We start from the raw sequence: 57671 nt of genomic DNA, 5'->3' as shown, positions 1-57671 counted from the left end.
GTTTGACCGGATTGGGCAGGGTCGAGGCCAGAAGGGCGGCTTCCCGGGGGGAGAGGTTGGCGGCCGACTTGCCGAAGGCATAGAGGCTGGCCGCCTCGACGCCAAACTGCCCCTGTGGACCGAGCTCTGCGATGTTGAGGTAAATCTCCAGGATCCGCGGTTTGGGCAGGACGAGGTCGATCCACAGCGCCAGCGGGAATTCCAGCGCCTTGCGGACGAAGTCCCGCCCCTGCCAGAGGAACAGGTTTTTTGCGACCTGCTGGGTGATGGTGGAGGCGCCCCGGAACGGCGTACCGTCCTCCTGGGCGTCATCGATCGCCTCACGCAGCGCACCCCAGTCGATGCCATGATGCTTGCAGAAATGGGCGTCTTCGGCTGCCACCACCGACCGAGGCAGATAGGGCGACATCGCCGCCAGATCGATCCATTGCCGCTGCATCGGCGCACCCCGAAGCGAACGCCAGACCATCAGCGTCGAAACCGGATGGCCGGTCCGGTAAAACGGCGCGATCACATAGGGCGCGAGAGCCACGACCGCGAGCACGACCAGCAGGATCTTGACGATGCGCAAATCGACCTTTCCGGCGCAAAATGAAACGCGGCCACGGGCTGGGCCATTAAGTCTGTGATAATTCGGGCCTTTTCCAGCACTTTTTAGGCCTTCCAAACGATTGACTGAGGCGGGCGCATAAAGGATTGTCCGGCCGAATTTTAGTTCTGGAGCCCTTCTTGATGACCGGCACGTCCCCGTCCGATTTCGCCAAACGTCTGGACAAGACCGCTGATGACACCGAGGCCCTGCTCGGGCGCCTGCTGTCGGACGACATCCTGCACGACGAGATCGCCCGGCCCAAGCGACTGATGGACGCAATGCGCTATTCGAGCCTGAACGGCGGCAAGCGTCTTCGGCCGTTCCTGGTGGTCGAGAGCGCGACCGTGTTCGGCGTGCCGCGCGAAGCGGCGCTGCTCGTGGGCGCCGCGCTCGAATGCATTCACTGCTATTCGCTGATCCATGACGATCTGCCGGCCATGGACAATTCGGACCTGCGCCGCGGCCGCCCCACCCTGCACAAGCAGACCGATGACGCCACCGCGATCCTTGCCGGCGACGGTCTTTTGACGCTCGCCTTCGACATCGTCACCCGCGACGAGATCCACCGCGACGCCAATGTGCGGCTGCTGTTGACGCGCGCACTGGCGCGCTGCGCCGGTATCGGCGGCATGGTCGGCGGCCAGATCCTCGATCTCGCCGGCGAAGGCCGCTTCGGCGGCAACGAACCGATCGATGTCGCCCGTATTCAGCAGATGAAGACCGGCGCACTGCTGCGCTATGGCTGCATCGCCGGTGCAATCCTCGGCCAAGCCTCGCAGAAAGAATACCAGGCGCTCGACGATTACGGCCGCGCGCTCGGCGAAGCCTTCCAGATCGCGGACGACCTGCTCGACGTCGAAGGCGATGCGGCTGCGCTCGGCAAGCCCTCGGGCCAGGACGCCGCGCTCGGCAAGACCACCTTTGTCACCCAGCTCGGCATCGAAGGCGCCAAGCGGCGCGTGCGCGACCTGCTCGCGCGGGCCGACAGCGCCGTCTCGATCTTCGGCGATCGCGCCGCTGTGCTGCAAGCCGCGGCGCGATTCGTCGCCGAACGGAAGAACTGACGTTGGGTTTTCACCTCTCCCGCTTGCGGGAGAGGTCGCGCCGAAGGCGCGGGTGAGGGCTTTCTCCTCTCGGGAAGTCCCGCTTATGGAGACACCCTCTCCCCAACCCTCCCCCGCAAGCGGGGGAGGGAGCGCACCAGCGATGCCGCTCAGAACTTACCGGACGATCTGCATGCAAAAAGAAGATCCCGTCCTCGTCCGCTTCCGCCAGATGTCGCGGCCGATGCGGCTGCTTTATGCGCGGCCGCGAACGTTCATCGCACTCGCTGTCGGCGTCCTCGTCTGCCTGCTGCTGCCGGGCACGCACCGGCTGGTGACCCGGCTCTTATTCGGCTGGGACGCGCTGATCGCGGTCTATCTCGTGCTGGTCTATGCGATGATGCTGTGCAACGACCACCAGCACATCCGTCGCGCCGCTGCGATGCAGGACGACGGCCGCTTCGTGATCCTGCTGGTGACGGCGACCGGCGCCTTCGCCAGCATCGCGGCGATCGTCTCCGAGCTCGGCACGTCGCATCGCGGCGTCCTGGAGCTGACGATCGCGATCACCACGATCGCACTGTCATGGGCTGCCGTGCACACGACCTTCGCGCTGCATTACGCGCATGATTATTATCGGCACGGCACGGCAGGAGGCCTTCAGTTTCCGAGCGGCGACAAGGAAGACCACGCCGATTATTGGGATTTCGTCTATTTCTCGTTCGTGATCGGCATGACCGCGCAGGTCTCCGACGTCGGCATCACCGACAAGACCATCCGTCGCACGGCGACCGCGCACGGCATCGTGTCCTTCATCTACAACACGGCGTTGCTGGCGCTGACGGTGAACATCGCGGCAAGCGCAATTGCGACCTGAACTCACTCCAGGGAGTCGTCCTGGCGAAAGCCAGGACCCATTACCCCAGGGAGAAGTTGCTGCGCTGAGTTGCCAACCACAAGTCTTCGCAAAACCAAGGCCGGTGGTAATGGGTCCTGGCTTTCGCCACGACGACCATGTGGGGACACCGCGATCCCTAGTAACAGACCTCGGCATTGGCGTCGTTGCCGGGGCCGCCGCCGCCGCGATATTCGAGACGGCAGCCGCGATGGACCGGACGGCAGCCACCGCTATTGCAGTAGACCTGCCCGCCGCCTGTCGCGCGGCCGGCGCCAGCGGCAGCAGCGGCGCCATAACCGCCTGCTGCGCCGGCGGACTGACGACGCTGCCGTGCGGGACGCTCATCGCCGTCGTCGCGCTTGGCAGTTACACGCTTGGCCGTTGCGGGCTTGGCGGCACGCTGCTTCTCGCACTCATTGTCGTCATTGACCGCATAGCCCTCACGACAAACGATCTTCGTGCATTTGTCGCCGTCGGCCTTGAAGCCGTGCTCACAGACCAGCGGGCAGACGCGCGATGGTTTCGACTTGACCGCATCGAGCGCATCGGTGCTCGCCACCTTCACGTCGAGCTTGGTGCCGGCATAACGGTTGAACTGAGACAGCGACCGCTGCGACGACGCATTCCAATTGCCGTCGGCCTGCCCGGAGAAGCAGCCGACGCGGCCGAGCTCGGTCTGCACCGAGCGACTGAGATCGGCCGGCGTAGTCGCAGGCGTCAGCGCGGCGACGTTGGTGCCGGCCGGACCGGCCGTGCTGGCCGGCGCTGCGCCCGGTGCCGCAGCGGCGAGGTTGACGCGCTGCTGCTCAGCCGCGGCGGCCTGCTGCTGCGCTTGCTCCTTCGTTTTCTGGGCAGCAAGCTGCGCCTGTTCGGCGGCTTTGGCATCGGCCGCAGCCTTGGCCTGCGCATCCTTCTGGGCGCCGAGCGCGGCAAGACGATCGCGCTCGGCCTCGGCCTGCTTCGCCTTCGCGATCGCCGCCGAATGGGCCTGCTCGGCGCCGATCTTCTCGACCTGGAGCTTGGCAAGGCTCGCATAGAAGCCGTCGGGATGCTGGGCGAGGAAGGCATCCCACGCCGCCCTGTTGCCGACCTGGAGCGCGAGTTCGTAATCGCGGCGGATATCGGCCTGCGGGTTCGCCGCAGGCGCGGGGGCCGCAGCCGTCATCTTCACCGGCACCAGCGGAACATCCTCGCCGCCGAGCGAGCCATAGACGAACGGCTCCTGCTTGTTGCCGGTCGACTTGAGCACGTCGTCGCGCACGAAGCCGAAGGCGCGACGGACATCGAGGCCCGGCGTCGTCAGATGCTTCGACAGTGCGACCGTGAACGGGCTGTTGGCGCCGTCACCGTCCTGCGCCGTGAAACCGGCCTTGGCCGAATAGGCGATCAGCGTATTGGGGCTGGTCGGCTCGACCTGGGCGAGGCCGCGGCCGATGCCGCGCGAGGCAATCGTGCGCTTCATCCTCTTGCCGAACGGATTGTCGCGGCAGGCATCCAGGATCACCAGGCGGAGCTGCTTTGCGGGCTCGACCGCGACCAGGATGCGATCGAGCGAAAGCGCCTCGTCGTAGACGTCGGTGTCGCGCTCGAGCTTGGCATCGACGGGGATCAGATAGTTGGAGCCTTCGACCTCGATGCCGTGGCCGGCATAGTAGACCACGGCGATGTCGGCATCGCGGGTCGCATCCGCAAAGTCGCGGAGTACCCGCCGCGTATCCAGCGCCGACAAATCGTGCCGGGAATCGACGACATCGAAGCCGGCCTCCTTCAGCGTCTTCGCCATCACCGAACCGTCATTGACGGGATTGGCCAGCGACGGCGCGTGCTGATAGGCCGAATTGGCGAGCACCAGCGCAACGCGCTTGCCGGCGAAAGCAGGTTGGGCGCCGAGCAGCAGCGCGAGGGCGAGGAGAACCGGACAAAGTCTGAGCAAATTGCGCATGACACGACTTCCGAAATTCGGGGCCGCTTGGGCCCTTTGGGACCGCTTTAGCAAGATCCACCGCGGGCGCTTGTGATGGAGGTCACGAAGGTACCAACGACAAGCGGAAAGGCCACTTTTGTTTGTCGCACCAGCGGGATCGCGGTTCGCCGGGAGGATCGGGTTCCCTCAGACAACCCCGATGTGCTCCCGATATTGCGGCAGATTGTCCGTGATTTCGTGCCAGGGCGCCTTCGAGCCCACGAAAATGTGGGCGCTCGGCCGGATCGAGGGGGTATCGACCAGGGTTCCCATGGCGACATGGACCCATTCTCCTCCACGGACCCGGGAATAGAGCAGCGAGCCGCATCGGGCACAATGCGCGTCATGGGTGGTGTCGTCGCCGAACATGATCCGCTGGTCGCCGCCCCTGACGATGCGGAGCTGGTCCTGGGCGATGCCCGCGAACGGCTTGAAGGCGGCGCCGGTGGTGCGGCGACAGTTCGAGCAGTGGCAGTTCATCGCATAGGAGAACGCATCCGCCACCTCGAAGCGCACGGCGCGGCAATAGCATTCGCCGATCAGGATACGGGCGTTCGATTTCTCTGATGCGGTCATTTCAGCGTCCTCGCGCAATTGGCGACAGACACCCATAGCGCATTTTGATGCGCACGACTAAGTTCGCTCCAAGCCATCATTCGAAGGGATGACCCATGAGCCCAAATCGTTCAAGTGTCGAAGCCGTCGTGCAATCCTATTTCGACGGTCTCTATGAGGGCGACGCCGAAAAGCTCGGCGCCATCTTCCATCCCTCCGCCGACCTGCGCTGGGTCGAGAAGGGCGAGCTTCAGGTACTGACCGTGCCGGACTGGCTCGACCGCGTGCGCAAGCGCCCCTCCGGCAAGGCCGAAGGCAAGCCGCGCGAGGATTTCATCGTCACCATCGACCGTTCGGACGACAAGACCGCCTTCATCAAGGCCCGGTGCCAATTGCCGCCGCGCTATTTCACCGACTATTTGGTGGCGATGAAGCTCGCCGACGGCTGGCAGATCGTGTCGAAGTCGTACCGGTACGATCTGAGGGAGTGAGGGAGTCTCTCGACCCTCCGCTGCCCGAAATTGGACTCGCTCTCTTCCATTCTCCGTCAGTGCGGGGCCAACTCCCGCCACACATCATTGCGAGGAGCCCTTGCGACGAAGCAATCCAGAATCCCTCCGCGGAGAGACTCTGAATTGCTTCGCTGCGCTCGCAATGACGGTGCGGATGAAGCATAGGCTACATCTCCCTACCACACTCGCCCGAAAGTCCCCCATGCTGCTCGACCGTCGCTCCCTGCTCGCCTCGCTGTGCGGGATGGCCGCTTCTCCCGCACTGGCCGCGGATGGGCCGCCTGAGCTCGAAACATACGAACGCGAGAGCGGCGGGCGAATCGGGGTCTATGCAGAAAACCTCGCGACCGGCGCAAAACTCGCCTGGCGCGCCGACGAGCGGTTCGTCATGTGCTCGACATTCAAGGCCTCGCTCGCGGCCTGTGTGCTGGCGCGGGTCGATCGCGGCGAGGAGCAGCTTGCGGCCATGATTCCTTACGGCCAGGCCGACCTCTTGGAGTACGCGCCGGTCGCCAAGCAAAATCTCGCGGCCGGCGCAATGTCGGTCACTGAGATGTGCAAGGCGATCGTCGAGCTTAGCGACAACACCTGCGCCAATCTGCTGCTGGCGCGAATCGGCGGGCCGGCCGCGCTCACCGCGTTCTGGCGATCGATCGGCGATACCACCTCGCGGCTCGACCACAACGAGCCCGAGCTCAACCGCTCCCGGCCGGGCGATCCCCGGGACACCACGACACCGGCGGCGATGGCCGGAAACCTGCGCCGCCTGGTGCTGGGGGACGCATTGTCGCCGGCCTCGCGCGCGCAGCTCACCGAATGGATGGTGAACTGCAAGACCGGCGCAAACCGGCTGCGCGGCGGCCTGCCGGCAGGCTGGAAGATCGGCGACAAGACCGGCAACAACGGCAAGGACGCATCGGGCGATATCGCGGTGGTGTGGCCGCGGCCGGATGCTCCGATCCTGATCGCGGCCTATACCCAGGGCGGCACGCCGAGCGCCGCACAGATCGCGGCGGCGTTCGCGCGGATCGGGCGGATGGTGGCGGAGCGATTGGCGTAAGCCGCGCGCATTGACGCAGCAGCCGCTTCCGGGTCAAGACAGACCGTCATGGAAGCGAAGTTTCAGACCTTTCTCATCCTGCTGGCCGTGCTGGCAGGCGTGGCGCTGGCCGCACGCCGCTTCAACATCGCGCCCGCCATCCTGCTGATGCTGGCCGGCGTCGGTCTCGCCTTCGTGCCGGGCATGCCATCGGTGGAACTGCCGCCCGAGCTGGTGCTGCTGCTGGTGCTGCCACCGCTGATCTACTCGGCAAGCGTCGCCATGAGCTGGCGCGAGTTCAAGAAGAATTTGCGCCCGATCGTGCTGCTCGCAGTCGGCGCGGTGATCTTCACTGCAGCCATGGTAGCGGCCGCCACGCATTACATGATCGGCCTGCCGTGGACCATCGGCTTCCTGCTGGGGGCCATCGTCGCGCCGCCCGACGTGGTGGCGCCGCTCGCGATCGCGCGCCGGCTGCACATGCCGCGCCGGATCCTGGTCGTGCTCGAGGGCGAAGGGCTCGCCAACGACGCCACCGCGCTGATCCTCTACCGCTTTGCGCTCGCCGCGATCATGGTCGGGCATTTCTCGCTGCCATTGGCGGCCGGCGAATTCCTCCTCATCATCGCCGGCGAGATCGCCTTTGGCATCGGCGTCGGGTGGCTTTCCCTGCGTTTCCGCAAATGGTCGGGTGATCCGCAGGTCGAGCTCACGCTGTCGCTGATCACGCCTTACGTCTCCTACTGGCTGCCCGAGCATGTCGGCGGCTCCGGAGTGATCGCAACGGTCGCTTGCGGGCTTTATGTGAGCTGGAACGGCCCGCTGCTGATTTCTTCCGCGACGCGCCTGCAGGGCATCTTCTTCTGGGACCTCGTGATCTATTTGATCGAGGGCCTCTTATTCCTGCTCACCGGCTTCCAGATGCGCGCGCTTTACGAGAAGTCGAAGGCCTTTCCGCTCGACGACATCCTGATCGCGACCGCCGTGGTTCTGGTGATCGTCGTGATCGCGCGCTTCGCCTGGCTCTATCCCGCGACCTATCTGCCGCGGATGCTCAGCAAATCGCTGCGCGAGCGCGATCCGTCGCCGCCCTGGCAATGGGCGTTCACGCTCGCCTTCACCGGCGTGCGCGGCGCGGTGTCGCTGGCGGCGGCTCTGGCGCTGCCGTTCACGCTTCCGAACGGCGAAGCATTTCCGTACCGTGACCTGATTCTGTTCGTCGCCTTCGGCGTCATCCTCATCACGCTGATCGGCGTCGGCCTGACGCTGCCGCCAGTGGTGCGCTGGCTCGGCATTGCCGAGGCCGGCCGCAACGAGCATGTCAGCGAGCACGAGGCCGAGATCGCAGCACGCCGCCAGGCGCTCGACGCCGCGCTGAAGTCGCTTGACGCGCTGACCGCGGAGAAGGAAGTATCGGACGAAGTGATGCGGCTCCTTCGGGCCCGCCACGAGATCCGCATCAACCAGCTTCCCGATTCGCTCGATCCCACCCACCACGACGTCTCCGCCGCCGGCATCGCGCTGACCCGGGAACTGATCGTCGCCGAGCGCAAATTCATCCACGACCTCTTGCGCGACGGTCAGATCACCGACGAGACGCGGCGGCGGATCGAGCGGGATCTCGATCTGGAGGAGGCGAGTTTGGCAAACAGGGAGTATCGGGGCGCGCCGCTGTAGCGTCCTGCTACAATGTCTCCTTGTCGTCCTGGACAAGCGAGCGTAGCGAGTGCTGAGCCAGGACGACAAGAGTGAGATCCGCCGGCCGCATCACGCCGTCATTGCGAGCGCAGCGAAGCAATCTACCGCCGCTCGCAAAACTCTCTCATGGCGGCCGCAACGGCCTCCGCAACTGCTTCCTGCCGTTCCGACGAATTCATTTCCATCTCCTCGTCGCGATTGATGATCGAGCCGGCCTCGAGCAGCACCGCGGCGCTTCTCGTCCGCGAGAGCACGACGAGCCCGTCGTAGCGGTAGACGCCGACGTCCTTGTCGAGCAGCTGGTGCCGGTAGCGGCCCATCACCGGAAGGGTATATTGCCTCGCATAGTGCAGGCCCTGCTCCTTCAACTGCCTGCCGATCATCCGGGCCAACAACAGGCTGGTGGCGAAGTGCGGATTCTGGTGCGACACGAACAGCGAATGTCCCGAAAAGCGGTCGCTGAAATAGCTGGTGGCGCCGTCGAATTCCCAGCTCTCGAGCAGCTTGTCCGGCACCGAATCGTGATGGACCGAGAGGAACAGATCGGCCCGGCCGTCATTCGCGACACTGACTCGCTTGAACAGGCTCGCCCTCGCCTTGCCATCCGTGACGAGCAGGCGAGTTGCGGCAAAGCCTTCTGACTTGAGTCTTGCCGCGATGAGACTTGCGAGACGGAAGTTGAAGCCGAACTCCGGATCATTGCGCGCGCTCAACGCGCCGTAGGAGTCCGGGGTGTGTCCGACATCCACGACGATCCGGAATTTCGGCATCTCGCATTTGGCCGGCGCAGCCGCCCTCATTTGCGTCTTTGCAGCCTTCCGCGTCCGGGCCGCCTGGCTATCGTCAACCGACAAGAGCAAGAACGGGATCAGCGAAATGGCGATAGCGGCGATGGAGCGCCACGACCTCCTCACACCGGCCGCTCCCCCTTCACCGTCACCCGCGTGCCCGAGCGCGTATGCGGCCAGTAGTCCCACATCGCGCGGTGCTGGGTGCAGCGGTTGTCCCAGAAGGCGATGGCATTCTCGGTCCAGCGGAAGCGGCATTGGAACAGCGGGTTCTCGGCGTGCTGGTAGAGATAAGCGAGCATCGCGTCGCTCTCGTCGCGCGGGATGCCGTTGATGTGGCGGGTGAAGCCGCGGTTGACGTAGAGCGCCTTCCTGCCCGTGACCGGATGCGTGCGCACCACCGGGTGCTCGGCATGCGGATAGGAGGGACGGTCGGCGACGCCGTAATTGGCGTAGAGGCCGCGATAGATCGGCTCGCCGTCATGCAGCGCCGTGAGCCCGTCGAGATAGGCCTTCATGCGATCCGAGAGAGCGTCATAGGCCGCATACATGTTGGCGAACAGCGTGTCGCCACCGCGCGGCGGACATTGCTTGATGTAGAGGATCGAGCCCATCGGCGGCTCGAGATCGCAGGACACATCCGAATGCCAGCCCTCGCCATTGGCGCGCGGCGAGTCCTTGTCGGCATAGATCTTCATCAGCGCCGGGTCTTCGTCTTCATGCGGTGCGGCCGGATGAAAATGCAGCTCGCCGAACTTGCGGCCGAAGGCGAGATGCTGTTGTGGCGTGATGTGCTGATCGCGGAAGAAGATCACGAGGTTTTCGGCGAGCGCGCGGTGGATTTCGTCCATCTGCCGGTTGGAGCGGCTATCGCCCTCGACGAGCCTGCCGATGTCGACGCCGGAGATTTCCGCGCCGATGATGGGCGTGAGCTTTTCGACCGCGATGGTCTCATAAGGGGCGCCGTCATCGGCGGTGTGGCGATAGCGCGGACCTTGCTTGCCGGCGAGTGAGCTCATGGCGTGTCTCCCGATCATTTTGATTGAGAGCATGGTAGCGCGCGGTGATGGATGTGCAATCTGCACCGCAAACATGGCCGTCGTCCCGGACAGCGTAAGCGCAGATCCGGGACCCATAACCACAGGGTTAGGTTTGGCGAAGACTCGGAGTGACGACCTGCCATAACCACAGACTCTGTGGTTATGGGTCCCGGATCTGCGCGCGCTTGAGGCGCGCTTGTCCGGGACGACGGAGGTGTGTGGGGCGAGAGTAGAGAAAACTACTCCGCCGCGGTCACCGGCACCTTGGCGCCCTGGCCGTAGCGCTGCTCGATGTAGTCGATCACGAGCGCCTTGAAGTCGGCGGAGATCGTGGGGCCGCGCAAGGTGCGGAACTTCTTGCCGTCGACGAACACCGGGGCGGCCGGCGCTTCGCCGGTGCCGGGAAGCGAGATGCCGATATTGGCGTGCTTGGATTCGCCGGGGCCGTTGACGATGCAGCCCATCACCGCGACGTTGAGCTCTTCCACGCCGGGATATTTCGTCTTCCAGTTCGGCATCTCGTCGCGGATGAAATCCTGGATCGAGCGGGCCAGCTCCTGGAACGTGGTCGAGGTGGTGCGGCCGCAGCCGGGACACGCCGCGACCAGCGGCACGAAGGTGCGGAAGCCCATGGTCTGGAGCAGCTCCTGGCCGACCTGCACCTCACGGGTGCGGTCGCCGCCAGGCTCCGGCGTCAGCGAGATGCGGATGGTGTCGCCGATCCCCTGCTGCAGCAGGATGCCGAGCGCGGCCGAGGACGCCACGATGCCCTTCGAGCCCATGCCGGCCTCGGTCAGACCGAGATGGATAGCGTAGTCGGAACGGCTGGCGAGATCCTGGTAGACCGCGATCAGATCCTGCACCGCCGAGACCTTGGCCGAGAGGATGATACGATTCTTCGGCATGCCGAGCTCTTCGGCGCGCGCGGCCGACAAGAGCGCCGACTGCACCATGGCCTCGCGCGTCACCGCGCGCACGTCGCGTGGATTGGCCGAGGCCGCGTTCTCGTCCATCAGCTTGGTGAGCAGTTCCTGGTCGAGCGAGCCCCAATTGGCACCGATGCGCACCGGCTTGTTGTTCTTGTTCGCGATCTCGATGATGTCGGCGAACTGGGTGTCGCGCTTGTCCTTGAAGCCGACATTGCCGGGATTGATGCGGTATTTGGCGAGCGCCTCGGCGCAGGCCGGATAGGCCGCGAGCAGCTTGTGGCCGATATAGTGGAAGTCGCCGATCAAGGGCGTGGTGATGCCGCGCTTGGCGAGGCCGTCGCGGATGTGTGGAACGGCGGCAGCGGCTTCCTCGCGGTCCACGGTGATGCGAACCATTTCGGAGCCGGCGCGCGCGAGCGCTGCGACCTGGGCCATGGTGCCGTCGACGTCGGCGGTGTCGGTGTTGGTCATCGACTGCACGACGATCGGCGCACCGCCGCCCACTGAGACGTCGCCGACCTTGACCTGGGTGGTCCGGTGCCGGGGCGCGGGGCCTGCGAGATCGGAATCGATGGTGTTTTCGAGCTTGTTCATGGGGTCCAAATATCAGGTTTTGGTGACGTTCAGCAATGCATCACCCGGCGCCGCAGCCGTTTGGCTCGGACGGTTAACCAGAAAAAGCCCAGCAATTACAAGGACCGCGGCGGCCCCGAATGTCAGGCTTAAGGTGTCGTGCATGATGAAATAGCTACCGACCACGCCAAACAAAGGGGTGATGAAGGTAAAAGCCGACAATTTGCTGGCCGAATAAGCCTTCACCAGCGCGAACCAAAGCGTGAACGTGGTTCCCACCACCCAGATCGCCTGGAAGGCCATGAGGGCGAGCGATAGTGGCGCCGGCGTGTGCGTGATGGATTCGCCGAACAGCCAGGCTGCCAGCCCCAGGATCGGGATCGAGGTCGCGACCTGGTAGCCCAGCGCCTTCTCGGGCGCGGCGAAGCGCAGCCGCGTGCCCTTGGCGACCAGCGTGGTCGCCGCCCACAACGCCGCGCCGCCGACGATCATGAGGTCGCCGAGCAACACCTTGGCATCGACATCCGGCTGCGGCACGCCGATGGCAAGCGCGACGCCGGCAAAGCTCACGGCGAGCCCCAGCCATTGCGTACCGCCGAGCCGCTCGCCGAGCACCTGGTAGGAGCCGAGCGCGACGAAGAACGGGGCGGTGTAGAGGAACACGACCGCGCGCGACGCCGGCGTGAAGCGCAGGCCCTGGAAGATCAGAACGAACTCGATGCCGAACATCAGTCCGGCGATGAGGCCGGGCTTCCAGGTACCGTCACGTTCGAAGAAATTGACGCCACGCAGGGTGCCGATGATGAACAGCACCGGCAGCGCGCCCATCGAGCGGATCGTGGCCTGGAGCATCGGCGGGATGTCCGGCAGCACCAGCTTCACCGCGATCTGGTTGAACCCCCAGGTCAGGCACAGCATCAGCATCAAGGCGATGGCGCCGGCACTGAGGGGACGGCCAGCGGACGGTATGGCTTGTGGTGAGGACATGTCTTCCCGAAAAATTCGGCTTTATGCCGTTATTGCTTGAGCGATCGGACGGTGGGCTCTTCACCTCTCCCCAGCGGGGAGAGGTCGATTTGCGCAGCAAATCGGGTGAGGGGGCGCAGGTCTCCCATGAGAGAGCGAAGCCCCTCACCCGCGCCGGAGCCTGTCATCGGGCGCGCCTTCGGCGCGACCCGTTGGGCGCGACCTCTCCCTCTGGGAGAGGTAAATACCGGCACTTTGGCTCGAGCCGATTGCATCCTCTTAGGCAGCTTTCTGACAATGGGTGCAGACGCCCGTGATCTCCACCACGGACAATTTGGGGGCGAAGCCTGAGCTGCGCGCGGCGGCATTAAGGTCCTTGGCGAAGGAGGCCGACGGGATCTCGCCGACCAGGCCGCAGCGCTCGCAGATCAGGAACGCGACGGCCGAGGTCGCGTCGTGGTCATGGGCGGCGCAGGCGAGATAGGCGTTGCGGCTCTCGATGCGATGCACGAGGCCGTTGGCCATCAAGAAATCGAGGGCACGATAGATCGTGATCGGCGCCGGTCGCGCCATCGACTTGGCGAGCTCGTCGATCACCTCATAGGCGCCGAGCGGGCGGTGGCTGGAGAGCAGCGCCCCGAGCACCTGACGGCGTATCGGCGTGAATTTCTGTGCGCGCTGCTCGCAGACCTGTTCGGCATGCGCCAGCGCATCCGCAGTGCAGCGGCCGTGATCGTGGTCAGGCGCGGGGAATGCCGGCTTTGCGAGGGTCATGCGGCCCATCTTCTAGCATTTCGGCGAGGGAACCCAAAGCGCGACCGCCACTGCGGCTGTCAGCCATGCTCTCGCTGCGGGACAGAGTCGCATCAATCCGCCCTGGAATAATCATAAGCTTGCTTATTATATTGCAGGCTTATTGGAGATAAAGCTCATGACCCGCGGGTCTGTCGACCAGAACTTCCTGTTCACGCTCGCCGAGCTCTATCGCCTGCTGCGCGTCTATGCCGACAAGGAGGCGTCGCGCTTCGGCATCACCCGCGCGCAATGGGCGGTGCTGGCCAAGGTGGAGCGCAGCGAGGGCATGAAGCAGTCGGAGCTCGCCGAGCTCCTGGAGGTGCAGCCGATCACGCTGACACGCCTGATCGACAAGCTCTGCGACAATGACTGGATCGAACGCCGCAGCGACGCCTCGGACCGCCGGGTCAAGCGCCTGTACCTGAAGAAGGCGGGCCGGCAGCTGCTCGGCCGGATGAGCGGGCTCCGGTCCGAAATCACCGCCAACGCGCTCGACGGCATCGCCCCGGCCGATGCGCACCGCCTCCTCACCCAACTCGAAACAATCAAGGAAAACGTGCGGAACGCGACCCAGACCAGCGGCGCGGAACAAGCGCGTAGGGAGCAGCGCTATGGCTGATCAGGTTCTCAAGTTCCAGCCCGAGCAGAAGAGCGACAGCGGCAAGCCGACCAAGAAAGCCGGCAGCGATCCGCGCCGCCGCTTGGTGGCGGGCCTGCGCCGCTATCGCCGCTTCCTGCTCCTGGTCGTCCTGCCTGTCATCATCGCCATCGGCGGCATCACCTTTTATCTGCATGGCGGCCGCTATGTCGGCACCGACGACGCCTATGTCGGCGCGCAGAAGGTGCTGGTGACGCCCGACATCTCAGGCAAGATCCAGAAAGTGGTCGTGAAAGAAGGTCAAGTCGTCAAGCAAGGCGACGAGCTGTTCGAGATCGACCCCGTTCCCTTCCGTCACGCGGTGGATGAAGCCAAGGCGCAGCTCGCACAGGCCCGCACGACCTACGACAACCTCGTTGCCAACATCAAGATCTATGGCGACATGCTCAACCTCGCCCAGCAGGGCGTCGACCTCAAGCAGCGCGACGTCGAGCGCAAGCAGGCGCTGGTGAAGAACAATTACGGCTCCCAGCTCGATCTCGACAACGCGGCGAATGCGTTGGTCACCGCGGGCGCGCAGGCACAATTCATCAAGCAGCAGCTCTCCAATGCCAAGACGCAATTGCTCGGCGATCCCGCGTTGCCGCTGGAGCAGTTCCCGCCTTACGCGCAGGCAAAAGCCAAGCTGGACGACGCCCAGCGCAACCTCGACCACACCGTGCTGCGCGCGCCGATGGACGGCGTGGCGACGCAGGTCGAGCAGATTCAGCTCGGCCGCTACGTTGCCGCCGGCGCGCCTGTGTTCTCCATCATCGACGTCGCTCATCCCTGGGTCGACGCCAACCCGAAGGAGAGCGACCTCACCTACGTCACCGAAGGACAGCCGGTCACGCTCGAGGTCGACGCGTTCCCGAACCACGTCTTCAAGGGCAAGATCGGCTCGCTCTCGCCCGGCACCGGCGCGCAATTCGCGATCCTGCCGCCGCAGAACGCCACCGGCAATTTCGTCAAGGTGGTGCAGCGCGTGCCTGTCAGGATCTATTTCGACGAGACCGACAAATACGTGCGGAAGCTGAAGGCCGGCATGAGCGTCTACGCCACCATTGACACCGGCCACCGGCGCTCACTCGCCGGCCTGTTTGGCCTGTCGGCGACCGCGGGCCAAGACCACGACAAGGACTGATCCGATGTCCGGTCCCCACGCCAACCTGATGGTCCCCGGCCTGCGCCGGAACATGGTGACGATCTGCGCCATGACCGCGACCATCATGCAGGCGTTGGACACCACCATCGCCAATGTCGCTTTGCCCTATATGCAAGGCACGCTCTCGGCCTCGCAGGACCAGATCAACTGGGTGCTGACCTCCTACATCGTCGCCGCCGCGATCATGACGGCGCCGGTGGGCTGGATCGCCAACCGCTTCGGCCGCAAGCGCATCTTCATCATCTGCTCGGCCGGCTTCACCATGGCGTCGGTGCTGTGCGGCCTCGCGCAGGACATCAACCAGATGGTGCTGTTCCGCCTGCTGCAAGGCGTGTTCGGCGCCGCCCTGGTGCCGCTGTCGCAATCGGTGATGCTCGACTATTACACGCTCCAGGAGCGCGCCAAGGCGATGTCGATCTGGGGCATGGGCGTGATGATGGGCCCGATCATGGGCCCGTCGCTGGGCGCTTGGCTGACCGAGACCTATTCCTGGCACTGGGTGTTCTTCGTCAACCTGCCGTTCGGCGCCATCACCGTGCTCGGGCTGATCGTCTTCATGGACGAGACCCGGAAGGATTTCAGCCTCAAATTCGACTGGTTCGGCTTCGCCGCGCTGGCGATCGCGATCGGCGCGCTTCAGCTCGCGCTCGACCGCGGCGAGCAGCTGGGCTGGCTGGAATCCAACGAGATCCTGGCGGAGTTCATCGTCTCCGCCATCGCCTTCTACTTCTTCCTCGCGCATTCCTTCACGACCTCAACGCCGTTCATCCGCTTCGCGCTGTTTCGGGATCGCAACTTCGTCACCGGCTGCGTGTTCATGATCGTGATGGGACTCGTGCTGTTCTCGACCATGGCGCTGGCCTCGCCCTACATGCAGAACGTGATCGGCTATCCCATCATCACCGCCGGCCTGCTGCTGGCGAGCCGCGGCTTGGGCACCTTTTTCGCCATGATGCTGGTCGGCCGCATGATGCGTTATTTCGAGGCGCGCACGCTGATCATCACAGGGCTGGCGCTGACTGCAGGCTCGCTGTTCCAGATGACCGGCTGGACCGACCTGACCCAGGTGCCTGAGATCGTCACCGTCAGCGTCATCCAGGGCTTCGGCTTCGGCCTCGTCTTCGTGCCGCTCTCGACCGTGGCGTTCCTGACGCTGTCGAACGATTTGCGCACCGACGGCACCGCGATGCTGACCCTGATGCGCAACGTCGCGAGCTCGGTCGGCATTTCCGTCGTCATCGCCGAGCTGACGCAGGGAACGCGGCGGACCTACGCGATCCTCTCCGAGCACATCAACCCGTTCAACCACGCGCTCCAGATGCCCAGCGTCAGCGGCATGATCAATCTCTCCACCGACGCCGGCCGCGCCATGGCCGACAGAATGGTCAGCGTGCAGGCGCAGATCATCGCCTTCGCGCACGATTACCAGCTGGTAATGGTCTTCATCCTCTGCACCATCCCGCTCGCTTTGCTGATCGGCTCGACCAAGGCCACACTGCGCAAGCAGGCCGCGGGGCCGGAGCACGCGGTGATGGAGTAGGTACGTCGTCGTCCCGGCGAAGGCCGGGACCCATAACCACCAGATTGAGTTTGGCGAAGACTCGGAGTTGGCAGCTCACGCTACAACCTCTCCCTGGGAGTATGGGTCCCGGCCTTCGCCGGGACGACACCGAGAAGGTTGAGCCGTCATCGCGCCTCACGAGGGAGCGGCGCACCGCCTACCCCAACAACTCCTCGCACCCCAGATCCTCGACCGCCATCATGATCCGCTCCAGATGGTGCCACCAGATCACCGGCGGGATGTTGATGGCCCATTGCCAGACCGGCTTGGTGATGTGCCAGAGCACCGACAAGCGGTAGTCACGATCGAGCGCGCCGCGCGTGTATCCGGTGACGCCGCTTGCGAGCAATGTCTCGTGGTAGAGATTGAGCAGGGGGCGCTCGAGCGCCTGCCGGCGCTCCGGAAACCAATGAAGTGCCATCATGTAAGCAAGGTCGTTGGTCGGGACATTGACGCCCCACAGGTCGAAATCGAAGATGCGCACGGTGTCGGCAACGCCAGCGCGCGGAAGGAAAAAATTCCAGGTATGGGCATCGCCATGGGTGATGCTGAGGTTACGGCGCGAATGGTAGCGCTCGGATAGCCGGGCCGACTGGTCGATCAGGCGACGATAGAGGAGCCGGCGTTCTTCGCTGAGGCGATCGCCGAGCAGATCGGCGAACCGGTCGTAATGGCCGGCAAAGGTCTCCATGTGCTGCGCGCTGTCTTCGGGGCTCGCCCAGGTGCCGATCGTGTCGCCGAGATCGGGATGGTCCCACCAGGCCGCATGCCAACGCGCGAGCGTGGTGACCATCGCGACTATTTGCTCGCGCGACGGCGGCAGTGGCCATTGGGTTGCGATCTCATGGCTATCGGTGAGGTCCTCGAGCAGGAGATGCCAGGTCCCGCCCGGCTCGTCGAAGCGTCCGTCGAAGCAGCGCGGCACCAACCCCCACGGCATGTTCGGTGCGAGCTTCGTATAGAAGGCCACCTCGTGCCGGCCGCCATCGGCAAGCGTCTTGGCAAAGTCGGCATGTGGCGTCTTGAGGATCAGCGATTGCGGCGCGCCGGCCGATTCGCCGACATAGCGCAGTCCAAGGCGGGCAATGTGTGACACGACGGTGTCACGCTGATGCAGCACCTTCACCTCGCGGACCGCGCCAGCGTCCAGCACGCCGCCTCTGCGTAGCGCGGCCGTCAGTCGGGCGGGCTCAATGACCGCCGGCAATTGTGGGGATGTCATAACCACGATGCCCCTGTCCCGCGCCATACTGCACGATCATAACCCCACACACCAGCGGCCGAGTTGATGCCGGGCGTCAAGCCGCGGCAGTCGAGTCGCGCACGGTTCGCACCACCACCGACCGCAGCTGTTCGAGATTGGCCGCCATGCCGGCGATCGCCTGCCTGACCTCTGCGGCGCGCTCGTTCACCGAGGCGGCGTCGCGGCTGACATTGCCGATCTTGGCCGAGACCTCCTGTGCCGCGGACGCCGATTCGGAGATCGACCGCGTGATCTTCCGCGTCGCGGCATCCTGTTCTTCCATCGCGGCGGCAACCGAGGTCGCGACGCCGTCGATCTCGACGATGTGGCCTCCCATGGTCTCGACGGCATCGACCGCGGCCTGCGTCGAGGTCTGGATCTCGGCAATCAGCCGCCCGATCTCCTCGGTGGACTTGGCGGTCTGATCGGACAAGGATTTCACTTCGGCGGCGACCACCGCGAAGCCGCGGCCGGCCTCGCCGGCGCGCGCCGCCTCGATCGTGGCGTTGAGCGCGAGCAGGTTGGTCTGGCCGGCAATGCCGCCGATCAGATCGGAGACCTCGGCGATCTTCTTCACCGACCCGGCCAGCGCCTGAATGGTCGAGCGCGCCTGCTCGCGGCCGGCGACCGCAGATTTGGTAACCGTGCTGGTCCGCGCGACCTGGCTCGCGATCTCTCGGATCGAGGCGCTCAGCTCTTCGGCCGCAGCCGAGACGGTCTGCGAGCTGCCGAGCGCCTGGGTGGAGGCCGCGGCGACCGCCTGCGACTGCGCGGAGAGCGAACTTGCGATCTCGGACAGGCTGGTGGCGGCCCGCTCCACGCCATGCGTCGCCGCGCTCGCGGTGTCGACCGACCGGCCGGTCTCGCGCTCGACGGTCGCCGCCATCTGCTGCAGGGCGCCGCGTTTGGCGAGTGCGGCCTCCTGTTCCTGCCGCAACTGCTCCTCGCGCAGGCGGGAATTCTCGACCGCCGCCTGCTTGAACACCAGGAGTGCACCCGCCATCGAGCCGACCTCGTCCCGGCGGTGCGCGAAAGGAATGTCGGCGGCGAGATCGCCGGTCGCGAGCTTCTGCATCGTATCAGTCATGCGTACGATCGGGCGCACCACGCCGAGTGCAACGCCGAGCAGGCCCGCGGCGATGAAGGCGAGGACAGCGGCGGAGACGCCGAGGAGGATGTAGAGCATCGAACTGTCGCGGTCCGCGGCCAGCTTCTCCATGGCGGTATTCTGCTTGTTGGCGTTCTCGACGATGCTGTCGATGACGGTGCGATGCGCGGTGTAGGCATCCTTGAGCTGTGCATAGGCGTGCTCGGAGGCGGCCGCGTCCTTGGCCTTGAGGGCCGGCAGGAGCTGGTCGGACGCCTTCCAGAATTTCTGCACCTCGGCATCGGATTTCGACACCAGCGCGGTCTTCAGATCTGCCGAGAGGCTGGAGGAGACCCAGAATGCCTTGCGCTCGTCGTAATCCTTGCGGAGCTGAACCAGGCGCTCGCCATGGGCCGCGAGCTGGTCCGGCTCGCGCATGGCGAGGGTGGCCTCGAGATAGGCTTCGATGACGTATTCCGGCGGCGGCAGGATGTCGGCGATGAGGTCGTTGCCGAGCTTGATGTCGGAATAGAGCGGGCCGCCGACCTTGAGCTCGCGTAGCGTATAGAGACTGGTGGAGACCACGGCCGTGAAACCGAGGGCCAGGAAAATGCCGAATGCAATGATCGCAGAAGAAAGCGAAAGACGAATTTTCATGGAACAATCCAATGCCGCACGTCGAAATCCAAATGGATCCTAAACGACTGCGGTAAACACGGGATTGCTACGCGCGGAAATTGCACCGCGCGAACTCCGGGAAACTACGGGAAAACGGTCAGTGGGGGCTGCCGATACTCCGCACCGGCCGTCGTCCCGGACCAGCGCGCCTCAGGCACGCGCGGATCCGGGACGAGGCGGGAGTTAAACGTCGAAGAACACCGTCTCGTCGTCGCCCTGGAGCCGCAGGTCGAGGCGGTAGACCGCTTTGCCGGCCTCGCGCGTCGCGACCAGCGTGGCGCGGCGCTCAGTGGGCACCAGCGCCAGCACGGGGTCGGCGGCGTTGCCGGCCTCGTCGCTGAAATAGATGCGGGTATAGAGATGCCTGAGCATGCCGCGCCCGAACACCGCAAGGAGGATGTGCGGCGCCTGCGACTTGCCCTCGGGATCGGGCACCGCGCCCGGCTTGATGGTGTCGAAGGAATAATTGCCGTCCTTGTCGGTGCCGCAGCGGGCAAAGCCGCGGAAGCTCGCATTCGGCAGCGCACGCTTGTCCTGCGGGTCGGCGAAGCGGCCCTGTGCGTCCGCCTGCCAGATCTCCAGCATGCAATCCGGTACGACGATGCCGTCGCCGTCGAACACCCGGCCCTCGATGCGGATGCGGTCGCCCGTGACGTCGGGCGTCAGTGTCGAGTTGGTGAACGCGTCGTTCCAGGCGTATTCGCCGTTTGGCGTCAGGCCGTACTTGAAGAACGGGCCGACGGTTTGCGATGGGGTGATACCGTTGGGCTTCACAGAATCCTGCACTTAATGGTTCTCCATAGGCGTGGCGTTCTGGCCGCGCAGCACGATGTCAAAGCGGTAGCAGAGCGCCCATTCCGGCTTTGTGTTCTCGAGATCGAACGAGGAGACCATCCGCGCCCGCGCCTTCTCGTCCGGCACCGAATTGAAGATCGGGTCGAACGGGAACAGCGGATCGTTCGGGAAATACATCTGCGTCACGAGGCGCGTGACGAAGGAATGGCCGAAGACCGAGAGGTGGATGTGCGCAGGCCGCCACGCATTGTGATGATTGCCCCAGGGGTAGGCGCCCGGCTTGATGGTGACGAAGCGGTAATAACCGGAGGCATCGCTCACGGTGCGGCCGGCGCCCGTGAAATTTGGATCGAGCGGCGCCGGGTGCTGGTCACGGACATGGACATAGCGACCGCAGGAATTGGCCTGCCAGATCTCGACCAGCGAGTTCGGCACGCCGCGGCCGTCCTCGTCGCGGACGTGGCCGTGCACGATGATGCGTTCGCCGAGCGGCTCGCCACTGTGCTGATGGGTGAGATCGTTGTCGCCCTCGCGCACGGTCTCGTGGCCATAGACCGGACCGGTCAGTTCCGACAGGGTGTGGCGCATCGGGATCAAGGGCTTGTTCGGCGCGCGCTTGATCGAGCTCTTGTACTCGGGCGACAGCGGCAGCGGATGCGCCTTGTTGCTGTCCGTGGGATAGATGAATGTCATTTGGCGAACTCCTCCCCGGCCATTGTGGACCGGCCGGTCAACGCTTCCGCCAATCATTATAGGATATAACTAATTTGGGGAAGCGGGTTTCGCGGGGCTATTCTTCACCTCGCCCGCAAGCGAGGACGGTCGCATCGCCCCGGCGATGCGAAGCATCGTCCGGCGCGATCCGGGCAAGGAGGTACAGGTCCTTTCATAAATCACGTGCGGCCCCCTCTCCCCGTAAAAAACGGGCAAGGGAAAAGAACTAGATCAACCGCACACCTGAGATCGCCGACTTCAGCCAGCGCAGCGCCTGCGGCGGCTGCGCTGCGAGCGGGACAACGGCGGCCTTTTCGGTCCGACATTTCTCAAGCTCAGCCACGAAGTCGGTCGACCATTGCTGGATGGTGTGGCCGCGCAGCTTCTTCATCATCACGTCCCAGCGCATCTTGCGCTCGGTGAGCGGCATTGAGGCCGCGACCGCGACCGCGCGCGCCATGCCGTCGATGTCGTGCGGATTGACCATCAAGGCGGTGTCGAGCTCGTTGGCCGCGCCCGCGAACTTCGATAGCACCAGCACGCCGGGATCGGCTGGGTTTTGCGCGGCGACGTATTCCTTGGCAACGAGGTTCATGCCGTCATGCAGCGGCGTCACCACGCCGATTTGCGCCGTGCGGTAGAGGCCAGCGAGCACGGTCTGGCTAAAACCCTTGTTCAAATAGCGGATCGGCGTCCAGTCCACTTCGCCGTGACGACCGTTGACGTCGGTGACGAGGCGCGCGACCTCGTTCTGGAGGTTGCCATAGGCCTCGATGCCACCTCGCGAGGGGTTCGCGATCTGGAGCAGCGAGATGCTGCGCGCAAACTGCGGATGCTCCGTCCAGAGCCGGTCGAATGCACTGATGCGGTTGACGAGGCCTTTCGAATAGTCGAGGCGGTCGACGCCGATCGCGAGGCGCTCGCCATTGAGGCTGCGCCGCAGCCGCGACACGTCGGGATGCGAGACCGACTTCGCCGCATATTGCGCGAACTTTTCCGCATCGATGCCGATCGGAAACACTTCACAGCGCGTGCGGCCATGCTGAGAGATCGCAACACCGTTCTCGATGCCGAGGCCGAGCTCGCCGCCGACATAAGCGAGGAAGTTCTGGCAGTCCTCATTGGTCTGGAAACCGAGCAGATCGTAGGCCAGCATCGCCGTGATCAGCTCGCGATGATTGGGCACGCCCTGCACCACCGCGGCGACCGGCCACGGCGTATGAAGAAAGAAACCGATGGGATCGCCGACGCCGAGACTACGCAGTTCTGCGCCGAGCGCGAGGAAGTGATAATCCTGCACCCAGAACGCGGTTTTTGCTTTTCGGAAACGCATCAAGGCGCGCGCCATGAAGGCGTTGACCTCGCGATAGCTGACATAGTCCTCGCGCGAGACGCGGATCAGATCGCTGCGCGAATGCAGTGCCGGCCACAACGCTGAATTAGCAAAGCCTTCGTAATAGCCGCCGTAATGTGCCGCCGGCAGATCCAGCGTCGCAATCGCGCCCGAACCCAGTGCTTCAATCTCGGCGAACGGTTCCTTCTGATGGCCATCACGCACGCGGCCTGAAGAACCCACCCAAATGGCCCCCGAATGTTCCACCACCGGCAGCAAGGCCGCCGCGAGGCCGCCCGTCATGGGTTCATTGGGTTTGCCGCGCGCGACGCGATTTGAAACGACAACTAAGTTCACAGGTCGTCCCCTCCTGTTTCATTCCAGCCCGTTTAACTGCCGTTCATCAATATGGTTCCGGATCATCGTTTCAACGAATTGAAACCAAAATCGGGCATGCGCGTTGGAACTGGCTTCCTTCGCGGAACCCGACGATTCATCAGCTTTTTGCGATTTGTGTTGCGCAGCATGCATTGCGATGCGCAACGATACTGCCGGGCATTATGTCCGCGAGGTGGCTCTGCCTTTGTTTCACCTCGGATCGAGCAGGCGCGCAAGGAACGCACGCACATCGCTCGGCGCATCGAAGTGACCATTCACACCCATGGCGCGGCGGCCGACCGAGAAGGCGAGCCCGTCCATATCAGGCATGATCGCGAACACGGTCTCATCCGTGACGTCGTCACCGATGAACAGAGGACGACGTCCCCTGAATGGCTCATGCTGCATCAATTCGTGCACACCGCTCGCCTTGGTGAAGCCGGAATGCTTGATCTCGCAGACGAATTTGCCAGGCAGCACCTCGATCGGCGCATTGGGCAGATCGGCGCGGATCAGCGACACGGATTCGTAGATCGCCTTCTCCGCATGCGGCGCAAGGCGGTAATGCAGTGCCAGCGAATAGCCCTTGTCCTCGAGCAGAATTCCCGGGCTGAGCTTGGCGATCGCAGCCAGCCGCCGCTTCAGCTCCTTGTCCAGCGGCGGCGCGTGGACGTCATCGGCTTCGCTGTCCACCGACAGCCGCATCTCGGCGCCGTGACCGGCGACGGCGCGAAACACGTCGGGCGCGAAGATCAGGTCAATGTCATTGAGCGAGCGGCCGCTGACCAGCGCCAGCGCGCCGGAGGTGCGTTCCACCAGACGATTGAGCGTGTCCGACAGCCCCGGCGGCACCCACACCTCGCGCGGCGTCGGCATCAGGTCGAGCAGCGTGCCGTCGATGTCGAGCAGGATCGCGGTCTCGTCCAGATGCGGCACGAGCGCATGCGGCACCGGCACCGTTTCCGGCGTCTCGTCGTCACCAGGGATGGTGAGCTTCTCGTCCAATGCCATTTCCGCAAGTTCCGATTTCATAGTCTACTCCATAAAGGCAAGCGGCCGTGCGATTTGTTCGAGCGATTTGCGCTCTGCCGAGACGGCATAGCGCCACGCCACGATCGCGGCCGCGATCATCAGGACTGCCCCCAGCAGATAGCCGGCGAACACGCTGGTGCGTGATCCCGTGTCGATCAGCGCGCCGAATAGTGCAGGCCCGATCACGCCGCCAATGCCGGTGCCGACTGCATAGAACACTGCGATCGCCAGCGCGCGAACCTCCAAGGGAAAGTTCTCGCTGACGGTGAGATAGGCCGCGCTCGCCGCCGGCGAGGCGAAGAAGAAGATCACCATCCAGGCCACGGTCTGCCCCTGCGCGCTGAGCGCGCCGATCGAGAACAGATAGCCTGACAGCGCCAGCAACAAGCCCGATACGCCATAGGTGAACACGATCATGGTGCGGCGGCCGAGCGTGTCGAACAGGCGGCCGAGCAGCAGCGGACCGAGGAAGTTGCCGGCGGCGAAGGGCAGCAGGTACCAGCCGACATGATCGGCGCTGATGCCGTAGAAATCGGTCAGCACCAGCGCGAAGGTGAAGAAGATGGCGTTGTAGAAGAACGCCTGCGCGCTCATCAGCACGAGGCCGACCAGCGCGCGCTGACGATAGGCCGAGAACAGCGTGTGGACGACCTCGGGGATCGGCGTGTGATCGCGCATCTTCAGGCGGATCTTCGCAAAGCGTCCGTCGCTCGTATCCTGGCCTTGTCCGATCACCGAGCATTCGATTTCGTCGACGATGGCATGCGCCTGGTCGGGTCGGCCGTGGATCATCAACCAGCGCGGACTCTCCGGAATCCACATCCGCATCAAGAGCACGACGAGCCCTACGGTCGCGCCGATCAGGTAAGCGAGGCGCCAGCCGAGATCGGGACCGATCACGGCCGGATCGAGCAGCACGATGGCCGCCACCGCGCCCATCGCAGCGCCAATCCAGAAGCTGCCGTTGATGATGAGATCGGTCCAGCCGCGATAGCGCGCCGGCACCAGCTCCTGGATGGTCGAATTGATCGCGGTGTATTCGCCGCCGATGCCGGCGCCGGTGAGGAAACGAAACAGCGCGTAGCTCGCGATATCCCATGACAGAGCAGTCGCAGCCGTCGCCGAGAGATAGAGCGCAAGCGTGATGAAGAACAATTTCTTGCGGCCGATGCGGTCGGTGAGCCAGCCGAAGCCGAGCGCACCCAGCACCGCGCCGGCAAGATAGGCGGAATTGGCGATGCCAAGATCCAGATTGGAGAAATGCAGCGAGGGGCTCTGCTTCAGCGCGCCCGAGAGCGCGCCGGCCAGCGTCACCTCGAGTCCATCAAGGATCCAGGTGATGCCGAGTGCGAGCACGACGCGCGTGTGAAAGCCGCTCCACGGCAGCGCATCGAGGCGCGAGGGAATGCTGGTCTCGACGACGCGATCCGTCGCCACCGCCGAGATCGCAGATTCATAATTCAGCGCTGGGCTTTGCTGCAATTCCATCGCGTTGTTGTGTCTGATCAATGGAAGCGGCCCCGGTTCACATAGCGTGGACGGGGTCGATCCGATGATGGGGATGCGGCATTCCGCCTGCCACCTGCGACAACGTTTGCGACGAGGCTGGGTTCCCATAGGAACAGCTGCCGAGAACATCCGTTTTCGATGGAGCTGCAAGGAGTTGACGCATGGCTCAGGTCAGAAAGACGACACATTCACGGAAGACAGGCGTGCGCAACACCGCGCGCCGCAAGGCCAGCACGACACGCAAGAGGTCAAGCCGACGCGCAGCACCGAAGCGATGGTCGCAGCGTGTGACGAAGGAGAGCGACGCACTCGATCTCAAGCGCGGTGTGTTCAAGCTCAAGGACCCCAAGAAAATCGCGGGCTCCCTGAAGCGCTCGGCCGAGCACAGCTCGCGCCGCAAGACTGGCGCCTATCGCTCCGCGCTGTCGATGCTGACGTTCTACATCAACCGCGCCGGCAAGACGCTGCCGAAGACCCAGCGCACGCGACTGGAGCGCGCGAAGGTGGAGCTGAAGCGGGCGTTTGGGCGGGAGTGAGTTTCAGATCTCCACCGTCGTCCCGGACAAGCGGAGCTCCCGACAACGCGCAGCGTTGTCCGGAGCGGAGCGCAGATGCGGGACCCATACTCCGCAGCAATCGTTTTGCGAAGATTCGGAGTTGCCAGCTCGTGCAGCAACGCAATTCGGTGGTGATGGGCCCCGGATCGACGCGCGCTTGAGGGCGCGCTTGTCCGAGACGACAGCCGAGGGTGGTGCGACGGCGGTGCCCTACGCCGCCCGGATATTCGCCATGAAGCGGTCGAGCTCGGCGCGCAGGCGGGTGCTTTCGCTCGACAGCGTCTTGGCCGAGTTCAGCACCTCTTCCGAGGCCGAACCGGTTTCGGCGGCGCCGCGGTTGACCTCGCCGATATCGGTGGCCGCGGTCTGAGTGCCCTGCGCGACGGTCTGGACGCTGCGGGCGATCTCCTGCGTTGCCGCACCCTGCTGCTCGACGGCGCTCGCGATCGAGGTCGAGATCGACGAGATCTGGCCGATGGTCGCGCCGATCTCCTTGATCGCGGCGACCGATTCGGCCGTGGCGCCCTGCATGCCGGTAATATGCGAGGAGATTTCATCCGTCGCCTTCGCGGTCTGGCTCGCCAGCGACTTCACCTCGCTCGCAACCACCGCAAAGCCGCGACCGGCTTCACCGGCGCGCGCCGCCTCGATGGTGGCGTTGAGCGCCAGAAGATTGGTCTGCTCGGCGATCGCCGTGATCAGCTTGACCACTTCACCGATCTGCTGGGCGGCATGCGACAGCTTGCCGATGCGGCCGTCGGTCTCCTTGGCCTGCACCACGGCGGCCTCGGCGATACGGCTGGAGTGCCGATATACGCGACCGGCTTCACCGGCGCGCGCCGCCTCGATGGTGGCGTTGAGCGCCAGAAGATTGGTCTGCTCGGCAATCGCCGTGATCAGCTTGACCACTTCGCCGATCTGCTGGGCGGCATGCGACAGTTTGCCGATGCGGCCGTCGGTCTCCTTGGCCTGCACCACGGCGGCCTCGGCAATGCGGCTGGAATCGCGGACCTGGCGGCCGATCTCCTCGACCGAGGCCGACAGCTCTTCGGTCGCGGTCGCCACCGACTGCATGTTGGACGAGGCCTGCTCGGAGACGCCGGCGACCTGGCTCGACAGGCTCTGCGTGGTCTCGGCGGTGCGGGTCAGCGTGGAGGCTGCCGATTCCAGCTGTACGGCGGATGCCGAGACGTTGGAGACGATGGCGCCGACCGCGCTCTCGAAATCGTCGGCAAAGCGGATCAGCTCGGCACGGCGGCTTGCCGCCTGCTCCCGGTTCTGGACTTCGCTGGCGGCGGCATCGTGCTCGGCCTTGGCCACCGCCTGAACCTTGAACTCCTCGACTGCGCCGGCCATCTCGCCGATCTCGTCCTTGCGGCCAAGTCCCGGCAGCACCACGTCGAAATTGCCCGAAGCCAGCTCCCGCATCGCCTTGCACATCGCAATCATCGGACGCGAGATACCATTGCCGAGCATCCAGGCCAGCACAGCACCGACGGCAAGGCCACCGAGCGCCATCATCAGCATCAGCCGCTCGGTCTCCCCGATGGTCGCATTGGCGCTCGCCTCGATGCGCTGCTGGTCGGCGGTCAGGTCCGAGCGCAGCTCGGCCGAGAGTTTGAGGATGGACGCGGCCGTCTTGGTCATCTCACCGTTCAGCTTGACGATGACCTTCACGTTTTCGGTCAGCTTTGCGAAAGAGGTGCGGTATTGCTTCAGGAGATTGCCGATCTCGGTGACGCGGTCGGTGATCTTCTGGTCATTCGCGTAGATCGAGACCAGCAAGGTCTCCAGAAACTTGATGCGGGCGATCACGCCATCGGCGGTCTTCGGCTCTGGCTTGGCGACGAAGGCGCTGACCGAGGTGGAAACCGCCAGATATTGCGAGGTGACGTCCTTGGCCGTGGTCTGGACCGATGCAAGCCCCGCCAGCGCAGCCGTGTCGGCGAGATCGTCGAACTTGAAGCGGATCTTGTTGCCGACGCTGTTGAGCTCATCGGCCGCGATCTTGTTGTTCTCGCGGGTCAGGGTGATGATCTCACCGAACACCTTCGTGAAGCGCTGGAATTCGGCCTCGAGCTTGCCGACCTGCTCACGGCGGGCGGCCCCGGTCGTGGCGGACATCGACTTGCCGATCGCGCTCCTCAGATTCTCTTCGGCGGCCTTGGCCGCGGTCTCGTCATCCGCCGCGCCCGTCAGCGTATAGGCCCGCGCCAACCCCTGATAGGCGATCAGCTCGCGGTCGACGGTCCGTGCGAGATCGGCTTCCGAGACGCTTGCGCGGTAGGAGGCCACGGCGGCCTGGATCCGCTCGAAGCCGAAATAGGCGAACGCCATGCTGACGGCGAGGATGGCGAGCACCGCCACGAAGCCAAGGATGATTTTTGCGCGAAACCGTAGCGTTGGCAGCTTCGATTGCTGCGACTTCGACTTGACCGACATTCCCCCACCCCATTCCATTCGCGGAAAACCAGGCGCAGCCGGAAGCAGCCCGCTTCCCGACTCCGCGGCACGTTACGGGGCAAAGGATAAGCTGTGGTAAATTTGTGGCACCGCAACTGGCGGTGAGGTGACGCGGGGATTAAGGCGGGCTTTCCCGCGCCGCTACAAATTGAAGGCCGGCGCGCAAATCCTCCGCGTCGTCCCGGACAAGCGTAGCTCCCGACAACGCGCAGCGTTGTCTGGAGCGGAGCGCCGATCCGGGACCCATACTCCGCAGCAATCGTTTTGCGAAGACTCGGAGTTACCAGCTCGTGCAGCAACGCAATTCGGTGTTTATGGGTCCCGGATCGGCGCGCGCTTGAGGGCGCGCTTGTCCGGGACGACAGCCGAGGGGTGGTGCGACAGCGGTGCCTTACGCCGCCCGGATATTCGCCATGAAGCGGTCGAGCTCGGCGCGCAGGCGGGTGCTTTCGCTCGACAGCGTCTTGGCCGAGTTCAGCACCTCTTCCGAGGCCGAACCGGTCTCGGCGGCGCCGCGGTTGACCTCGCCGATATCGGTGGCCGCGGTCTGGGTGCCCTGCGCGACGGTCTGGACGCTGCGCTTCGCTTGGCAAAGCGGATCAGCTCGGCACGGCGGCTTGCCGCCTGCTCCCGGTTCTGGACTTCGCTGGCGGCGGCATCGCGCTCGGCCTTGGCCACCGCCTGAACCTTGAACTCCTCGACCGCGCCGGCCATCTCGCCGATCTCGTCCTTGCGGCCAAGTCCCGGCAGCACCACGTCGAAATTGCCCGAGGCCAGCTCCCGCATCGCCTTGCACATCGCGATCATCGGACGCGACATGCCGGTCCCGAGCAGGAAGGCGAGGACCGCACCGAGCAGCGTGCCGCCGACGGCGAGGATCAGCACCAGTTGCTCGGTCTGTCCGATGGTCGCTTCCGACTGCGCATCCAGCCGCTGCTGTTCGGCGACGAGGTCCGCCTTCATGGCGGTGGCGCCCTGAAGGATCGCCCCGGCCGAGCCGCTCATTTCGGTCACGAGGTCATCGATCATCTTGGCGTTGGCGATCAGCTTCTCCAGCGCTTGCCGATAGGCTCCCAGCAGCGCCTTGGCGTCCTTCAGCCCGGCGACGATCTTGTCGTCCATGGAATAGACCGCACCGAGCGAGTTATCGACGAATTTCAGCCGCGCCAGCGCGCTTGCCGCGACCGCTTGGTCGGAATTGAGGATGAAATTGCTCGCGGCAGAACTTGCGGTCTGGAACTGGGCATTGACCTGCTTGGTGCCGAACTCGATTGCCTGCGCTTCCGCGTCGGAGGCGTTGTTGCCGATGTCGTCGAGCTTGTATTTCAGGAGATTGGCGTTCCGCTGGAGCTGGTTCTGGACCAGCAGCGCGCTGTCGCGCTTGGCCTGCAAGATCTTGGCAAAGGTCGCGGAGAAGTTGGAAAACTCCTTGGCAAGCTTGTTAAGGCCCTCCTGCCTCGCCGGCTTCTTGGCGCTCTTGATGGCCTGGTCGATCGCGGCCTTCAGGCTGGCTTCCGCCTCCAGCGCCGCCTTGGCGTCGTCCTCCTTGCCGGTCACGACAAAGTAGCGGGCGGCCGAACGATAGGCGAGCAGCTCGCGGTCGATGCTGCGAGCAAGGTCTGCCTCGGAAACGCTGGTGCGGTAGGACCCGACCCCGGAGGAAACCCGCTCGAAGCCGAAATAGGAGAAGGCCATGCTGCCGGCGGAAATCACCAGCACTGCGGCGAAGCCCAGAATGATCTTGGTACGAAACCTGAGGGTCGGAAATAGTGTGCGCTTCGACGGCGATGCGGTACGCCCGGACATTCCAACCCCCAACATCTGTTCTTGCACGTGCAACGCGGCCAGGAAGCAGCCCCTTCCGGACCGGCGATGAAAATTAGGGCAGAATCGTCAAGGGGCGGTAAATTCGTCCGCCCCTCCTCCGCAACGGCGGCTTGGTGCGGAACACGCGCCCCGCGGACCTGGCCGCCGAGTTGCGACCGGGCGAAAAAGGCCATACTCTTTGGACACTTGTCAGGCACTTGGCATTAGACCGAGCGGGTCCTCGAGGGGAGAAACGGAGTGGGGCAAACCGACTTTCGGTTTGGCGTTGCTGTCGCGAAGTCGAAGGCCGCGGGCGCCGAGCAAGCCGTTGCCGACCTCGCCGGCCAGCTCCCATCCGACGAGCTGGCGCTCATTCTGCTCTTCGTCTCCCCGAGCTACGATCCGCACCAATTCATCGCCGAGATCAGCCGACAATTTGATGGAGTCCCGGTCTGCGGCTGCACCACCGCCGGCGAGCTCGCTCCCGACGGCTGGGACGAGAACAGCGTCGTCGCTCTCGCGTTCAGCCGAGCCGACTTCTCGGCCGTGGTGCGCCCCATCCTCAATCTCGACAGTTTTCGCGTCGAGGACGGCCGCAGGATCGGCGCCGAGCTTCGGCAGGAGCTGCTGCGGGTGTCTTCCCAGATCGAGCGCGGAAATCCGTTCGGCCTGGTCCTGATCGACGGCCTGTGCCGCCGGGAAGAAGCGGTGATGTCCGCGATCTACGCCTCGCTGGACGACATTCCGATCGTCGGTGGATCTGCGGGCGACGGGATGCGCTTCGAGAGGACCTGGGTGTTCCTCGACGGCAAGGCGTACACGAATGCCGCTCTCCTGATCGTCTTGAGCACGTCGCTGCCGTTCCGGGTGTTCAAATGTGACAATTTCGAACCACGGCCGCAGAAGATGGTGGTCACCGAGGCCGACATCGAGAATCGAACGGTCAGGGAGCTGAACGCCGAGCCCGCGGCCCAGGAATATTCCCGCGTCGTCGGGATCATGGACGCCAAGCTCGATCCGTTCTCGTTCGCCTCGCATCCGGTTCTGGTCCGCGTCGGCGGCTCCTACTACGCCCGGTCGATCCAGCGCGTCGAACCGGACGGCTCGCTGCACTTCTTTTGCGCCATCGACGAGGGCATGGTGCTGACGGCGGCGACATCGCGCAGCCTGGTCGGCACGACACGCGAGGCCTTCGCGGAAACGCGTGACCAGATCGGCGAGGTCTCGCTCTATATCGGTTTCGAGTGCCTGCTGCGCCGGCTCGACGCCGAGCAGCACCAGCTCGCCCGCGACATGTCCGAGCTCTATCGCCAGAACCGCGTCGTCGGTTTTCATACCTACGGCGAACAGTTCGGCTCGATGCATGTGAACCAGACGTTCACGGGCGTCGCCATCGGCAGGCGCTCCTCATGAGCGGGCTATGGCAGGATGCCGAAACGGTCGAACAGCTGCAGCGCGAAGCCGCGAAGCTGAAGAAGATCAATGCCGCGCTGATGTCCCGCGTCGAGCGCTCGATGGACCAGCAGCTCAATGCCTTCTCGCTGTTCGAGACAGCCATCGCGCTCGACCGCCAGGTTCGAGACCGGACGCACCAGTTGCGCGAGGCACTGCATTCGATCGAACGCGCCAATGAGGGTCTGTATCGCGCCAAGCAGCAGGCCGAGGCCGCAAGCTCGCTCAAATCGTCCGTTCTGATCTCGGTCACCCACGACCTGTTACAGCCGCTGAACGCGGCGCGCCTGACGCTCTCGGCGCTGGCCGAGATGATGGAGACGCAGGAGGCGGGCCTGCTGATCGACCAGGTCGACCGCTCGCTGGTGACGCTGGAGGACCTGTTGCGATCGCTGCTGGAGATCGCCAAGCTCGACGCCGGCGCGCTCAGGCCGGACGTGCGTCCGCTGGCGCTCGCGCCGCTGTTCGAGCAGCTCCGCAACGAATTCGCGCCGATCGCGGCACGGCAAGGCCTGTCCTTGCGCATCCGCAACTCGCCGCTCGCGGTGTCGTCGGACATGATGATGCTCCGGCGCATCCTGCAAAATCTGCTTGCCAATGCCATCCGCTACACCCGCAGCGGCGGCGTCGTAATGGGATGCAGGCGCCGGAACAACCGCATCTGCGTCCAGGTCTCCGACACCGGACCGGGAATTGCGCAGGCGCAACAGGAGGCAATCTTTCGCGAATTCCAGCGCGGTGAGGCCAGCGCAACCGACCAGGCCGGGTTCGGGCTCGGTCTCTCCATCGTTCGCCGCTTCGCGACGGTGCTCGGACATGCGGTGCAGCTGTCGTCGCAGGTCGGCAAAGGATCGACATTCGTCCTGGAGCTCGAGCCGGCCGATCTCGCCGAGGTCAGCGACGAGGTGCACGAGACCAAGCTCGCCGAACGTCAATATGGTGGCCTCGAAGGCGCCAAGATCCTGCTGGTCGAGAACGATCCATCCGGCTCCGAGGCCATGGCCGCTCTGCTGGAAGGCTGGGGCTGCGATGTCGCGACCACGCGATCGGCAGCGGAAGCGCTGCTGCGTCTCAGCGAGCTGGGCGGCGCGCCCGACGCGGTCATCGCCGATCTTCATCTCGATCACGGCGAGAGCGGATTGTCGGCGATAGCCGACATCCGGCAGCAACTGAAGCTCGATGTGCCCGCGATGATCATCACCGCCGACTATTCCGAGAAGGCCGCCAAGCAAGCGAGCCTCTCCGGCCTCGAAGTGTTGAAGAAGCCGGTCAAGCCTGCCGAGATGCGCGCGCTGCTATCGTTCCTGCTGAGCTAGTTGGTGCGACGGTCACACAAAATACCGAAAAACAACCCCATGCACAGTAGCGGTAACTCATTACATTCCACCAAGACATTGATTCTTAAGCAAAGTCATCGACAGCACGACCGTCAATCGACGGGACGGGACGGAAGAAATTCGCGTCACCGCTGATCCGGTTGGGCACGCTCGCGCCTCGGCGTAGTGCCCTCGCCTGCCAGCGTCGCGAAATCGATCTGCGACATTTCGACGATCGCCTTGGTGCGGCTCAGCACGTTCAGCTTGCGCAGGATGTCCGAGACATGGACCTTCACGGTGGTCTCGGAAATCTTCAGCTCATAGGCGATCTGCTTGTTCTGCAGGCCGCGCTTGAGCATGTCGAGGACCCGCAATTGCTGCGGCGTCAGGTCATGCAGCCGTTTCAGCAGATCATGTGCAGGACTTGGGGCCCGCCGCGGCCGGAGTGCGCGATAGGCGTCGGGAATACAGACGAGACCCTGCAGCGCCTCGCCGATCGACTGGGCAAGCTCCTGCTTGGACGAGGATTTGAAGATGTAGCCGGCCACCCCGAGCGACAAGGCGCCGGAGATGATGCGCGGATCCTGATGACCCGACACGATGACGACGGGAACCTTCGGGAATGCCTTGCGGATGCGAATGATGCCCGAGAGGCCGGTCGTGCCCGGCATCGACAGATCGAGGAGGAGGAGATCGAGCTCGGCACCCGCTGACAGCTGTTCGAGCGCGCCGTCGATCGACGTCGCCTGCAGGATCTCGGCCCCGGGCGCCACCATTTGCAGCGCGCCTTCGAGCGCCTCGCGAAACAACGGATGGTCTTCGACAATCAGAAATCGCATCACGCGTGAGCCATTCCCAAATCGTTGCCGGGTTCGAGCTTGAACCGAGCATGTATCAGCCGGCCCGCGCCGGTTTGATCCAGGTCAAGAACGACGGCGCGGATCATTGCGGTCTCCCGCGATCGACCCTCGCATAGGGCCGGCTCCTGGGATCGGGCAGGTCCATCTTGCCGATTTCGATGATCGCCTTGTTGCGGCTGAACAGTCCGAGCTTGCGCAGGATCTCGGTGATGTGCGCTTTCACCGTGGATTCGGCGAGCTGTAGCTCCTGCGCGATCTGCCGGTTCGGATAACCGCGGCGAAGCAGGTCCAGCACCCGAAGCTGCTGCGGCGTGAGCTCGCGGAGCTTGACCACGAGGGCCTTGCTGGTCTCGGCTTTTCGCCGCGGCGGCGTCGGCACGAAATCCCGGGGCACCGATACCGATCCGGACAGCACGCCCTCGATCGACTGGGCCAGCTCGCGCTTCGACGTCGACTTCGGGAGATAGCCGGCCGCGCCGAGCGCCAGCGCTTCGCGGACCACATGCTGGTCCTCCTCGCTCGATACGATGGCGACCGGCAGGCGCGGATAGGTTTCACGCAAGCGGAGAAAGCCGGAGAAGCCGGTCGCATCCGGCAGCGACAGATCGAGCAGCGCGAGGTCGATCCCCTGCTCGGCCGACAGGATGTGCAGGGCGTCCTCGATCGACATCGCCTCCAGGATGCGGGCCTCTGGCAAGGCGAGCCGCACTGCATTGCCCAGCGCTTCGCGAAACAGCGGATGATCGTCGATGATCAGAAAGCTGGCCATGGCGCCTTCCAAAGGATCCACCGCACGAGCGGCGGCAGCGCACCCATCCTGCGCCGGTCCGGCGTCGGAAAGATGCATGATGGACGCTACCACATCTTCCCGATCCCGTCCGGTCAAGGCCGTTCAGTCGTTCGATTCGACCTGGACCGTCAGCAGGAAGGAATAAATGCTGTCGAACTGGTCGTCGGTGTAGACCTCCTTCCAGGCCGGCATGCCCTTGGCGGGGCGCCCCTCATGCACGGTCTTCCAGAACGTGTCGCGCATGTCGTCGCCGTAGCGGTGACGCAAGAGCCGCAGATCGATCTTCCGTTCGCTCTGGATGGCGTCGGGGCCGTGGCAATGCGCGCAAGTTCCGTTGAAGATCTCCTTGCCCGCACCGATGGTCTCCGCATTCGGCGCAGATGCATCGCCTTTGATCTCGGTTGCCACCACATTTGCGACCTGCCTCACGCTCGGCCCGGGGCCCGCTCCTGTCGTGGTTCCCGCCGGCACGGCCTGGGCCGCGCCAAAGCGAACAGGCTGTCCGGCCGGCAAGCCGTATTTCACCGCGAGATCGGCGATTGTCCTCCGAAGCGTCGGCAGGATCGCATCGACCCGATCGCGCAGCTCGGTCGAACCCTTCTCAAAGCCGATGGCGGCATCCCATGACAGGCCTTCGCCTTCGGTGAGCCGGATTTGATAGCGGTCATGATAGGCGGTCATGTTCAACCAGCCGGCGACGGGCCCCCAGATGAAGGCGACGTCGGCCCTGCCCTGATCGAGCGCCTGCATGGCCTCCTCGGGCGACAGCACAGTCACCTTCTGGATGTCGTCACGTGTCGCCAGGAGGTTTTGTGGTGTGCTGGCGTACTGGACCGCGACGCGCTTGCCCCTGAGGTCGTCCACGCCGCCGATCGCCTGACCTTTCGCCGCGACCAGGGCGTAGCCTTCCTTCGCAAAGGTGCTGGAGAAGATCACGGCAGGTCCCATGAAATCCTCGGAGCGCGGCAAGCCGATCATGGCGTCGCATTGCTTGCCCAGTAGCGTGACCCGCACGGTGCGCTTGCCGAAATAGGATTTGTACCAATCGTAAGAGATCGGTTGGCCGAGCGCCTGCGCCAGCGCCTGGCCAATTTCGACATAGAAGCCTGGCCGCGACGGATTATCGCTCGAGAACGGCAGATTGGTCGGATCGGCGCACAGACGGAACGGCTTCGCCTCGTCTGCGTGAGCGGTTGCGGCCGGTGCAATCAGCGCAGACGCGGCAGCCCATGCGAACAGTCCCGCGATGGTGCGATGGCGGCTCTTGCCGTTTCCTGGATTAATCGGACGCATCCTCATCTCCGGCAGCTGGGAATTGTTGGACCAAGCGTGGCGACACAGGATCTGGCCCGAGATCTGGCCGATGCCGTCGCCGCGCGATGTCGAGAAAGCGCGCGCGTATCCCGTTCCTCCGGGATACGCGCGCGAGTCGTCACTGGACGGAGAACACGAAGAGCGAACCGCCCTCGGGGGCTGCGGCCGTCATCTTCTTCCCAACCTCGCCCAGGAACGCGGGCAATGCAGCGGTGCGGCCGACGACGATGGCGACGTACTGTTTACCGTCGACACTGTAGGTCACCGGGCCCGCACCGATACCGGAGCCGAGATTCTTGCTCCACAGCACCTTGCCAGACTTCGCATCGATGGCGCGGAAGTCACCATGGATGTTACCGGCGAACACGAGGCCGCCGCCGGTGGTCAGCGTGCCGCCGTTGAACGGCAGGTCTTCCTTGATCGACCAGACCTTCTTCTGGGCGATGGGATCCCAGGCCACGAGCTCGCCGAGGAAGCCACCGGGGCCTTCCTTGGTCGGAAATTCGGCACCGAGATAGAACACGCCGCGCTTGTAGGCGACGTCGGAAACCGACCAGTCCATGCAGACATTGTTCGAGGGGATGTAGACGAGCCCGGTCTGCGGGTTGAACGACATTGGTTGCCAGTTCTTGCCGCCAATCAGGTTCGGACAGATGTCCTTGGCAGGATGGCCCGGCCCCGGACGCTTGTCCGGATCTTCGACCGCCCGCATGGTGTTGACGTCCCACTTCTTCGCCCAGTTGGAGAAGACGTATTTCTCCGCCGAGAGCACCTTGCCGGTCTCACGGTTGGCGACGAAGAAGTAGCCGTTACGATCCGCCTTCATCAGCGCCGGCACCGTGCTGCCGCCGATCTTGAGATCCGCGAGCACGGCCTCGTTGACGCCGTCATAGTCCCAGGCATCGGCCGGCGTGGTCTGGATGTGCCACTTGATCTTGCCGGTGTTGGGATCGAGCGCGAGCGTCGAGGCGGTGTAGAGGTTGGTCAGCTTGCCGAAATTGCCGTCGCCGGTCGAACGAACGCCGGTGTTCCACGGACCGGGATTGCTGGTGCCCCAATAGACGGTGTCGCTCTTGGGATCGTAGGAGCCGACCAGCCAGGCCGCACCGCCGCCATGTTGGGCGGAATCGCCCTTCCAGGTGTCGCCGCCGGGCTCATCCGGACTGGGAACCGTAAAGGTCTGCCACAATTGCTTGCCGCTGTTGATGTCGAAGGCCTGGAGCGAACCGCGCACGCCGTACTCACCGCCACCGAAACCGGTGATGACCTTGTCGCGCACCACCAGCGGCGGCGAGGTGATGACCGAACCCTGCTTGTAATCGACGACCTTCGTCGTCCATAGCGCCTTGCCGGTCGCGGCATCGAGCGCCGTCAGCTTGCCATCGAGGCGGCCGACGAAGATCTTTCCGTCGGCATAGGAGACGCCGCGGTTGTTCACGTCGCAGCAGGCATATTGCAGCACGTCATCGGGAATTTCGGGCTCCCAGGTCCATTTGCGCGCACCGGTCGCGGCATCGAGCGCATAGACGTATTTCGGGCCCCAGGAGCTCGAGACGTACAGCGTGTTGCCGACGACGATCGGCGAGGATTCGTTCGAGCGCAACGACGCCAGCGAGAACGAATAGGCGAGCGTCAGCTTGCCGGCGTTCTCGATATTGATCTGCTTGAGCGGGCTGTAACGCGTATTGCCGTAATCGTGGCCGGCAACGGCCCACTGGTTCGAATCGGATTGCGCCTTGATCAGCGAGTCGTTGGCACGGACGCCTGATGTGCCGGCGGCCAGCATCGCAACCATCGAAATACCAGCCAAAAAACCCTTCGTTCCAAAGGTCATGTATTCCCTCCGCGGTGTTGTTGTGTACGCCGGTTGGGCGCTGGAACGCATTGCGCTCCCGATGCGCAGTTTGCCTGCGAGCCATCGCGCAAATTACAGCATCGGCTTTTCGCGCTTAGTATAGGCGGAAGGTAGTAGTGCAAATCGTCGGCGGCTTTCGCCGCGCATCTCGTTGTCGAATCTCGGCTCTTTGCCTTGATTTTCAGGTGGAAACGCACCAAGCGAGTGTGGGGACCGACGACATCGCCTCACTCTCGGTCGTCGTCCCGGACAAGCGAACGAAGCGAGCGCTGATCCGGGACGACAGGGGAGTTTGTGTTGACCTTGCCTCGTCCCACTGCTTCGTCAGCTTGGCAATGTCGCGCGCAAGCCGGCCGCACGCGTCGGGCATCGCGCAACGATCGTGCGCCGCAGTCACGATGATGGCGCTACCACCGCCGCGAAGCTCTCGAAGAAATTCGCCGCGAGCTTTCGCGACGTCGAATCGATCAACCGCGAGCCGAGCTGCGCGAGCTTGCCGCCGATCTGAGCCTCGGCTTCGCAATGCAGGGTGGTGACGTCGCCACCTCTCCATCGAGCCTGGCCTTCGCGCCGCCCTTGGCGAAGCCGGCCACGCCGCCGGCGCCCTCGCCGACGCGGCGCGAAGGTCGGCGCAGCGACATCAGGCGCTCGGCAGGTCCAGGGCGCAGCCGCAATAAAATCAATGGCTTAACGTCCCGCCGCCTACTACCAAGATCGCGATTGCAAAGCCGCGAGCGCGTGCTCCTATTCACACTAGGGAACAAGACATCCAAGGGAGAACAACGTGCGGGAGGGCTGAGCTCGCAGGCGAGCGGCGGCGGTACGCGGCTTCGACGATGCGACGTTGTCCGCGGACGCGATGAGAACTTTCCGAACCTACCTTGCGGTCGCGCCATGCGTTGGCGACGGCCGGGCGCATCATGATCGAATCGCGCGCCGTGCCGGCCGCCACGATGACCTTTCCATGACGCGAGGTCACCAAAATGCCAGTTGCAAAGTTCCGTTGCGCTGTTTCTAATTAGAACCAATCAAAATCATTCTGGGAGGACTTCACGTGTCTACAGTCAAACTGACGGTCAACGGCAAGGCCGTTGCTGTCGACGTCGAGGACCGCACGCTGCTGGTCCACCTCTTGCGCGATCACCTCAACCTCACGGGGACCCATGTCGGCTGCGACACCAGCCAGTGCGGCGCCTGCGTCGTGCATATGGACGGCCGTGCCGTGAAATCCTGCACCATGCTGGCGGGACAGGCGGACGGCGCGAACGTCACCACGATCGAAGGCATCGCCAAGGGCGATGAGCTGCATCCGATGCAGGCCGCCTTCCGCGACAATCACGGTCTGCAATGCGGCTATTGCACGCCGGGCATGATCATGTCGGCAATCGACATCGTGCAGCGCCATCAAGCTCAAGGATCTGGCGGCCAGCTCGACGAAGCCACCGTACGTCAAGAGCTCGAGGGCAATATCTGCCGCTGCACCGGCTACCACAACATCGTCAAAGCCGTGCTGGATGCAGCCGGTCGCATGAAGGTTGCGCAGGCGGCCGAGTAGAGCGGCCGCCGCGAACAAGAAAACCACTGCCGCTTTCGATGGAAAGCGCGGGTCAACAAATTTCCGGTCGGGAGGACCAGACATGGGTGTTGAAGGCATCGGTGCGCGCGTCGTGCGCAAGGAAGACAAGCGTTTCATTACCGGCAAGGGCCGCTACGTCGACGACATCAAATTGCCGGGCATGACTCATGCCTATTTCATCAGAAGCCCGCACGCGCATGCCAAGGTGAAGGGGATCGACTCCTCTGCCGCCTTGAAGATGCCCGGCGTGGTCGCGGTGCTCACGGGACAACAGCTCGTCGACGACAAGGTCGGTAACCTCATCTGCGGCTGGGCCATCACCTCCAAGGATGGCAGCCCGATGAAGATGGGCGCATGGCCGGCGATGGCGCCGGAGACGGTGCGGTTCGTTGGCCAGGCCGTCGCGGTCGTGATCGCCGAGAGCAAGAATCTCGCGCGCGACGCGGCGGAAGCTGTCGTCGTCGATTACGAGGAGCTTCCCGCGGTCGCCGACATGCACGCCGCCATCAAGGCCGGCGCGCCGCAGCTGCATCCCGAAGCCCCCGGCAACCAGGTCTATGACTGGGTGATCGGCGACGAGGGTGCGGTCGATGCAGCCTTCTCGAAGGCCGCCAATGTGGTCAAGCTCGACGTCACCAACAACCGCCTCGCCCCGAATGCGATGGAGCCGCGCGCGGCGATCGCCGATTACGACGCGGCGGAGGAGCATTTCACGCTCTACACGACGTCGCAGAACCCGCACGTCGCCCGCCTCGTGCTGTCGGCGTTCTACAACATCGCGCCCGAGCACAAGCTGCGCGTGATCGCGCCCGACGTCGGCGGCGGCTTCGGCTCGAAGATCTTCATCTATCCCGAAGAGATGGTGGCGCTGTGGGCCTCCAAGAAGGTCGGTCGTCCCGTGAAGTGGACCGGCGACCGCACCGAGGCCTTCCTCACCGACGCGCATGGGCGCGACCATGTGACCCATGCCGAGATGGCCTTCGACACCAACAACAAGATCACCGGCTTGAAGGTGAAGACCTACGCCAATTTCGGCGCCTACATGTCGCTGTTCTCGTCGTCGGTGCCGACCTATCTCTACGCGACACTGCTGTCGGGCCAATACAACATCCCGGCGATCCATGCCGAGGTGATCGGGGTCTACACCAACACCACGCCGGTCGACGCCTATCGCGGCGCGGGCCGCCCCGAGGCCAGCTACCTGCTGGAACGGCTGATGGAGACGGCGGCACGGCAGCTGAAGGTCGATCCGGCCGAGCTGCGCCGAACCAACTTCATCACCCAGTTCCCGCACCAGACGCCTGTCATCATGGCCTATGACACCGGCGACTTTAACGCCTCGCTCGATGCGGCGATGAAGGCGATCGACTATGCTGGCTTCCCCGCCCGCAAGGCACAAGCCGAATCACAAGGCAAGCTGCGCGGCATCGGCGTGTCCTGCTACATCGAGGCCTGCGGCATCGCGCCGTCAAAAGCCGTCGGCAGTCTGGGTGCCGGCGTCGGCCTGTGGGAATCGGCCGAGGTGCGCGTCAATCCGGTCGGCACCATCGAGATCCTCACGGGATCGCACAGCCACGGCCAGGGCCACGAGACCACGTTCTGCCAGCTCGTCGCCGATCGCTTAGGCGTTCCCATCAGTCAGGTCTCGATCGTCCATGGCGACACCGACAAGGTGCAGTTCGGCATGGGCACCTACGGCTCGCGCTCGGCGGCCGTCGGTCTTACCGCGATCCTGAAGGCGATGGAGAAGATGGAATCCAAGGCCAAGAAGATCGCGGCGCATGCGCTGGAGGCGTCGGAGGCCGACATCGTCATTGAGAACGGCGAGTTCAAGGTCACGGGCACCGACAAGGCGATCGCCCTCCCGATGGTCGCGCTCGCAGCCTACACCGCGCACAATCTGCCTGAGGGGATGGAGCCGGGCCTGAAGGAGAGCGCCTTCTACGACCCCACCAACTTCACCTTCCCGGCTGGCGCCTATATCTGCGAGCTCGAGGTCGATCCCGGCACCGGCAAGACATCCTTCGTCAACTTCGTCGCGGCCGACGATTTCGGCCGGCTGATCAACCCGATGATCGTCGAAGGACAGGTCCATGGCGGCCTCGCCCAGGGCATCGGCCAGGCGCTGCTCGAGCACGCGATCTACGATGCCAACGGCCAGCCGGTGACGGCCTCGTTCATGGATTACTCCATGCCGCGTGCCGACGATTTGCCCTCGTTCAACCTCTCCCACACCACGACGCTGTGCCCGGGCAATCCCCTGGGCATCAAGGGCTGCGGTGAGGCCGGCGCGATCGGCGCTTCTGCAGCCGTGATCAACGCGATCACGGATGCGATCGGCAAGAACAATCTGGAAATGCCCGCGACCCCCGACCGGGTGTGGCGCACGATCAACGCCGCTTAAGAGGGAGGAACCAAGATGTACCAGACCACCTATCATCGGGCTTCCTCGGTCGACGAAGCCGTGAGCCTGTTCGGCAAGAGCAGCGAGGCGAAATTCCTGGCCGGCGGACAAACCCTGCTGCCGGTCATGAAGCAGCGGCTCGCCAATCCGTCAGACGTCATCGACCTCGGCAAGATCAAGGACATGATCGGCGTCGAGGCCTCCGGCGACACGCTGACCATCAAGGCCGCCACGCCGCATCATGATGTTGCCACCAGCGACGCCGCGAAGAAGGCGATTCCGGCACTCGCCTATCTGGCGTCACTGATCGGCGACCCCGCGGTGCGCTATCGCGGCACGATCGGTGGCTCGATCGCCAACAACGATCCCGCTGCCGACTATCCCGCCGCACTGCTCGCGCTCGGCGCCACCGTGAAGACCAACAAGCGGTCGATCTCGGCGGATGATTTCTTCAAGGGCCTGTTCACCACGGCACTCGAAGACGGCGAGATCATCACCGCTGTGTCGTTCCCGGTTCCGGCGAAAGCGGGCTACGCCAAGATGCGGCATCCGGCCTCGCGCTTCGCACTGACCGGCGTGTTCGTGGCGCAGACCAAGTCAGGCGAGGTGCGGGTGGCCGCCACCGGCGCCTCGCAGAACGGCGTGATGCGGGTCCCCGCCATCGAAGCCGCGTTGAAGGCGAACTGGTCGCCATCGGCGATCGACAGCGTCAATATTTCTGCGAGCGGATTGCTGGCTGACATCCATGGCACGGCCGAGTACCGCGCCAACCTCGTCAAAGTGATGGCACAGCGCGCGGTGACCGCTGCGGGCTGACGATCGCGCTTTAGCGCCTCGACACAAATTTTCCGCGGTGCGCACTTCGGTGCGCGCCGTTTTTATTTTGGCCATGCGGCATGAAAACCGCTTGCCTCGCTGGTGTGAAGGCGAGAAAAGTTAATCGACCAATTAACTCGCTACCAGAGCAACGTCCAGGCGAATGCGCTCATCGCGCACGCGCGCTGTAATACGAGGAAACAACAACGTGCTCGACAAATCAGCCCCCACCTCGTCCGTCCGCACCTCCGGCCCGCTCTCGGGCTTCCGCATCGTTGAATTCGCCGGCATCGGACCCGGCCCGTTCGCCTCCATGATGCTGGCCGATATGGGCGCCGACGTCGTCACGCTCGATCGCATCGGCGCCAGGAAGAGCATGAAGTCGGTGGCGGGCCGCGGCCGCAAGGTGATCGAGCTCGACCTCAAGGACAAGGCGGCGATCGCGCAAGTTCTCGACCTTCTCGCCAGCGCCGATGCGCTGGTCGAAGGTTTTCGTCCCGGCGTGATGGAGCGGCTCGGGCTCGGGCCTGACGTGGTGCTCGCGCGCAACCCGAAGCTGGTCTACGGCCGCATGACCGGCTGGGGCCAGGAGGGCCCGCTTGCGAACGCCGCCGGCCACGACATCAATTACATCTCGATCACCGGAGCGCTCGCCGCGATCGGACCTAAGGAGGCTCCAGTGCCGCCGCTCAATCTGGTCGGCGATTTCGGCGGCGGCGCGCTCTACCTCGTCGTCGGCGTGCTCGCGGCGCTTCTCGAAGCGCAAAAATCCGGCAAGGGCCAGGTGGTCGATGCCGCCATGTGCGACGGCGCGGCGTCGCTGATGTCGTTCTTCTTCGACATGACCACGATGGGACGCTGGACCGAGGGGCGCAACCAGAACTTCCTCGACGGCGGCGCGCATTTCTACGGCGTCTACGAATGCGCCTGCGGCCATTTCGTCTCGATTGGGTCGATCGAGCCGCAATTCTATGCGCTGCTGCGCGAGCACGCGGGCCTGACCGACGCCGATTTCGACGCGCAGATGGACCGCAACGCCTGGCCGGCGCTGAAGGAGAAGCTGAAGGCGGTGTTCAAGAGCAAGACGCGCGAGGACTGGTGCAAGATCATGGAAGGCACCGACATCTGCTTCGCGCCAGTGCTGACCATGTCGGAAGCCACGCAACACCCGCACATGGTCGCCCGCAATGTCTTCGTCGAGCGTCACGGCGTGAAGCAGCCAGCGCCCGCGCCGAGATTCTCACGCACGCCTTCGGCCGTCCGCGAGCCGGAGGCGGCGGAGATCGGGGCTGTGACGGCTGCGTGGAAGGCCGGGCGCTAGCGGCGCTAGGCAATCGCCTGGAGCCCGGCTGAAATCGAGGGAACTACGTCATTCGCGCCGCGGGCGCGATCTGCGATGATCCGGGTCAATCCGGGAGATTCAATCATGGCGCTCCAGCTTCGACCGAACTGCGAATATTGCGACCGCGACCTGCCGCCTGATGCAACCGACGCGCGGATCTGCTCGTATGAATGCACGTTCTGTGCGGACTGCGTGGAGACGAAACTCTTCAACGTCTGCCCGAACTGCGGCGGCGGTTTTGCCCCGCGCCCGATCAGGCCGGCGCAGGAATGGCGGCCGGGTGTGTGCACCGCGAAGCAGGTGCCGTCCGACAAGCGGGTGCATCTGAAGTACAGCCTGGACGATGTCGCGGCGCATTGCGCGCGGATCAAGGACGTGGCGCCGGAGAGGCGGTGAACTGCTGCCACACCGTCATTGCGAGGAGCCCTTGCGACGAAGCAATCCAGAATCCCTCCGCGGAGAGATTCTGGATTGCTTCGCTGCGCTCGCAATGACAGCGAGGTGCCGCCGGAGGAGCGATAGGTCTCGTAGGGTGGGCAAAGCGAAGCGTGCCCACCATGGTCACTGCGATCGCCGAAGGATGGTGGGCACGGCGCTGATGCGCCTTTGCCCACCCTACGAGACCTGCGCTCGCAATGACAGAGGTCGTGGCGGCGGCGCGCCCTACTCCGCCGCCAAAATCGTCCCCTCGACCTCGCCGAACCCCACGCGATAGCCATTGCCCTGACACCAGCCGCGCATGACGAGGCTGTCGCCGTCTTCCAGGAACGACCGCTTGATGCCGCCGGGGAGTTCGACCGGCTCGGTGCCGTTCCAGCTGATCTCGAGCAGGCTGCCGCGCTGATCCTTCTCCGGACCGGAGATGGTGCCGCTCCCCAGGAGATCGCCGACATTCATGGCGCACCCGCTGGAGGCGTGGTGCATGAGCTGCTGCACCGAGGACCAGTACATGTATTTGAAATTGGTGCGGCTGATGCTGGCGGGGGCGTTGGCGTCGGCGGCGCGCAAGGACACGTCGAGCGCAATATCGTAGTTCTGCGGCTTGCTCTGCTTGAGATAGTCGAGCGGCGCCGGCTCCTGCTCCGGTCCGTTCAGGCGGAACGGCTCCAGCGCCTCGCGCGTCACCACCCACGGGCTGATCGAGGTCGCGAACGCTTTTGCCAGGAACGGCCCGAGCGGCACATATTCCCATTGCTGGATGTCGCGCGCGCTCCAGTCGTTGAGCAGCACGAAGCCGAAGATCATCTCCTCGGCTTGGCTCTCCGTGAGCATGCCGCCCATGGCTGAGGGCTGACCGATCACGGCGCCCATCTCCAGCTCGAAATCGAGCCGCTTGCAGGGCGCAAAGCTCGGGAGCTCGACGTTCGGCGGCTTGAGCTGCCCGCGCGGCCGCTTCACCTTGGTGCCGGACACCACGACGGTGGAGGCGCGGCCGTTATAGGCAATCGGCATATGCAGCCAGTTCGGCTGCAACGCATTGTCCTTGCCGCGGAACATCACGCCGACATTGGTGGCGTGCTCCTTGGAGGAATAGAAATCGGTGTAGCCCGAGACGGAGAAGGGCAGATGCAGTTTTGCATCGCGCATCGGCACCAGCGCACGGCTGCGCAGCTCCCCGTTGTCGCGCAGCTCCGGATGATCGTGACGCAAGAGCTCGCTGATCCGCGTCCGCGTCTTGGTCCAGACCTTCGGTCCCAGCGCCATGAAGGAATTGAGCGAGGCCCCGGAGAACACACCGAGCGGACCAACGTCGAGCCGCGAATCCTGCTCGAGCTCCCAGAGATCGAGCACGTAGTTTCCGATCGCGACACCCACGCGCGGCGTCGGATTGACCGCGGTCGAGAACACGCCATAGGGCAGGTTCTGGATCGGAAAGTCGGAGGCGGCGTCGACGTCGATGAAGGAGCGGAGGCTGGGGTCGTTGGGGTGGGGCATTGGTTTTCCGTGGCGCAGCGGTGGCGGTGTCACCCTCCCCTGGAGGGGGAGGGTCGGCTCGTATTGAGCGCAGCGAAATATGAGACGGGGTGGGGTGATCTCTCAACACGAGCACTGTTGGACGTGGAGAGACCGTCACCCCACCCCGCCCGCGCTACGCGCGATCGACCCTCCCCCTCCAGGGGAGGGTAAGAAGCCTCACGGCCTGTTCGGGTCGAACCGCTTCTCCAGGCCCTTCCAGCACTCCGCGTAATCGTCCTGGAGCGTCGATGACTTCGCGGCATGCGCGGTGACGCGCTGCGGGTAGCGGGTCTCGAACATGAAGGCCATGGTGCCGGTCAGCTTCACGGGCTTCAGCTCGCCGTTGCTGGCATGCTCGAAGGCATCGCGATCCGGGCCGTGCGGCAGCATGCAATTGTGCAGGCTGATGCCGCCGGGGACGAAGCCTTGCGGCTTGGCATCGTAGACGCCGTAGATCAGGCCCATGAACTCGCTCATGATGTTCATGTGATACCAGGGCGGGCGGAAGGTGTTATCGGCGACCATCCAGCGCTCGGGGAAGATCACGAAGTCGATATTCGCGGTTCCCGCGGTCTCCGAGGGCGAGGTCAGCACCGTGAAGATCGAGGGATCGGGATGGTCGAAGCTGATCGCGCCGACCGGCGAGAACGTGCGCAGGTCGTACTTATAGGGCGCATAATTGCCGTGCCAGGCAACCACGTCGATCGGCGAATGCGGCAGTGTGGTCTTGAACAGCGAGCCGCCCCATTTCACGTAGAGCTCCGTCGGCGTGTCCTTGTCCTCATAATACGCGACCGGCGTCAGGAAGTCGCGCGCATTGGCGAGGCAATTGGCGCCGATCGGCCCGCGCTCCGGCAGCGTGAAGGCGCCGCCATAGTTTTCACAGAGATAGCCGCGCGCCGGACCGTTCGGGATCTCGACGCGGAACTTGACGCCGCGCGGGATCACCACGATCTCGCCGGGCTCGGCATCGATGCGGCCGAACTCGGTGACGAGACGCAAGACGCCCTGCTGAAGCACGAACATCAGCTCGCCGTCGGCATTGTAGAAATGCTGGTCGACCATCGACTTGGTGATGAGGTAGACATGCGCCGCCATGCCGGCCTGCGTGTTGACGTCACCGGCGGTCGTCATGGTCTGCACGCCCTGGAGGAACGTCACCTCCTCCTTCGGAATCGGCGTCGGATCCCAGCGCAGCTGCGCGATCGGCAGATCGTATTCATGGCACGGCGCCGAACGCCACAGCCCGGCATCGACCTTCTCGAAGCGGCCGGAATGCTTCACCGACGGGCGGATACGATAGAGCCAGGAGCGCTCATTGGTGCCGCGCGGCGCGGTGAAGGGCGAGCCCGAGAGCTGCTCGGCATAGAGGCCATAGGCGCAGCGCTGCGGCGAGTTGCGCCCGATCGGCAGCGCGCCGGGCAGCGCCTCGGTCTCAAAACTGTTGCCGAAGCCGGACATGTAGCCCGGCGTCACCTGTGCGGAACTGCGAACGATCTGATCGGGCGAGGTGTTGATGTTCATGACTATCCTCCTCCTTGCAAGTTCGCCCACATTTCCTGGTCGCGCTTGTCGGTCCAGATCACGGGGTCGTCGATGCCCGACGCTTCGTCGAAGGCGCGCGACACGTTGAACGGCAGGCAGTGCTCGTAGATGGCAAAGCTCGAAAATTTCGGATCCATCACCTCGCGCGTCGCCGCCATCGTCTCCTTCAAGGTGCGGCCCTTGGCGACGGAGATTTCGGCCGCGCCATAGAGTGTGGAGACGAAATCACGCGTCATCGCGATGGCCTCGCGCCCGGTGGCGAGGCCCTTCAGGGCATCGCCGCGGCCCGGCGCGATGGCCTTGGGATTGAAGTTGCGGATCTCGTTCAGCGTCAGCGGCCATTCGCGCAAATGCGCATCGCCGCAATAACAGGCCGAGTGATATTCGATGAGATCGCCGGAGAACATCACCTCGGCATCCGGCACCCAGGCGACGATGTCGCCGGAGGTGTGGCCGGCCCCTAACTGCATCAGGCGCACCTCGCGCTTTCCCAGATAGATCGACATCTCGCCTTCGAAGGTCAGCGTCGGCCAGGTCAGACCGGGGATGCTTTGCGCGTCCTGGAACAGGCGCGGGAAGCGGCCGTATTCGGAATCCCAATCCTGCTTGCCGCGCTCTTCGATCAGCCGGTAGGTCTCCTGCGAGGCGACGATACCTTGCGCCTTGTAGGCGGATGCGCCCAGCACGCGCACCGCATGATAGTGCGACAGCACGACATATTTGATCGGCTTGTTGGTGACGGTGCGCACGCGCTCGATCACCTTGTTCGCCATCGCCGGCGTTGCCTGTGCATCGAACACGAGGCAGCCGTCGTCGCCGACAATGACGGCCGTGTTCGGGTCGCCCTCGGCGGTGAAGGCATAGAGATCGGTGCCGATCTCGGAGAAGGTGATCTTCTTCTCGGCGAGATCGCCGGTGGATGCGAAGTTCTTCGCCATCAATTCGTCCTTCAAGTCACTGGGTTATTGTTGTTGCTGTTGTTGCTGCTGCTGGCCGTCGATCATGCGCCGCTTGGCAAGCCCGATCGCTTCGCGCAGCACGTCGATGTCGCCGATATGGTTGGCGAGGATCAGCACCAGCGCCGCGTCGAAATCGGCGCTCTGCTCCTCGGTCAGGCCGCGATGCGCCTCGACGATGGCGCGGAAGGCATCGTCTGGTCGCGCGAAATTGGAGTTGGTGGAGAGCGGCATGCGAAACCTCAATACAAACCTTCGGCCCGCGCCAGCGCCGCCGCGATCGTCGCGCGCGTCGGGCGGCGGAAGCGCGCCGCGACATAACCGTCGGGCCTCAGCAGATAGGTGGCACCCGGCTCGGCCCCGTAGCGCTTTGCGACCAGGCCCGAGGGATCGGCAAGTCCGCCCTCATCTCCAATGCAGATGCCCTTGATGCCATCGGGCACATCGATCGGCGCGCCATTGCTGAACGACAACAAGGTGAAGTCCGTTCCACCCTCGCGGAAGGCATCCGTCAGATAGATCTGCTCGCCGGCACGCGTTGCGACGGGCGCGTCGAGCATGGAACAGCCGGGCGACGGTCCACCGCGCCACGTATCCGCATCGAGCGAGGACAGCGGCGAGTCGTAGCTGCACGGCACCGACAGCCGGCCGGCATTGACCATGCGCTTGCCGAACTCGGTCTCCTTGGCGAGCGACAACACCGCCTTGCGCAGCCGCGCTTCCTGGTGGGAGTTCGGTGCCATGAAATCGGTCGAGCGGGTGGATTCGCGAATGTTCTCGTCGGCCGCCCTGCTGCGCTCGACATGGTAGCTCTCGAGCAGGCTCGCGGGCGAAGTCCCGCGCAGCACGCGAACGAGCTTCCAGGAGAGGTTTTCGGCGTCCTCGAGTCCCGAGTTGGCGCCGCGTGCGCCGAAGGGCGAGACCTGGTGCGCGGAATCGCCGGCAAAAATCACGCGGCCATGGATGAAGCGGTCCATCCGCCGGCATTGGAATTTGTACAGCGAGATCCACTCGAACTCGAACTTGTCATGGCCAAGCATGCGCGCGATCCGCGGCCGCACGTTTTCCGGCTTCTTCTCGAGAACCGGATCGGCGTAGCGATTGAGCTGGAGATCGATGCGCCAGACGTCATCGGGCTGCCGGTGCAGCAGCGCCGAACGTCCGGCATGGAACGGCGGATCGAACCAGAACCAGCGTTCGGTCGGGAATTCCGCGGTCATCTTGACGTCGGCGATCAGAAACTGGTCCTCGAACACCTGTCCCGCGAACTCGGCGCCGACCATCTGTCGCAGCGAGGACCGCGCGCCGTCGCAGGCGATGACATATTGCGCGTGCAGCCGATAGGCTCCCTCCGGCGTTTCGATCGTCAGCGCGACCGAATCATTGCGCTGCTCCAGCGCCGTCACCTTGTTGCGCCAGCGCAGGTCGATCGCAGGCAGATCCTGGATGCGATCGACCAGATAGGCTTCGGCGTAATATTGCTGGAGGTTGATGAAGGCGGGCCGCTTGTGGCCGTCCTCGGGCAGCAGGTTGAACTGGTAGAGCTGCGACTCGCCGTGGAAGATCCGGCCGACGCTCCACACCACGCCCTTCTCGACCATGCGGTCGCCGACGCCGAGGCGGTCCCAATATTCCAGCGAACGCTTCGAGAAGCAGATCGCGCGCGAGCCTTCGCCGATACGGTCGGCATCGTCCAGAAGCACGACGCGCTGGCCACGCTGGGCGAGATCGATCGCGAGCGACAACCCCACCGGGCCCGCACCAACAACCACGACCGGATGCGCGGCCGGGTCTTGGCCCGGACGATCTTGATCGGGGTGGCGGCGATAGCCGAACTGGGATTTGGCCTGCGCCATGCGCTAACCTTTCGCTCTGGTCAGGAGAGGACTGATCTGCTAGATAGTCTCACGTGCAACTATTTTGGACCGGAGCCGGCCGGCCGTCAACTGGAATTCGGAGTGCTCTCCTTGGCGAGGACATCCAGCGACATCGCGCTGAAGACACGGCAAGCCGACGAGGCTTCGCCGCGGCCAAAACCTCGGCTCGATCTGTTCAAGTTCGTGCCGTTCCGCCTCAACCGGCTGGCGGCGGAGGTGAGTTCCGCGCTCGCGGTGGAATATCAGGAGCGGCATGGCCTCGACATTCCGGCATGGCGCGTGATCGCCACGCTCGGCTTCCGCAATGATGCCTGCAGCGCGCAATTCATCTCGCAATGCACCCGCACGCACAAATCGACCATCAGCCGAGCGGTGACGACGCTGCTGCAACAGGGATTGATCGAGCGGGTCGAGAACGAAGCCGACCGTCGCGAATTCCGCCTGCAACTGACACAGAAGGGCCGCGCACTCTATGAGGAGCTGTTTCCGCAATTGCTGCGGCGGGAAGACGAGATCCTCGCCTGCCTCTCTGCGCAAGAGCGCAAGCAGCTCTCGGCCCTGCTCGGCAAGATCGAGCAGAGCCTCGACCTGATCCAGACCAGCGAAGAAGCGGACGCCAAGCAGGCGTATTAGGGTGGGGACCTATAAAGCGGAAATCGACGAAACATAGGCCAAGGTCTGCTACGGGCCAAAGGCGACATTCCCTGCTTGGCCTGATATGAAAGAGGCCGCTACGTGGCATCGGTCAAAATTGAAACGGACTGACCGAAACGGAAATCTTGCCGTCTGCGGTTAGTTCCACCTCGAAGTCCACCTCCTTTTGCGCTGTCACATCCTCAACGGTCGCAGACAATAAGGCGGTACAGGTAACTGCTCGCTTGGCTTTGCTTCTTGAATTTGTGCTTATCGCATCATCCAACCTATAAGCGGCACCTTGTCTCGCCTTTTCCCAAATCGCTAGTTTTTCGGCCTCTGTGGTCGCATGACTTATCATCGCCGCAACCGCGCTCGAATTCATAGCGGCGTAGTTGACAAGCGCGTTGTTGCTGTCGTCCGAAACGATCTTAATCACTGTATTACGCGCATCCAAAGAATTACACTCGGGCATCGTTCCGGCACAACCGCCCAGCAAAAGTAAAACAGGGAGGCGCGCTAAAACCGACTGTCCTTCCAGAAAATGCTTCATCGGAATCCGGACCACATCAGACAGCCGACGTCGTGACGGCTGCAGTGCTGTTCGACTCAGGGCCACGAGCAGACCCGTCGCAAGGCAGCTGCTCGCAGCCTTGTTTTATTCGATCGCCTCGTCACCTCCACCGCCTCGCTCGCCTTCCCAGGGCTGTACGTGACAGGCCGCAGGGATATGCAATTACTCGATCAGCAGCAGCCCGCGCTTCTTATCGCCATCGTACGTATTCACAGCTGCGAACAGCCGTTTTCGCTCGACTAGCCATGGCTGGTAATTGGAATTGACATCGAGCACGAAAACTAGATCTTCGGCTTCCAGATAGCCGCCAATGGGCGAATGATGTCCAACACCAGCACCAAAAATTTGCGCGCGATTGAAATTCACGATGTAGCGTCGGCCTGGATCGTTGGAGCGACGCAAATGTTCCAGAAACTGGCCCTCGCTGAGATTGCGCAAGACCGTGACTTTGCGGCTCGTGTTGGTCCGCGCCACCTCGGCCAGTTCGTCAAGCGTGAGACCCAGGATGCATAAGCCCGTCCAGCACCGCCCGGTGCCGGCCAACACCTTACCCTCCGTGCTTGCCGTCTCGCCGAGCGACCTATACGCATTCGCAACAGCTGCAGGTCCGCAACGAGAGCTATTTGATTGCCAGTTCACGTTCCCATGGAATGTGGCGGCCACTGGCAGGTGCCACGCGCGTTCCATAAGCTCCGGCGTACGTGTCACCGAGGATGCAATGGCTTCTGTCGGCACGCGTGACTGGCCGACGACAAGGGCCCCGGCACCCAGCAGGCCCGCAGTGACAACCATGCAGATAATGCTGACTGAGCGCCACCGCTTCATGGGTCTGAACCTGGCAGCAGTCCGACTGGAGGCTGGCCAGATTATATCCTTAAGCTAATTGGCGGGAAGCGACCCCAAGTAAACGTCCGTTGAAGGTCATTCGCGTCGATTTGGCCGCGTCGCCACCACGTCCGGTCTGGCGTCAGCTGCTGACGTCCGGGCGCTATCGCGATCTTCGCCTTCGGGTCAAACTGAGAAAAGCTCAACGAGAGCAATTCGCGGCCGCTAGACCCTGCGAAGCAGAACTCTAGGCTATCCGCAGTTTCGCCGATGGGCCAATAGGCGACGTGCTGGCATTCTCGTGTGCCACACGCAACTAACACCTACCGTTGGCTCCAAGGCGAGGTCGGGAATCTGGCTTTACCGGCTGCCACCTCGTCGGGCCACACCACCACCTGCTTGCCGTCCTGCCACTGGATGGTGATCGCCTTATGACCGATCTGGAAGCCGCGCTCGTCCACGGCAAAGTCGCCGAAAACGGTCTTAGTTTCCAACTTCAGTAATGCCTCCCGGAGTTTGTCGGAGTCCAGGCTGCCTACCCGACGCGCGGCGTCGACGAGGAGCTGGCAGCCGGCGTAGGACGAAGCGGCGATAAAGGCCGGAGCGTGGTTGAATTCTTTCTGATAGGCCGCAACAAACTCCCGGTTGCCGGGGTAAGGAAGGTCCGGATTCCAGTACGAGCCGGCATAGACGAACTCCGCCGTTTTCCCGAGGGCCTTCTGGTAGTCAAGAAAACTCGCTCCAGGTGTCGCGCTGAGCATTTTTACATTTATGTCCAGTTCTTTCATTTGGCGGGTCATCGCGATGACCTCGGCCGGAACATAGTTCACCACGAGGAGATCGGGCTTGGCCGCGTTGACCTTGTTGAGGATGTCGGAGAAATCGGTGGTGCCCGGCGGGTAAGTCTCGTGCAATACCAACTCCAGGCCCTCCTTCTTAGCCAATTCAAGCGCACCTTTGGCCACGGCCTTCGCCGGGAGAGTATCTACGTTGATCACGGCAATCGTCTTGAGCCCGTTGCGGGCTGCAAGATCAATCGTTCCTGCTGTGGCGGCTTCCAGTGGCGAAACCACCATGATGAGGTATTTTCGCCCCTTTTCCCAAATCGAAGTCGTTCCCGCCGCCGGCGCTACCATCAGCTTGCGGTACTTTTCCACGACGTCGGCCACGGCGTCCGTGCTTGCGGAGCCGTAAGGGCCCATCACAGCATCCACCTTGTCCTCTGTGATCAGCTTCTCATAGAGATCAATGGCCGCCTTCGGATCGGATCCATCATCACGGATCAGAAACTCAATCGGTCGTCCGAGGGCTCCGCCCTTCTCGTTTACATGCTTTTGGCAAAGCAGATAACCCTCACGGACGTAGCCGCCCTGCACCATGTCCCTCCCGGTGATTGCAATCGAGGTGCCGATCCGAATTGGCTGCTGGGCGAGGCCTTGCCCAGCCGCAACGACGGAAGCGACAGCCAAGGCAACGAGTGAAAGTGATTTTGACCTCATGGTGCACTCCCTCGTTTGTGATCTCGCTTCACCTACGAGACTGCTTCCGACTGCCCCAGAATACGAAAAAAACGGGGCCATTGTCCCATTGGAAATGTCAGGAACGGGTCTTGGCCGTGTAAAAACGGCTTCAAAGGGCATCGGTCCGGAAGCTAGGAACCGCGCCTGTCTCAGGCCGCGATCGCAGTGATCAGTGGCTTGGCCCCGACGATGTTCATGACCCGTGTAAGATTATAGGCCAAGACCGAGAGTGCCATCTCGGCCGCTACTTTTGGGAGCGTTTTGGTGAGGAAGTGTGTCGCTCCCATGCGGGCCTTCATCGTGCCGAACGGATGCTCGACCGTCTCCCGACGCTGACGCATGGCTTCTGGGTTTGAGCGGGTTTACGAAATCGCTGCGCTACCCGGTTGAGCTAAGGGAGCGCAAAAGTCACTCGCACTTACTGTTGTTGGCGAATGGACGTGTTGTGCCAATGCCTGATCTGCCACGCGTCACCATTTTTGACCAAAATGAACGTCTGGCGATTGCGTTCTTCAGGCGCCAGCGGACCAGTCGGCACTTCCACCCTGGTAGACGAGAGGACGATAATCGTATCAGGGGCCAAATATCGCGCGATCTCCAAGTTTCGAGCCCGGTGAGTACTACCCTTGAAGATAGTGTCAAAAATACTCTGCATCCGTTTTGCCATCTCGGCCCTTGTTCGGAGATGCGTGCCGAAAATGTTGATCACGTCCGCATCTTCACTGAATTCGGCCGCAAACTTGGCGCCATCGGCTTGGTTCCAAGCTGCGTCCAATCGCTTCAGAACATCTGACGCGATGACAGCAGCTTGGCCTTGTGCATCTGCCTGAGGACTCGTCGCTGTTTGCGCCGAGGTCGTGCTCGTCATTGCAAACATCATAAGCTGTAAACACAGGAGCGTTCGCATGAGACCTCCTCGTTCCAGAAGAGAAACTTAGGCGCAATCTGTACACCGGTGGTCCTGCAATTGGCCGAACAGATCAGCCGGCAAAGTCGCTGTGAGGCTCGGGCCTTCCGCCGATGGTGCGCTGGTAAGGTCCGGCTCCAAAACCGCGTGCCGAATTGTCTACGAGCCACATGGTCCGGTAGCGGGGTACTAAGAAAATAGCCTGGCGAGGTCCGGGTTGGGTCAACAAGCGAAGAACTCGCGGTGAGCAAGTTTAGTCCATTTCACCACAATCAGCGGATCGAAACGGGCCGCACCGTTACTTTTCAAATGGGGGTCGGCCACTATCGACGGTCATTGGTCGATGCCCGCGACACAGGAAATAGGGTCCGTCTCACACGCATGCGTTGACGGAACCGGGGCTCCAACTCGCGTTGTTTCGGGTCGGGGTCAGCACAGCCATATGGCTGTAAAGACGCCCTGTATACGGGAGTATAGTCGTCAGAAGGCATATTCCTGATCCATCTTGGGCGACTACGGGGGAGACACGGGCCCGCAATCCGGTACGAGAAATCTATCGATTGATCCATCGCGCGTGAGCAAGAGATGATCATGCAACATCCGATTCAAGCGCCGTCGGTCGCGCTCGATTCGAATGAGCGCAAGCGCCCCGAGGAGGCACTGCGCGAGAGCGAGGAGCGCTTTCGCACGCTGGTGCAATTCTCCTTTGATGTGTACTGGGAAACGGACGCGCAGCATCGCTTCATCCGCCAGGAGTTCGCTGACACACTTCCCGAGTCGCCGGTTTCCGAGATCGGCAGGACACGATGGGAGGTCCCTTATCTGGAGCCTGACGCAGAGGGCTGGCGCAAGCACCGGGAGATACTCGACGCTCACCTCCCGTTTCGCGATTTCGAACTCGCGCGGCCGACGCCCGACGGCGGCAAGCGCTATATTTCCGTCTCTGGGCTGCCCATCTTTGACAAGACCGGGAACTTCGTGGGTTACCGCGGTGTGGGGCGCCACATCACCGAGCGCAAGCGCGCCGAACAGGCGCTGATCGAGAGCGAGGCCCGTTTCCGTACCTTCGTGGACCACGCGACCGATACGTTCATGCTCCACAGTGAAGATGGTCGCGTTCTCGATGTGAATCGGAATGCCTGCGAAAGTCTCGGCTACAGCCGGGCCGAACTGGTTGGGGCAACTGCGGTCTTGTTCGATCTGGAGATGGATGAAGCGACTTGGCGTAGCAACCGCGAGCGCCTCAAGGCCGGCGGCATCGCTACGCTCGAGAGGCGCTATTGCCGAAAGGACGGCATTGTGTTTCCCGTCGAAGTCCGTATGCGGGAATTCTGCGAAGGCGGCCAGTCACGAATCATTTGTCTGAGCCGCGACATCACCGAACGCAAGCGAACCGCCGAGACGTTCCGCGAGATGCAGGCTGAACTAACACACGCCAATCGCGGGGCGGCAATGGGCCAGGTCACGGCTTCGGTGACACACGAATTAAGCCAACCAATCACCGCGATGCTCTGCAACGCAGAGGCCGCACTGAACTGGCTAGGAACACAATCTCCGAATTTCGAAAAGGCACAGCAGGCGCTCGCATCCATTGTCGCAGAAGCCAAGCGAGGCGGCGAGATCATCAGGTGGATTCGTTCCTTGATCAAGAAAGCTCCGGCGCCGAAGGAGAGCGTCGATGTCAATGGTGCAATCCTAGACGTGATCACCATAGCCCGTAGCGAGCTGCTTAAACATGATGTCTTGATCCAGACCGACCTCGCTCCGGGGTTGCCGCTCGTAAAGGGCTATCGCGTTCAGCTGCAACAGGTGGTTCTCAATTTGATCCTCAACGCGATCGAGGCAATGAACTGCCTCGACGTTGGCCGACGAGAGCTGCGGATCAGCACGGCTGCAGATGCCTCAAATCTCGTTGTTGTCGCCGTACGGGATACCGGACCCGGACTTGACGTGGCAATCGTTGACCGCCTGTTCGAGCCCTTCTACACCACCAAGCCCGACGGGACCGGCATGGGCTTGTCGATTTGCCAATCAATCATCGAGGCGCACGGAGGACGACTTTGGACTGGTGCGAATGAACCACGGGGGGCCGTATTTCAGTTTAGTCTGCCTTCGGAACAGGGGTGATCCACGTCGCTTTTCTGGAGCGGGCGCTGCGCGACAGGAGTTCACGGCCTCAAACGCACCCTCGCTACGGATGCGATAGTCCTTCGATCATACAGGTCGCAGCAGCGCAACGGATCGGCGGGTTCGCTCGCTTGTCAGAGCGAGGAGCGTCGCGAAGCGGACGCGTCGTTCGCTTCTCAGAAGGGAGAAGAACTGCCCTAGACGGCTCGCTTGACCAAGATCGGCTCATCGCCTGTAAGCGGACGTGTCACTCTACAAAAAACATCGGTTTCGTTAAAGCGAAGGCCCAACGTCCTCGCTCGTCACATGACCACTGGGTGGCAGTCCGCTACGGGTCTTGGTTGTGTGCAAACGCATAGGCCTGACGCGGCGTGGTCGCCAAGTATTGCGCGCGGCCGGTATTTGCGTATCGAATCGTCCAATGACCGGCCAAAGTAGGTACCGCGACCGGGGGATTGTAGTTTTGGACGCACTTCCGGCCGTCAGGCGGCGCGGATGGCTGCAATCAGGCTTGGTTTGCCGAGGATGTTCATCACCCGTGTGAGGTTATAGGCGAGAACATGCAGCGCCATCTCAGCAGCGACATTCCGCAGGCGCTTCATCAGGAAGTGGGTCGCACCCATACGGGCCTTGATCGTGCCGAAGGGATGCTCGATCGTCTCGCGCCGCGTCCGCAT

The 57671-nt window shown here is 63.6% G+C and carries 48 protein-coding genes and 3 pseudogenes (1 of these 51 running past the window's edge); 18 read left to right on the top strand and 33 right to left on the bottom strand.

Features of this window, described 5'->3' with window-relative positions:
• Window positions 1-571: the 5' portion of a monofunctional biosynthetic peptidoglycan transglycosylase gene (mtgA, locus tag BLV07_RS38390; RefSeq protein WP_091896592.1), read on the bottom strand. Its footprint begins 104 nt before the window's first position; 571 of the gene's 675 nt are visible here — the first part of the coding sequence; it begins with the start codon at window positions 569-571; its stop codon lies beyond the left edge, outside the window.
• A 161-nt stretch (window positions 572-732) separates the two neighbouring features.
• On the opposite strand from mtgA, the gene BLV07_RS38385 reads away from it, so the two are divergent.
• On the top strand, window positions 733-1656 hold the full coding sequence (locus tag BLV07_RS38385; protein WP_091896589.1) for a polyprenyl synthetase family protein: 924 nt from the start codon (window positions 733-735) through the stop codon (window positions 1654-1656).
• 172 nt (window positions 1657-1828) lie between these two features.
• Window positions 1829-2512 (top strand): DUF1345 domain-containing protein, encoded by a 684-nt coding sequence (locus BLV07_RS38380; protein WP_091896586.1) that lies wholly within the window; start codon window positions 1829-1831, stop codon window positions 2510-2512.
• Between the two features lie 157 nt (window positions 2513-2669).
• Here BLV07_RS38380 and BLV07_RS38375 read toward each other — a convergent pair whose 3' ends face one another.
• Both BLV07_RS38375 and BLV07_RS38370 read right to left on the bottom strand, forming a co-directional pair.
• Complete coding sequence (locus BLV07_RS38375) at window positions 2670-4475, bottom strand: caspase family protein (RefSeq protein WP_091896583.1); 1806 nt, start codon at window positions 4473-4475, stop codon at window positions 2670-2672.
• A 168-nt stretch (window positions 4476-4643) separates the two neighbouring features.
• On the bottom strand, window positions 4644-5072 hold the full coding sequence (locus BLV07_RS38370) for a GFA family protein (protein WP_091896580.1): 429 nt from the start codon (window positions 5070-5072) through the stop codon (window positions 4644-4646).
• 95 nt (window positions 5073-5167) lie between these two features.
• Between BLV07_RS38370 and BLV07_RS38365 the strand changes: the two genes are divergently transcribed.
• The 3 genes from BLV07_RS38365 to BLV07_RS38355 all read left to right on the top strand — a co-directional run bounded on the left by BLV07_RS38365 (window position 5168) and on the right by BLV07_RS38355 (window position 8279).
• Window positions 5168-5542, top strand: coding sequence for a nuclear transport factor 2 family protein (locus BLV07_RS38365; RefSeq protein ID WP_091896577.1), 375 nt, complete (start codon window positions 5168-5170; stop codon window positions 5540-5542).
• Between the two features lie 223 nt (window positions 5543-5765).
• Window positions 5766-6623, top strand: coding sequence for a class A beta-lactamase (gene bla, locus BLV07_RS38360; protein ID WP_091896574.1), 858 nt, complete (start codon window positions 5766-5768; stop codon window positions 6621-6623).
• Window positions 6624-6671: 48 nt separating this feature from the next.
• On the top strand, window positions 6672-8279 hold the full coding sequence (locus tag BLV07_RS38355; RefSeq protein ID WP_091896571.1) for a Na+/H+ antiporter: 1608 nt from the start codon (window positions 6672-6674) through the stop codon (window positions 8277-8279).
• 122 nt (window positions 8280-8401) lie between these two features.
• Here the strand turns inward: BLV07_RS38355 and BLV07_RS38350 are convergent, their stop codons facing one another.
• The 5 genes from BLV07_RS38350 to BLV07_RS38330 all read right to left on the bottom strand — a co-directional run bounded on the left by BLV07_RS38350 (window position 8402) and on the right by BLV07_RS38330 (window position 13370).
• The gene (locus tag BLV07_RS38350) at window positions 8402-9100 is read right to left on the bottom strand and encodes an N-acetylmuramoyl-L-alanine amidase (RefSeq protein WP_091896619.1); all 699 of its coding nucleotides are present in this window, start codon (window positions 9098-9100) and stop codon (window positions 8402-8404) included.
• A gap of 110 nt (window positions 9101-9210) precedes the next feature.
• Window positions 9211-10107, bottom strand: a complete 897-nt coding sequence (locus BLV07_RS38345) for a TauD/TfdA dioxygenase family protein (RefSeq protein WP_176946041.1) — start codon at window positions 10105-10107, stop codon at window positions 9211-9213.
• A gap of 260 nt (window positions 10108-10367) precedes the next feature.
• Window positions 10368-11651, bottom strand: coding sequence for a flavodoxin-dependent (E)-4-hydroxy-3-methylbut-2-enyl-diphosphate synthase (gene ispG, locus BLV07_RS38340; protein ID WP_091896568.1), 1284 nt, complete (start codon window positions 11649-11651; stop codon window positions 10368-10370).
• Window positions 11652-11663: 12 nt separating this feature from the next.
• Window positions 11664-12617 carry a DMT family transporter gene (locus tag BLV07_RS38335; protein WP_091896565.1) on the bottom strand — a complete coding sequence of 318 codons (954 nt, stop codon included), beginning with the start codon at window positions 12615-12617 and terminating at the stop codon, window positions 11664-11666.
• Between the two features lie 258 nt (window positions 12618-12875).
• Entirely contained in the window at window positions 12876-13370 is a 495-nt protein-coding gene (locus BLV07_RS38330; protein ID WP_091896613.1) for a Fur family transcriptional regulator, read from the bottom strand.
• 157 nt (window positions 13371-13527) lie between these two features.
• Between BLV07_RS38330 and BLV07_RS38325 the strand changes: the two genes are divergently transcribed.
• Genes BLV07_RS38325 through BLV07_RS38315 form a run of 3 tightly spaced genes read left to right on the top strand, consistent with a single transcriptional unit; the run spans window position 13528 to window position 16733 of the window.
• Complete coding sequence (locus BLV07_RS38325) at window positions 13528-14010, top strand: MarR family winged helix-turn-helix transcriptional regulator (protein ID WP_091896610.1); 483 nt, start codon at window positions 13528-13530, stop codon at window positions 14008-14010.
• Window positions 14003-15172, top strand: a complete 1170-nt coding sequence (locus BLV07_RS38320) for an HlyD family secretion protein (RefSeq protein WP_091896562.1) — start codon at window positions 14003-14005, stop codon at window positions 15170-15172. The genes BLV07_RS38325 and BLV07_RS38320 overlap by 8 nt, the downstream gene beginning before the upstream one ends.
• A 4-nt stretch (window positions 15173-15176) precedes the next feature.
• Window positions 15177-16733 (top strand): MDR family MFS transporter, encoded by a 1557-nt coding sequence (locus tag BLV07_RS38315; protein WP_091896559.1) that lies wholly within the window; start codon window positions 15177-15179, stop codon window positions 16731-16733.
• Window positions 16734-16911: 178 nt separating this feature from the next.
• Here BLV07_RS38315 and BLV07_RS38310 read toward each other — a convergent pair whose 3' ends face one another.
• The 7 genes from BLV07_RS38310 to BLV07_RS38280 all read right to left on the bottom strand — a co-directional run bounded on the left by BLV07_RS38310 (window position 16912) and on the right by BLV07_RS38280 (window position 25502).
• On the bottom strand, window positions 16912-18003 hold the full coding sequence (locus BLV07_RS38310; RefSeq protein ID WP_091896556.1) for a phosphotransferase: 1092 nt from the start codon (window positions 18001-18003) through the stop codon (window positions 16912-16914).
• 49 nt (window positions 18004-18052) lie between these two features.
• Complete coding sequence (locus tag BLV07_RS38305) at window positions 18053-19741, bottom strand: methyl-accepting chemotaxis protein (RefSeq protein ID WP_091896553.1); 1689 nt, start codon at window positions 19739-19741, stop codon at window positions 18053-18055.
• Window positions 19742-19945: 204 nt separating this feature from the next.
• On the bottom strand, window positions 19946-20548 hold the full coding sequence (gene pcaG, locus BLV07_RS38300; protein WP_091896550.1) for a protocatechuate 3,4-dioxygenase subunit alpha: 603 nt from the start codon (window positions 20546-20548) through the stop codon (window positions 19946-19948).
• Window positions 20549-21250, bottom strand: coding sequence for a protocatechuate 3,4-dioxygenase subunit beta (pcaH, locus tag BLV07_RS38295; RefSeq protein ID WP_091896547.1), 702 nt, complete (start codon window positions 21248-21250; stop codon window positions 20549-20551).
• 247 nt (window positions 21251-21497) lie between these two features.
• On the bottom strand, window positions 21498-22961 hold the full coding sequence (locus tag BLV07_RS38290; protein ID WP_091896544.1) for a trehalose-6-phosphate synthase: 1464 nt from the start codon (window positions 22959-22961) through the stop codon (window positions 21498-21500).
• Between the two features lie 231 nt (window positions 22962-23192).
• Window positions 23193-24014, bottom strand: coding sequence for a trehalose-phosphatase (gene otsB / locus BLV07_RS38285; protein ID WP_091896541.1), 822 nt, complete (start codon window positions 24012-24014; stop codon window positions 23193-23195).
• Window positions 24015-24017: 3 nt separating this feature from the next.
• A complete protein-coding gene (locus BLV07_RS38280) occupies window positions 24018-25502 on the bottom strand; it encodes an MFS transporter (RefSeq protein ID WP_176946044.1) in 1485 nt (494 codons plus the stop codon).
• Between the two features lie 182 nt (window positions 25503-25684).
• Here BLV07_RS38280 and BLV07_RS38275 point away from each other — a divergent pair, with 182 nt between their 5' ends.
• Window positions 25685-26059 (top strand): DUF3175 domain-containing protein, encoded by a 375-nt coding sequence (locus BLV07_RS38275; RefSeq protein WP_091896538.1) that lies wholly within the window; start codon window positions 25685-25687, stop codon window positions 26057-26059.
• Between the two features lie 231 nt (window positions 26060-26290).
• On the opposite strand, the gene BLV07_RS38270 is transcribed toward BLV07_RS38275, so the two are convergent.
• Together BLV07_RS38270 and BLV07_RS38265 are read right to left on the bottom strand one after the other, a co-directional pair.
• Complete coding sequence (locus tag BLV07_RS38270) at window positions 26291-28522, bottom strand: methyl-accepting chemotaxis protein (protein WP_091896535.1); 2232 nt, start codon at window positions 28520-28522, stop codon at window positions 26291-26293.
• A gap of 609 nt (window positions 28523-29131) precedes the next feature.
• Window positions 29132-30349, bottom strand: a pseudogene (locus tag BLV07_RS38265) (HAMP domain-containing protein); the annotation flags it as partial.
• Between the two features lie 258 nt (window positions 30350-30607).
• Here BLV07_RS38265 and BLV07_RS38260 point away from each other — a divergent pair.
• Complete coding sequence (locus BLV07_RS38260) at window positions 30608-31762, top strand: FIST N-terminal domain-containing protein (RefSeq protein WP_091896532.1); 1155 nt, start codon at window positions 30608-30610, stop codon at window positions 31760-31762.
• A complete protein-coding gene (locus tag BLV07_RS38255) occupies window positions 31759-33117 on the top strand; it encodes a hybrid sensor histidine kinase/response regulator (RefSeq protein WP_091896531.1) in 1359 nt (452 codons plus the stop codon). Before BLV07_RS38260 ends, BLV07_RS38255 begins: the two co-directional genes overlap by 4 nt.
• Window positions 33118-33263: 146 nt before the next feature.
• Here the strand turns inward: BLV07_RS38255 and BLV07_RS38250 are convergent, their stop codons facing one another.
• The 5 genes and pseudogenes from BLV07_RS38250 to BLV07_RS38225 all read right to left on the bottom strand — a co-directional run.
• Entirely contained in the window at window positions 33264-33956 is a 693-nt protein-coding gene (locus BLV07_RS38250; RefSeq protein WP_176946040.1) for a response regulator, read from the bottom strand.
• Window positions 33957-34059: 103 nt separating this feature from the next.
• Window positions 34060-34746 carry a response regulator gene (locus BLV07_RS38245; protein WP_091896604.1) on the bottom strand — a complete coding sequence of 229 codons (687 nt, stop codon included), beginning with the start codon at window positions 34744-34746 and terminating at the stop codon, window positions 34060-34062.
• 123 nt (window positions 34747-34869) lie between these two features.
• Window positions 34870-36060 (bottom strand): c-type cytochrome, encoded by a 1191-nt coding sequence (locus tag BLV07_RS38240; RefSeq protein ID WP_349525550.1) that lies wholly within the window; start codon window positions 36058-36060, stop codon window positions 34870-34872.
• Between the two features lie 139 nt (window positions 36061-36199).
• Window positions 36200-37915 carry a PQQ-dependent methanol/ethanol family dehydrogenase gene (locus tag BLV07_RS38235; RefSeq protein ID WP_091896525.1) on the bottom strand — a complete coding sequence of 572 codons (1716 nt, stop codon included), beginning with the start codon at window positions 37913-37915 and terminating at the stop codon, window positions 36200-36202.
• Window positions 37916-38329: 414 nt separating this feature from the next.
• Window positions 38330-38556 (bottom strand): annotated as a pseudogene (locus BLV07_RS38225) (SRPBCC family protein); the annotation flags it as partial.
• A gap of 434 nt (window positions 38557-38990) precedes the next feature.
• Here BLV07_RS38225 and BLV07_RS38220 point away from each other — a divergent pair.
• The 5 genes from BLV07_RS38220 to BLV07_RS38200 all read left to right on the top strand — a co-directional run bounded on the left by BLV07_RS38220 (window position 38991) and on the right by BLV07_RS38200 (window position 44470).
• Window positions 38991-39491 carry a (2Fe-2S)-binding protein gene (locus tag BLV07_RS38220; RefSeq protein ID WP_091896516.1) on the top strand — a complete coding sequence of 167 codons (501 nt, stop codon included), beginning with the start codon at window positions 38991-38993 and terminating at the stop codon, window positions 39489-39491.
• A gap of 82 nt (window positions 39492-39573) precedes the next feature.
• Window positions 39574-41916: a xanthine dehydrogenase family protein molybdopterin-binding subunit gene (locus tag BLV07_RS38215; protein ID WP_091896512.1), complete on the top strand. Its 2343-nt coding sequence runs from the start codon at window positions 39574-39576 to the stop codon at window positions 41914-41916.
• Between the two features lie 15 nt (window positions 41917-41931).
• Window positions 41932-42732 carry an FAD binding domain-containing protein gene (locus BLV07_RS38210; RefSeq protein ID WP_091896509.1) on the top strand — a complete coding sequence of 267 codons (801 nt, stop codon included), beginning with the start codon at window positions 41932-41934 and terminating at the stop codon, window positions 42730-42732.
• A 208-nt stretch (window positions 42733-42940) separates the two neighbouring features.
• Window positions 42941-44053: a CaiB/BaiF CoA transferase family protein gene (locus BLV07_RS38205; protein ID WP_176946038.1), complete on the top strand. Its 1113-nt coding sequence runs from the start codon at window positions 42941-42943 to the stop codon at window positions 44051-44053.
• Between the two features lie 105 nt (window positions 44054-44158).
• The gene (locus BLV07_RS38200; RefSeq protein WP_091896601.1) at window positions 44159-44470 is read left to right on the top strand and encodes a DUF1272 domain-containing protein; all 312 of its coding nucleotides are present in this window, start codon (window positions 44159-44161) and stop codon (window positions 44468-44470) included.
• Window positions 44471-44737: 267 nt separating this feature from the next.
• Here BLV07_RS38200 and fahA read toward each other — a convergent pair whose 3' ends face one another.
• The 5 genes from fahA to BLV07_RS38165 all read right to left on the bottom strand — a co-directional run bounded on the left by fahA (window position 44738) and on the right by BLV07_RS38165 (window position 50387).
• The gene (gene fahA, locus BLV07_RS38190; protein WP_091896500.1) at window positions 44738-46009 is read right to left on the bottom strand and encodes a fumarylacetoacetase; all 1272 of its coding nucleotides are present in this window, start codon (window positions 46007-46009) and stop codon (window positions 44738-44740) included.
• A gap of 198 nt (window positions 46010-46207) precedes the next feature.
• The gene (gene hmgA / locus BLV07_RS38180) at window positions 46208-47554 is read right to left on the bottom strand and encodes a homogentisate 1,2-dioxygenase (RefSeq protein ID WP_176946037.1); all 1347 of its coding nucleotides are present in this window, start codon (window positions 47552-47554) and stop codon (window positions 46208-46210) included.
• Between the two features lie 2 nt (window positions 47555-47556).
• Window positions 47557-48513: an MBL fold metallo-hydrolase gene (locus BLV07_RS38175; protein WP_091896598.1), complete on the bottom strand. Its 957-nt coding sequence runs from the start codon at window positions 48511-48513 to the stop codon at window positions 47557-47559.
• A gap of 24 nt (window positions 48514-48537) precedes the next feature.
• Window positions 48538-48765, bottom strand: a complete 228-nt coding sequence (locus BLV07_RS38170; RefSeq protein WP_091896491.1) for a DUF2783 domain-containing protein — start codon at window positions 48763-48765, stop codon at window positions 48538-48540.
• Between the two features lie 8 nt (window positions 48766-48773).
• Window positions 48774-50387 (bottom strand): FAD-dependent oxidoreductase, encoded by a 1614-nt coding sequence (locus BLV07_RS38165; RefSeq protein ID WP_091896488.1) that lies wholly within the window; start codon window positions 50385-50387, stop codon window positions 48774-48776.
• A 111-nt stretch (window positions 50388-50498) separates the two neighbouring features.
• On the opposite strand from BLV07_RS38165, the gene BLV07_RS38160 reads away from it, so the two are divergent.
• Window positions 50499-51041 carry a MarR family winged helix-turn-helix transcriptional regulator gene (locus BLV07_RS38160; RefSeq protein WP_091896485.1) on the top strand — a complete coding sequence of 181 codons (543 nt, stop codon included), beginning with the start codon at window positions 50499-50501 and terminating at the stop codon, window positions 51039-51041.
• A 112-nt stretch (window positions 51042-51153) separates the two neighbouring features.
• On the opposite strand, the gene BLV07_RS38155 is transcribed toward BLV07_RS38160, so the two are convergent.
• The 5 genes and pseudogenes from BLV07_RS38155 to BLV07_RS38135 all read right to left on the bottom strand — a co-directional run bounded on the left by BLV07_RS38155 (window position 51154) and on the right by BLV07_RS38135 (window position 54867).
• On the bottom strand, window positions 51154-51594 hold the full coding sequence (locus tag BLV07_RS38155) for a hypothetical protein (protein WP_091896481.1): 441 nt from the start codon (window positions 51592-51594) through the stop codon (window positions 51154-51156).
• A gap of 183 nt (window positions 51595-51777) precedes the next feature.
• Entirely contained in the window at window positions 51778-52440 is a 663-nt protein-coding gene (locus BLV07_RS38150) for a phytochelatin synthase family protein (protein WP_091896478.1), read from the bottom strand.
• Window positions 52441-52763: 323 nt separating this feature from the next.
• A complete protein-coding gene (locus tag BLV07_RS38145) occupies window positions 52764-53939 on the bottom strand; it encodes an amino acid ABC transporter substrate-binding protein (protein ID WP_176946036.1) in 1176 nt (391 codons plus the stop codon).
• Between the two features lie 170 nt (window positions 53940-54109).
• A pseudogene (locus tag BLV07_RS38140) lies at window positions 54110-54310 on the bottom strand (transposase); the annotation flags it as partial.
• Window positions 54311-54378: 68 nt separating this feature from the next.
• Window positions 54379-54867 carry an SgcJ/EcaC family oxidoreductase gene (locus tag BLV07_RS38135; protein ID WP_091896472.1) on the bottom strand — a complete coding sequence of 163 codons (489 nt, stop codon included), beginning with the start codon at window positions 54865-54867 and terminating at the stop codon, window positions 54379-54381.
• A 585-nt stretch (window positions 54868-55452) separates the two neighbouring features.
• Between BLV07_RS38135 and BLV07_RS38130 the strand changes: the two genes are divergently transcribed.
• Window positions 55453-56994, top strand: coding sequence for a PAS domain-containing sensor histidine kinase (locus BLV07_RS38130; RefSeq protein WP_091896469.1), 1542 nt, complete (start codon window positions 55453-55455; stop codon window positions 56992-56994).
• 482 nt (window positions 56995-57476) lie between these two features.
• Here the strand turns inward: BLV07_RS38130 and BLV07_RS38125 are convergent.
• A partial coding sequence (locus BLV07_RS38125; RefSeq protein WP_143035584.1) for a transposase occupies window positions 57477-57671 on the bottom strand: 195 nt, incomplete at its 5' end.

Origin of the sequence: Bradyrhizobium sp. Rc2d (genome assembly GCF_900099855.1) — a bacterium.
Classification (GTDB): domain Bacteria; phylum Pseudomonadota; class Alphaproteobacteria; order Rhizobiales; family Xanthobacteraceae; genus Bradyrhizobium.
Note: the sequence above shows the minus strand (reverse complement) of the source record. Positions and strands in the feature narration are given on the sequence as shown.

What these genes read in the sequence shown, in the direction of transcription:
- BLV07_RS38235 (WP_091896525.1), bottom strand. Translation starts at nt 37,915, where the DNA reads ATGACCTTTGGAACGAAGGGTTTTTTGGCTGGTATTTCGATGGTTGCG.
- BLV07_RS38155 (WP_091896481.1), bottom strand. Translation starts at nt 51,594, where the DNA reads ATGAAGCATTTTCTGGAAGGACAGTCGGTTTTAGCGCGCCTCCCTGTT.
- BLV07_RS38370 (WP_091896580.1), bottom strand. Translation starts at nt 5,072, where the DNA reads ATGACCGCATCAGAGAAATCGAACGCCCGTATCCTGATCGGCGAATGC.
- BLV07_RS38250 (WP_176946040.1), bottom strand. Translation starts at nt 33,956, where the DNA reads ATGCGATTTCTGATTGTCGAAGACCATCCGTTGTTTCGCGAGGCGCTC.
- BLV07_RS38240 (WP_349525550.1), bottom strand. Translation starts at nt 36,060, where the DNA reads ATGCGTCCGATTAATCCAGGAAACGGCAAGAGCCGCCATCGCACCATC.
- BLV07_RS38355 (WP_091896571.1), top strand. Translation starts at nt 6,672, where the DNA reads ATGGAAGCGAAGTTTCAGACCTTTCTCATCCTGCTGGCCGTGCTGGCA.
- BLV07_RS38350 (WP_091896619.1), bottom strand. Translation starts at nt 9,100, where the DNA reads ATGAGGGCGGCTGCGCCGGCCAAATGCGAGATGCCGAAATTCCGGATC.
- BLV07_RS38170 (WP_091896491.1), bottom strand. Translation starts at nt 48,765, where the DNA reads ATGCCGCTCTCCACCAACTCCAATTTCGCGCGACCAGACGATGCCTTC.
- BLV07_RS38330 (WP_091896613.1), bottom strand. Translation starts at nt 13,370, where the DNA reads ATGACCCTCGCAAAGCCGGCATTCCCCGCGCCTGACCACGATCACGGC.
- BLV07_RS38310 (WP_091896556.1), bottom strand. Translation starts at nt 18,003, where the DNA reads ATGGCGCGGGACAGGGGCATCGTGGTTATGACATCCCCACAATTGCCG.
- BLV07_RS38270 (WP_091896535.1), bottom strand. Translation starts at nt 28,522, where the DNA reads ATGTCGGTCAAGTCGAAGTCGCAGCAATCGAAGCTGCCAACGCTACGG.
- BLV07_RS38150 (WP_091896478.1), bottom strand. Translation starts at nt 52,440, where the DNA reads ATGAAGCGGTGGCGCTCAGTCAGCATTATCTGCATGGTTGTCACTGCG.
- BLV07_RS38200 (WP_091896601.1), top strand. Translation starts at nt 44,159, where the DNA reads ATGGCGCTCCAGCTTCGACCGAACTGCGAATATTGCGACCGCGACCTG.
- BLV07_RS38325 (WP_091896610.1), top strand. Translation starts at nt 13,528, where the DNA reads ATGACCCGCGGGTCTGTCGACCAGAACTTCCTGTTCACGCTCGCCGAG.
- BLV07_RS38255 (WP_091896531.1), top strand. Translation starts at nt 31,759, where the DNA reads ATGAGCGGGCTATGGCAGGATGCCGAAACGGTCGAACAGCTGCAGCGC.
- BLV07_RS38345 (WP_176946041.1), bottom strand. Translation starts at nt 10,107, where the DNA reads ATGAGCTCACTCGCCGGCAAGCAAGGTCCGCGCTATCGCCACACCGCC.
- BLV07_RS38130 (WP_091896469.1), top strand. Translation starts at nt 55,453, where the DNA reads ATGATCATGCAACATCCGATTCAAGCGCCGTCGGTCGCGCTCGATTCG.
- BLV07_RS38275 (WP_091896538.1), top strand. Translation starts at nt 25,685, where the DNA reads ATGGCTCAGGTCAGAAAGACGACACATTCACGGAAGACAGGCGTGCGC.
- BLV07_RS38145 (WP_176946036.1), bottom strand. Translation starts at nt 53,939, where the DNA reads ATGAGGTCAAAATCACTTTCACTCGTTGCCTTGGCTGTCGCTTCCGTC.
- BLV07_RS38175 (WP_091896598.1), bottom strand. Translation starts at nt 48,513, where the DNA reads ATGGCGAAGAACTTCGCATCCACCGGCGATCTCGCCGAGAAGAAGATC.
- BLV07_RS38380 (WP_091896586.1), top strand. Translation starts at nt 1,829, where the DNA reads ATGCAAAAAGAAGATCCCGTCCTCGTCCGCTTCCGCCAGATGTCGCGG.
- BLV07_RS38335 (WP_091896565.1), bottom strand. Translation starts at nt 12,617, where the DNA reads ATGTCCTCACCACAAGCCATACCGTCCGCTGGCCGTCCCCTCAGTGCC.
- ispG (WP_091896568.1), bottom strand. Translation starts at nt 11,651, where the DNA reads ATGAACAAGCTCGAAAACACCATCGATTCCGATCTCGCAGGCCCCGCG.
- BLV07_RS38280 (WP_176946044.1), bottom strand. Translation starts at nt 25,502, where the DNA reads ATGGAATTGCAGCAAAGCCCAGCGCTGAATTATGAATCTGCGATCTCG.
- BLV07_RS38210 (WP_091896509.1), top strand. Translation starts at nt 41,932, where the DNA reads ATGTACCAGACCACCTATCATCGGGCTTCCTCGGTCGACGAAGCCGTG.
- BLV07_RS38215 (WP_091896512.1), top strand. Translation starts at nt 39,574, where the DNA reads ATGGGTGTTGAAGGCATCGGTGCGCGCGTCGTGCGCAAGGAAGACAAG.
- BLV07_RS38305 (WP_091896553.1), bottom strand. Translation starts at nt 19,741, where the DNA reads ATGAAAATTCGTCTTTCGCTTTCTTCTGCGATCATTGCATTCGGCATT.
- BLV07_RS38245 (WP_091896604.1), bottom strand. Translation starts at nt 34,746, where the DNA reads ATGGCCAGCTTTCTGATCATCGACGATCATCCGCTGTTTCGCGAAGCG.
- BLV07_RS38165 (WP_091896488.1), bottom strand. Translation starts at nt 50,387, where the DNA reads ATGGCGCAGGCCAAATCCCAGTTCGGCTATCGCCGCCACCCCGATCAA.
- hmgA (WP_176946037.1), bottom strand. Translation starts at nt 47,554, where the DNA reads ATGAACATCAACACCTCGCCCGATCAGATCGTTCGCAGTTCCGCACAG.
- otsB (WP_091896541.1), bottom strand. Translation starts at nt 24,014, where the DNA reads ATGAAATCGGAACTTGCGGAAATGGCATTGGACGAGAAGCTCACCATC.
- BLV07_RS38375 (WP_091896583.1), bottom strand. Translation starts at nt 4,475, where the DNA reads ATGCGCAATTTGCTCAGACTTTGTCCGGTTCTCCTCGCCCTCGCGCTG.
- BLV07_RS38315 (WP_091896559.1), top strand. Translation starts at nt 15,177, where the DNA reads ATGTCCGGTCCCCACGCCAACCTGATGGTCCCCGGCCTGCGCCGGAAC.
- fahA (WP_091896500.1), bottom strand. Translation starts at nt 46,009, where the DNA reads ATGCCCCACCCCAACGACCCCAGCCTCCGCTCCTTCATCGACGTCGAC.
- BLV07_RS38135 (WP_091896472.1), bottom strand. Translation starts at nt 54,867, where the DNA reads ATGCGAACGCTCCTGTGTTTACAGCTTATGATGTTTGCAATGACGAGC.
- BLV07_RS38385 (WP_091896589.1), top strand. Translation starts at nt 733, where the DNA reads ATGACCGGCACGTCCCCGTCCGATTTCGCCAAACGTCTGGACAAGACC.
- pcaH (WP_091896547.1), bottom strand. Translation starts at nt 21,250, where the DNA reads ATGACATTCATCTATCCCACGGACAGCAACAAGGCGCATCCGCTGCCG.
- BLV07_RS38320 (WP_091896562.1), top strand. Translation starts at nt 14,003, where the DNA reads ATGGCTGATCAGGTTCTCAAGTTCCAGCCCGAGCAGAAGAGCGACAGC.
- bla (WP_091896574.1), top strand. Translation starts at nt 5,766, where the DNA reads ATGCTGCTCGACCGTCGCTCCCTGCTCGCCTCGCTGTGCGGGATGGCC.
- BLV07_RS38365 (WP_091896577.1), top strand. Translation starts at nt 5,168, where the DNA reads ATGAGCCCAAATCGTTCAAGTGTCGAAGCCGTCGTGCAATCCTATTTC.